Source organism: Cupriavidus sp. 96C5-1, assembly GCF_057798855.1.
Map to the genome: position 1 here is coordinate 170,851 of NZ_JBYOJU010000002.1, position 55,068 is coordinate 225,918.

The 55,068-nt window shown below is 64.8% G+C and carries 55 protein-coding genes (2 of these 55 cut by a window edge); 30 read left to right on the plus strand and 25 right to left on the minus strand.

Annotation, left to right across the window (positions count from 1 at the left end; genetic code table 11):
* The 3 genes in view from AC3FOF_RS03315 to AC3FOF_RS03325 are tightly spaced (at most 36 nt apart) and all read left to right on the plus strand, a layout consistent with a single transcriptional unit that may run on beyond the window.
* Positions 1-286: the end of an acyl-CoA dehydrogenase family protein gene (locus tag AC3FOF_RS03315; protein WP_488725759.1), read on the plus strand. Its footprint begins 899 nt before the window's first position; the window shows 286 of its 1,185 coding nt (coding positions 900-1,185); its start codon lies beyond the left edge, outside the window; the stop codon is at positions 284-286.
* A gap of 4 nt (positions 287-290) precedes the next feature.
* Positions 291-1,421, plus strand: a complete 1,131-nt coding sequence (locus AC3FOF_RS03320) for a sigma-54 interaction domain-containing protein (RefSeq protein WP_488725760.1) — start codon at positions 291-293, stop codon at positions 1,419-1,421.
* Positions 1,422-1,457: 36 nt separating this feature from the next.
* On the plus strand, positions 1,458-2,666 hold the full coding sequence (locus AC3FOF_RS03325) for an acyl-CoA dehydrogenase family protein (protein WP_488725761.1): 1,209 nt from the start codon (positions 1,458-1,460) through the stop codon (positions 2,664-2,666).
* A gap of 449 nt (positions 2,667-3,115) precedes the next feature.
* Here the strand turns inward: AC3FOF_RS03325 and AC3FOF_RS03330 are convergent, their stop codons facing one another.
* The 10 genes from AC3FOF_RS03330 to AC3FOF_RS03375 form a co-directional block, all read right to left on the minus strand.
* Positions 3,116-3,769 (minus strand): methionine ABC transporter permease, encoded by a 654-nt coding sequence (locus tag AC3FOF_RS03330; RefSeq protein WP_488725762.1) that lies wholly within the window; start codon positions 3,767-3,769, stop codon positions 3,116-3,118.
* Entirely contained in the window at positions 3,750-4,913 is a 1,164-nt protein-coding gene (locus tag AC3FOF_RS03335; RefSeq protein ID WP_276266033.1) for a methionine ABC transporter ATP-binding protein, read from the minus strand. The genes AC3FOF_RS03330 and AC3FOF_RS03335 overlap by 20 nt, the downstream gene beginning before the upstream one ends.
* A gap of 4 nt (positions 4,914-4,917) precedes the next feature.
* Positions 4,918-5,727, minus strand: a complete 810-nt coding sequence (locus AC3FOF_RS03340; RefSeq protein ID WP_488725763.1) for a MetQ/NlpA family ABC transporter substrate-binding protein — start codon at positions 5,725-5,727, stop codon at positions 4,918-4,920.
* Between the two features lie 69 nt (positions 5,728-5,796).
* The gene (locus tag AC3FOF_RS03345) at positions 5,797-7,158 is read right to left on the minus strand and encodes an LLM class flavin-dependent oxidoreductase (RefSeq protein ID WP_017230309.1); all 1,362 of its coding nucleotides are present in this window, start codon (positions 7,156-7,158) and stop codon (positions 5,797-5,799) included.
* Entirely contained in the window at positions 7,158-8,408 is a 1,251-nt protein-coding gene (locus AC3FOF_RS03350; protein WP_488725764.1) for an SfnB family sulfur acquisition oxidoreductase, read from the minus strand. Before AC3FOF_RS03350 ends, AC3FOF_RS03345 begins: the two co-directional genes overlap by 1 nt.
* 1 nt (position 8,409) lies before the next feature.
* On the minus strand, positions 8,410-9,672 hold the full coding sequence (locus AC3FOF_RS03355) for an SfnB family sulfur acquisition oxidoreductase (protein ID WP_488725765.1): 1,263 nt from the start codon (positions 9,670-9,672) through the stop codon (positions 8,410-8,412).
* Positions 9,673-10,174: 502 nt separating this feature from the next.
* The gene (locus AC3FOF_RS03360; RefSeq protein ID WP_276264071.1) at positions 10,175-11,572 is read right to left on the minus strand and encodes an MFS transporter; all 1,398 of its coding nucleotides are present in this window, start codon (positions 11,570-11,572) and stop codon (positions 10,175-10,177) included.
* Between the two features lie 285 nt (positions 11,573-11,857).
* Positions 11,858-13,429, minus strand: coding sequence for a benzoate-CoA ligase family protein (locus AC3FOF_RS03365; protein WP_488725766.1), 1,572 nt, complete (start codon positions 13,427-13,429; stop codon positions 11,858-11,860).
* Positions 13,430-13,513: 84 nt separating this feature from the next.
* A complete protein-coding gene (locus AC3FOF_RS03370) occupies positions 13,514-15,064 on the minus strand; it encodes a 3,4-dehydroadipyl-CoA semialdehyde dehydrogenase (RefSeq protein WP_488725767.1) in 1,551 nt (516 codons plus the stop codon).
* A 10-nt stretch (positions 15,065-15,074) separates the two neighbouring features.
* A complete protein-coding gene (locus AC3FOF_RS03375; protein WP_276264068.1) occupies positions 15,075-15,539 on the minus strand; it encodes a DUF4863 family protein in 465 nt (154 codons plus the stop codon).
* An 89-nt stretch (positions 15,540-15,628) separates the two neighbouring features.
* Between AC3FOF_RS03375 and AC3FOF_RS03380 the strand changes: the two genes are divergently transcribed.
* The 4 genes from AC3FOF_RS03380 to boxA all read left to right on the plus strand — a co-directional run bounded on the left by AC3FOF_RS03380 (position 15,629) and on the right by boxA (position 21,370).
* The gene (locus AC3FOF_RS03380) at positions 15,629-16,603 is read left to right on the plus strand and encodes a helix-turn-helix transcriptional regulator (protein ID WP_488725768.1); all 975 of its coding nucleotides are present in this window, start codon (positions 15,629-15,631) and stop codon (positions 16,601-16,603) included.
* A 152-nt stretch (positions 16,604-16,755) separates the two neighbouring features.
* Entirely contained in the window at positions 16,756-18,414 is a 1,659-nt protein-coding gene (gene boxC / locus AC3FOF_RS03385) for a 2,3-epoxybenzoyl-CoA dihydrolase (protein ID WP_488725769.1), read from the plus strand.
* A gap of 130 nt (positions 18,415-18,544) precedes the next feature.
* Positions 18,545-19,972 carry a benzoyl-CoA 2,3-epoxidase subunit BoxB gene (gene boxB / locus AC3FOF_RS03390; protein WP_276264072.1) on the plus strand — a complete coding sequence of 476 codons (1,428 nt, stop codon included), beginning with the start codon at positions 18,545-18,547 and terminating at the stop codon, positions 19,970-19,972.
* A 120-nt stretch (positions 19,973-20,092) separates the two neighbouring features.
* Positions 20,093-21,370: a benzoyl-CoA 2,3-epoxidase subunit BoxA gene (boxA, locus tag AC3FOF_RS03395; RefSeq protein ID WP_488725770.1), complete on the plus strand. Its 1,278-nt coding sequence runs from the start codon at positions 20,093-20,095 to the stop codon at positions 21,368-21,370.
* Between the two features lie 236 nt (positions 21,371-21,606).
* On the opposite strand, the gene AC3FOF_RS03400 is transcribed toward boxA, so the two are convergent.
* Entirely contained in the window at positions 21,607-21,810 is a 204-nt protein-coding gene (locus AC3FOF_RS03400) for a hypothetical protein (RefSeq protein ID WP_488725771.1), read from the minus strand.
* Between the two features lie 854 nt (positions 21,811-22,664).
* Here AC3FOF_RS03400 and AC3FOF_RS03405 point away from each other — a divergent pair.
* Positions 22,665-23,558, plus strand: coding sequence for an alpha/beta hydrolase (locus AC3FOF_RS03405; protein WP_017227228.1), 894 nt, complete (start codon positions 22,665-22,667; stop codon positions 23,556-23,558).
* Between the two features lie 14 nt (positions 23,559-23,572).
* Here AC3FOF_RS03405 and AC3FOF_RS03410 read toward each other — a convergent pair whose 3' ends face one another.
* The gene (locus tag AC3FOF_RS03410) at positions 23,573-24,208 is read right to left on the minus strand and encodes a 3-oxoacid CoA-transferase subunit B (protein WP_488725772.1); all 636 of its coding nucleotides are present in this window, start codon (positions 24,206-24,208) and stop codon (positions 23,573-23,575) included.
* Positions 24,205-24,894, minus strand: coding sequence for a CoA transferase subunit A (locus AC3FOF_RS03415; protein ID WP_488725911.1), 690 nt, complete (start codon positions 24,892-24,894; stop codon positions 24,205-24,207). The genes AC3FOF_RS03410 and AC3FOF_RS03415 overlap by 4 nt, the downstream gene beginning before the upstream one ends.
* 149 nt (positions 24,895-25,043) lie before the next feature.
* Here AC3FOF_RS03415 and AC3FOF_RS03420 point away from each other — a divergent pair, with 149 nt between their 5' ends.
* Positions 25,044-25,946 carry a LysR family transcriptional regulator gene (locus tag AC3FOF_RS03420; RefSeq protein WP_488725773.1) on the plus strand — a complete coding sequence of 301 codons (903 nt, stop codon included), beginning with the start codon at positions 25,044-25,046 and terminating at the stop codon, positions 25,944-25,946.
* Between the two features lie 32 nt (positions 25,947-25,978).
* Here AC3FOF_RS03420 and dmeF read toward each other — a convergent pair whose 3' ends face one another.
* Both dmeF and AC3FOF_RS03430 read right to left on the minus strand, forming a co-directional pair.
* Positions 25,979-27,256 carry a CDF family Co(II)/Ni(II) efflux transporter DmeF gene (dmeF, locus tag AC3FOF_RS03425; RefSeq protein WP_488725912.1) on the minus strand — a complete coding sequence of 426 codons (1,278 nt, stop codon included), beginning with the start codon at positions 27,254-27,256 and terminating at the stop codon, positions 25,979-25,981.
* 7 nt (positions 27,257-27,263) lie between these two features.
* Positions 27,264-27,542, minus strand: coding sequence for a metal/formaldehyde-sensitive transcriptional repressor (locus tag AC3FOF_RS03430; protein WP_017227233.1), 279 nt, complete (start codon positions 27,540-27,542; stop codon positions 27,264-27,266).
* A gap of 235 nt (positions 27,543-27,777) precedes the next feature.
* On the opposite strand from AC3FOF_RS03430, the gene AC3FOF_RS03435 reads away from it, so the two are divergent.
* Complete coding sequence (locus tag AC3FOF_RS03435) at positions 27,778-28,836, plus strand: DMT family transporter (RefSeq protein WP_017227234.1); 1,059 nt, start codon at positions 27,778-27,780, stop codon at positions 28,834-28,836.
* Positions 28,826-29,083 carry a hypothetical protein gene (locus AC3FOF_RS03440; protein WP_488725774.1) on the plus strand — a complete coding sequence of 86 codons (258 nt, stop codon included), beginning with the start codon at positions 28,826-28,828 and terminating at the stop codon, positions 29,081-29,083. Before AC3FOF_RS03435 ends, AC3FOF_RS03440 begins: the two co-directional genes overlap by 11 nt.
* A gap of 25 nt (positions 29,084-29,108) precedes the next feature.
* Here AC3FOF_RS03440 and AC3FOF_RS03445 read toward each other — a convergent pair whose 3' ends face one another.
* The 3 genes from AC3FOF_RS03445 to AC3FOF_RS03455 form a co-directional block, all read right to left on the minus strand.
* Complete coding sequence (locus tag AC3FOF_RS03445; protein WP_276264137.1) at positions 29,109-29,930, minus strand: ABC transporter permease; 822 nt, start codon at positions 29,928-29,930, stop codon at positions 29,109-29,111.
* A gap of 1 nt (position 29,931) precedes the next feature.
* Complete coding sequence (locus tag AC3FOF_RS03450) at positions 29,932-30,780, minus strand: ABC transporter permease (protein ID WP_276264136.1); 849 nt, start codon at positions 30,778-30,780, stop codon at positions 29,932-29,934.
* A gap of 93 nt (positions 30,781-30,873) precedes the next feature.
* On the minus strand, positions 30,874-31,899 hold the full coding sequence (locus AC3FOF_RS03455; RefSeq protein WP_488725775.1) for an ABC transporter substrate-binding protein: 1,026 nt from the start codon (positions 31,897-31,899) through the stop codon (positions 30,874-30,876).
* A 626-nt stretch (positions 31,900-32,525) separates the two neighbouring features.
* On the opposite strand from AC3FOF_RS03455, the gene AC3FOF_RS03460 reads away from it, so the two are divergent.
* The 4 genes from AC3FOF_RS03460 (at position 32,526) to argE (ending at position 35,934) form a co-directional block, all read left to right on the plus strand.
* Entirely contained in the window at positions 32,526-32,939 is a 414-nt protein-coding gene (locus tag AC3FOF_RS03460) for a RidA family protein (protein ID WP_017227239.1), read from the plus strand.
* A 6-nt stretch (positions 32,940-32,945) separates the two neighbouring features.
* Complete coding sequence (locus tag AC3FOF_RS03465; RefSeq protein ID WP_488725776.1) at positions 32,946-33,617, plus strand: DUF1028 domain-containing protein; 672 nt, start codon at positions 32,946-32,948, stop codon at positions 33,615-33,617.
* A 110-nt stretch (positions 33,618-33,727) separates the two neighbouring features.
* Positions 33,728-34,687: a LysR family transcriptional regulator gene (locus tag AC3FOF_RS03470; RefSeq protein ID WP_017227241.1), complete on the plus strand. Its 960-nt coding sequence runs from the start codon at positions 33,728-33,730 to the stop codon at positions 34,685-34,687.
* Between the two features lie 71 nt (positions 34,688-34,758).
* Positions 34,759-35,934, plus strand: coding sequence for an acetylornithine deacetylase (argE, locus tag AC3FOF_RS03475; RefSeq protein WP_488725777.1), 1,176 nt, complete (start codon positions 34,759-34,761; stop codon positions 35,932-35,934).
* Positions 35,935-36,006: 72 nt separating this feature from the next.
* On the opposite strand, the gene AC3FOF_RS03480 is transcribed toward argE, so the two are convergent.
* A complete protein-coding gene (locus tag AC3FOF_RS03480; protein WP_488725778.1) occupies positions 36,007-36,222 on the minus strand; it encodes a hypothetical protein in 216 nt (71 codons plus the stop codon).
* Positions 36,219-37,472, minus strand: coding sequence for a flavin-containing monooxygenase (locus AC3FOF_RS03485; RefSeq protein ID WP_488725779.1), 1,254 nt, complete (start codon positions 37,470-37,472; stop codon positions 36,219-36,221). The genes AC3FOF_RS03480 and AC3FOF_RS03485 overlap by 4 nt, the downstream gene beginning before the upstream one ends.
* Positions 37,473-37,883: 411 nt before the next feature.
* On the opposite strand from AC3FOF_RS03485, the gene AC3FOF_RS03490 reads away from it, so the two are divergent.
* From AC3FOF_RS03490 to AC3FOF_RS03510, 5 genes are all read left to right on the plus strand, one after another.
* A complete protein-coding gene (locus AC3FOF_RS03490; RefSeq protein WP_488725780.1) occupies positions 37,884-39,032 on the plus strand; it encodes an ABC transporter ATP-binding protein in 1,149 nt (382 codons plus the stop codon).
* A 72-nt stretch (positions 39,033-39,104) separates the two neighbouring features.
* Positions 39,105-40,103, plus strand: coding sequence for an NAD(P)H-quinone oxidoreductase (locus AC3FOF_RS03495; RefSeq protein ID WP_035812127.1), 999 nt, complete (start codon positions 39,105-39,107; stop codon positions 40,101-40,103).
* Between the two features lie 20 nt (positions 40,104-40,123).
* Complete coding sequence (locus AC3FOF_RS03500) at positions 40,124-40,744, plus strand: glutathione S-transferase (RefSeq protein ID WP_488725781.1); 621 nt, start codon at positions 40,124-40,126, stop codon at positions 40,742-40,744.
* Between the two features lie 17 nt (positions 40,745-40,761).
* Complete coding sequence (locus tag AC3FOF_RS03505) at positions 40,762-41,223, plus strand: type II 3-dehydroquinate dehydratase (RefSeq protein WP_488725782.1); 462 nt, start codon at positions 40,762-40,764, stop codon at positions 41,221-41,223.
* 79 nt (positions 41,224-41,302) lie between these two features.
* Entirely contained in the window at positions 41,303-42,259 is a 957-nt protein-coding gene (locus AC3FOF_RS03510) for a 2-hydroxyacid dehydrogenase (protein ID WP_488725783.1), read from the plus strand.
* A 326-nt stretch (positions 42,260-42,585) separates the two neighbouring features.
* Here AC3FOF_RS03510 and AC3FOF_RS03515 read toward each other — a convergent pair whose 3' ends face one another.
* From AC3FOF_RS03515 to AC3FOF_RS03525, 3 genes are all read right to left on the minus strand, one after another.
* Entirely contained in the window at positions 42,586-44,904 is a 2,319-nt protein-coding gene (locus AC3FOF_RS03515) for a xanthine dehydrogenase family protein molybdopterin-binding subunit (RefSeq protein ID WP_488725784.1), read from the minus strand.
* Positions 44,901-45,404 carry a (2Fe-2S)-binding protein gene (locus AC3FOF_RS03520; protein ID WP_488725785.1) on the minus strand — a complete coding sequence of 168 codons (504 nt, stop codon included), beginning with the start codon at positions 45,402-45,404 and terminating at the stop codon, positions 44,901-44,903. The genes AC3FOF_RS03515 and AC3FOF_RS03520 overlap by 4 nt, the downstream gene beginning before the upstream one ends.
* 289 nt (positions 45,405-45,693) lie before the next feature.
* Positions 45,694-46,608, minus strand: coding sequence for a LysR family transcriptional regulator (locus AC3FOF_RS03525; protein ID WP_017227250.1), 915 nt, complete (start codon positions 46,606-46,608; stop codon positions 45,694-45,696).
* A gap of 90 nt (positions 46,609-46,698) precedes the next feature.
* On the opposite strand from AC3FOF_RS03525, the gene AC3FOF_RS03530 reads away from it, so the two are divergent.
* From AC3FOF_RS03530 to AC3FOF_RS03540, 3 genes are all read left to right on the plus strand, one after another.
* Positions 46,699-47,001 carry an SDR family NAD(P)-dependent oxidoreductase gene (locus AC3FOF_RS03530; protein ID WP_488725786.1) on the plus strand — a complete coding sequence of 101 codons (303 nt, stop codon included), beginning with the start codon at positions 46,699-46,701 and terminating at the stop codon, positions 46,999-47,001.
* A gap of 22 nt (positions 47,002-47,023) precedes the next feature.
* Complete coding sequence (locus AC3FOF_RS03535) at positions 47,024-47,653, plus strand: glutathione S-transferase family protein (protein ID WP_488725787.1); 630 nt, start codon at positions 47,024-47,026, stop codon at positions 47,651-47,653.
* 86 nt (positions 47,654-47,739) lie between these two features.
* Complete coding sequence (locus tag AC3FOF_RS03540) at positions 47,740-48,108, plus strand: nuclear transport factor 2 family protein (protein ID WP_276267735.1); 369 nt, start codon at positions 47,740-47,742, stop codon at positions 48,106-48,108.
* 356 nt (positions 48,109-48,464) lie between these two features.
* Here the strand turns inward: AC3FOF_RS03540 and AC3FOF_RS03545 are convergent, their stop codons facing one another.
* A complete protein-coding gene (locus tag AC3FOF_RS03545; protein ID WP_488725788.1) occupies positions 48,465-49,358 on the minus strand; it encodes a LysR family transcriptional regulator in 894 nt (297 codons plus the stop codon).
* 100 nt (positions 49,359-49,458) lie between these two features.
* On the opposite strand from AC3FOF_RS03545, the gene AC3FOF_RS03550 reads away from it, so the two are divergent.
* From AC3FOF_RS03550 to AC3FOF_RS03575, 6 genes are read left to right on the plus strand one after another with little or no spacing between them, the layout of a single operon-like run.
* Positions 49,459-49,872, plus strand: a complete 414-nt coding sequence (locus AC3FOF_RS03550) for a (R)-mandelonitrile lyase (protein WP_488725789.1) — start codon at positions 49,459-49,461, stop codon at positions 49,870-49,872.
* An 11-nt stretch (positions 49,873-49,883) separates the two neighbouring features.
* On the plus strand, positions 49,884-50,876 hold the full coding sequence (locus AC3FOF_RS03555) for an aldo/keto reductase (RefSeq protein ID WP_488725790.1): 993 nt from the start codon (positions 49,884-49,886) through the stop codon (positions 50,874-50,876).
* A gap of 19 nt (positions 50,877-50,895) precedes the next feature.
* The gene (locus tag AC3FOF_RS03560; RefSeq protein WP_488725791.1) at positions 50,896-51,879 is read left to right on the plus strand and encodes an aldo/keto reductase; all 984 of its coding nucleotides are present in this window, start codon (positions 50,896-50,898) and stop codon (positions 51,877-51,879) included.
* A 44-nt stretch (positions 51,880-51,923) separates the two neighbouring features.
* Positions 51,924-52,664 (plus strand): SDR family oxidoreductase, encoded by a 741-nt coding sequence (locus AC3FOF_RS03565; protein ID WP_488725792.1) that lies wholly within the window; start codon positions 51,924-51,926, stop codon positions 52,662-52,664.
* A 22-nt stretch (positions 52,665-52,686) separates the two neighbouring features.
* Positions 52,687-53,271 carry an NAD(P)H-binding protein gene (locus AC3FOF_RS03570; RefSeq protein WP_488725793.1) on the plus strand — a complete coding sequence of 195 codons (585 nt, stop codon included), beginning with the start codon at positions 52,687-52,689 and terminating at the stop codon, positions 53,269-53,271.
* A gap of 23 nt (positions 53,272-53,294) precedes the next feature.
* Positions 53,295-54,122 carry an SDR family oxidoreductase gene (locus tag AC3FOF_RS03575; RefSeq protein WP_488725794.1) on the plus strand — a complete coding sequence of 276 codons (828 nt, stop codon included), beginning with the start codon at positions 53,295-53,297 and terminating at the stop codon, positions 54,120-54,122.
* A gap of 217 nt (positions 54,123-54,339) precedes the next feature.
* Here AC3FOF_RS03575 and AC3FOF_RS03580 read toward each other — a convergent pair whose 3' ends face one another.
* Positions 54,340-54,777 (minus strand): Rrf2 family transcriptional regulator, encoded by a 438-nt coding sequence (locus tag AC3FOF_RS03580; RefSeq protein WP_488725795.1) that lies wholly within the window; start codon positions 54,775-54,777, stop codon positions 54,340-54,342.
* A gap of 82 nt (positions 54,778-54,859) precedes the next feature.
* Here AC3FOF_RS03580 and AC3FOF_RS03585 point away from each other — a divergent pair, with 82 nt between their 5' ends.
* A protein-coding gene (locus AC3FOF_RS03585; RefSeq protein WP_488725796.1) for an alpha/beta fold hydrolase crosses the window boundary here: on the plus strand, positions 54,860-55,068 show its beginning. It continues 766 nt past the right edge of the window; only the first 209 of its 975 coding nucleotides appear in the window; it begins with the start codon at positions 54,860-54,862; the stop codon falls past the right edge of the window.

A 55,068-nucleotide genomic window follows, 5' to 3' on the forward strand; every position in this document is an offset into this window, starting at 1 on the left:
CGACGCCGCGTGGCGCACCGGCGCAGACCTCACTGCCGAAGACCGCGGCGAAGTGGCCGTGGACATTGCCACGGCCAAGGTCGCGGCCACGCGTGCAGGGCTGGACCTGAGCAGCCGGATCTTCGAGGTGACCGGCGCGCGCGCCACGCACGGGGCGCTGCGGCTGGACCGCCACTGGCGCAACCTGCGCACGCAGTCGCTGCACGATCCGCTCGACTACAAGCTTCACGAACTCGGGGACTGGGCGCTCAACGGCGCCTTGCCGGGCCCGACCTTCTACTCGTAATCCCATGCAGCTACTGTCCTGGCCCTTGCCTGCGCCGCGCCCGCTGCCGCACGTCTTCGCGGATCCCAAATCGCTCGCCCTGCTGAGCCACGTGGAAAAGGTGGCGCCGAGCGAGGCCGGCATCCTGATCGTGGGCGAGACCGGCACCGGCAAGGAGATGGTGGCGCGCCATGTCCACAATCTCAGCGCGCGCCGCAACCGGCGCTTCGTCGCCGTCAATTGCGGCGCGTTCTCCGAGTCGCTGGTCGATGCCGAACTGTTCGGCCACGAGAAGGGCGCCTTCACCGGCGCGCTCGGCGCCAAGGCAGGATGGTTCGAGGAAGCCGACGGCGGCACACTGTTCCTCGACGAGATCGGCGACCTGCCGATGTCGCTGCAGGTCAAGCTCTTGCGCGTGCTGCAGGAGCGCGAGGTGGTGCGGCTGGGATCGCGCAAGCCGGTCCCCATCGACGTGCGCGTGCTGGCCGCCACCAATCGGCCGCTGGAAGCCGCGATCAGGGACGGGACCTTCCGCAAGGATCTCTTCTATCGCCTGAATGTGGTCGCGCTGGAGATCCGGCCGCTGCATGAGCGCCCCGGCGACATCCTGCCGCTGGCGCAGCATTTCCTGTGCAAGTACGGCGAGCGGCTGGGCTATGGCGAGGTGGGCATGACCGGCGACGCGGAACGCAAGCTGGTCTCCTACCCATGGCCGGGCAATATCCGCGAACTGGAGAACGTGCTGCATCACGCGTTGCTGACTTGCCAGGACAGCCTGATCGGGGCGGACGACCTGCACGTATCCGCGCCGCCGGACCGGGCGGCGCCGGAGCCGGCGCTACCCCCGAAGCTGGCCGCCGCGCAGGTCGACGACGAGCCCGCGCAAGCGCTGCTGGAGCGTGCCGTGCTCCGGCTCTTCGAGCAGGAGCACGAAGGCGTGCACGAGATAGTGGAGAACGCCCTGCTGCGCGCGGCCTACCGCCATTGCCGCTACAACCAGGTGCACACCGCCAGCCTGCTGGGCCTGAGCCGTAACATCACGCGCGCGCGCCTGATCCAGATCGGCGAACTGCGGGTGAACCGGCGCAAGGCCGGCGAGCCGGACGAAGCCGATACGGCCACGGGCGAGCCGCGCATGTTTGCTATCGCAATTTGAACCCGACAACCCCGGGCGACCCGGACAGACCATCCCATGCCAGAACGCAACCCTAGCTATCCCGAACTAGCCACCCGCTTCCGCCCCATCTTTGCCGAGATCGCCGTGCGCGCGGCCGAACGCGAGCACAAGCGCGAGCTTGCCTTCGATGCCGTGGCCTTGCTGCGCGATGCCGGATTCGGCGCCTTGCGCGTGCCCGTGGCGCTGGGGGGGCTTGGTGCCTCGGTCGAGCAATTGTTCGAACTGCTGACCGAGCTGGGCGCAGCGGATTCCAACCTGCCGCAGATCCTGCGCGCGCATTTTGGTTTTGTGGAACGGCTCTACGCGGAGGTGGAGCCGGCGTTGCGCGAACGCTGGCTGCGCCTGGTGGCGCAGGGCGCGATCTTCGGCAATGCCACCACGGAGCTGGGCGACGGCGCGCTGGGCAAGCACCGGACCGCCTTGTCACGCGACGGCGAAGGCTGGCGGCTCGATGGGGAGAAGTTCTACAGCACCGGCGCCCTGTACGCGGACTGGATCGCCGTCAGCGCCAGCCGGGAGGGCGACGCGTTTCCCGTCCACGTACTGGTGCCGGCCAATGCGCCGGGCATCGAACGCATCGACGACTGGCGCGGCTTTGGCCAGCGCCTGACGGGCTCCGGTACAACGCGGTTTCGTCAGGTGGCGGTGTCGGGTGAACAGGTGCTGAGCTTCCCGCGCAACGTGCCGACGACCATGACCGCCTGTTTCCAGCTGGTGCACCTGGCGACGCTGGCCGGCATCGCACGGGCCATCGAACGCGACGCCGCGGCCTTTGTGCGCGCGCGCAAGCGCGTGTACAGCCATGGCAGCGGACGCACGCCAGCCGAGGATCCGCTGGTGCAGCAGGTGGTGGGTCAACTGGCCGGGACGGCGTTTGTTGCAGCCTCGGCAGTGGCCGCGGTCGCACAAGGGCTGGGCGAGATCGATCGCCTTCGGCAGCGGGGCGAAGCCGTGCCGGTCGGCTTGCTGGACGATGTGGAACTGCGCGCCGCGAAGGCGCAGGTCGGCATTGCGGACCAGGTGCTGGCGGCAGCCACGCGGCTGTTCGACATCGGGGGTGCTTCCGCGCTGGCAGAAGACCGCCGGCTGGACCGCCACTGGCGCAATGCGCGGACGCTGGCTTCGCATAATCCGACGATCTACAAGGGCAGGGCGGTCGGCGATCACATCATCAACGGCACGGCGCCGACCTACTACTGGTCGGTAGGGGCGAAGGCGGCGTGATTGGCGATCGTGTCCGGCAAGGCCGCCGCTTTTGGGGAGGGGCTGCGAACCGCCCCGGCTTGAGGCTGAGCGCCCCAAATCTGGGGCCACCGCGCCCACGACGAAACCAGTAAAGATCGGGAGGCAGTGGCCATTCGCGCCGGTAACGGCAGATGCGTGAGCGACCACGGGCCATTGCCATCAGGGGCGCTATACGGAAACCAGTGCCATTCGCATTGGCAATGCCGTTCGCGCCGGTAGCGCCAGCAGTCAGGCAGGACTGACGCGCCCACCACGAATCCGCAAAGCAACCAAGCCCGACAAGCCAGCCTCCTGCAAGGATCGCTTTCTTTTGGTTACTTTTCTTTACGAGTAAAGAAAAGTGACACCTCCATGTGCCCAAGAGCCCGACACCACACCGCCTTTAGGCCCTGCAACCCTAAATCAAATCTATAAAAAAACCGGAACCCTCACCTCCCCCCAAGCCCGCTGACAACCCAATCCCCCACCCACTGAATCAAACTAACCAACCCAATCAACAACACAATCACCACCACCATCACCGTAGTATCAAACCGCTGATACCCATACCGGATAGCAATATCCCCAAGCCCCCCAGCCCCAACCGCCCCGGCCATCGCCGATGCGCCGATCAGCGAGACCACGGTAATGGTAAAGCCGCCGACAATGCCCGGCAGCGCTTCCGGCAACAGCACATGCCAGACGATGTGCCAGCGCCGGCACCCCATGGCCTGCGCCGCCTCCACCAGGCCCCGATCCACTTCGCGCAGGCTGATCTCGGCAATGCGGGCAAAGAACGGCGTGGCGCTGATCGCGAGCGGCACCACCGCAGCCCACACGCCGATGGTGGCGCCCACCACCAGCCGCGTGAACGGCAGCAGCGCCACCAGCAGCACGATAAATGGCGTGGCGCGAAAGCCATTGACGATGCTGCCCAGCACGCGATGGATGCGCGGCGATGCCAGCACGCCGCCCGGCGCCGACAACACCAGCACCAACGCCAGCGGGATGCCGACCGCCACCGCGATCAGCGCGGACGCTCCCACCATGGTGAGGGTGTCGAACAAGCCTTGCCAGATACGTTCAATCGTGAGCGGGGACATAACCGAGGACCTTGGCGTGTTGGGATAGTCGATGCGAGGCCAGCGTCTCGGCCGACAGGCCGGCGCCGGCAGCGGCCAGCAGCAGGCGGCCCTGCGTGTGGCCCTGGATGCGATCCAGGCCGGCATGCAGCAGCCGCGCCTGGCCGCCGAGCGCCGTGGCGATGCGGGCCAGCTCGGGCGCCGCGTCGCCGCTGCCCGTGTAGTGCAGTTCGATCAGTTGCTCGAACGCGCCATGCGCGGGCGGCGTGGGCTGCAGCAGGCGTGCCAGGTCATCGGGCAAGCCGGCCTGGAGCGGCTGCAGCAGCGCGCGCGTGGCGTCATGGCGGGGATTGCCGAATACCTGCCACACCGGGCCATGCTCGGCCACCCGGCCCCCTTCCAGCACCAGCACGTTGTCGCAGATCTCGCGGATCACCCGCATCTCGTGCGTGATCAGTACGATGGTCAGCCCGAAGCGGTGGTTGATGTCGCGCAGCAGCGCCAGGATGGACTGCGTGGTTTCCGGGTCGAGCGCCGAGGTGGCTTCGTCGCACAGCAGGATCTCCGGCCGGTGCACCAGCGCGCGGGCGATGCCAACGCGCTGCTTCTGGCCGCCGGAGAGCCGGCCGGGATAGGCGCGGTGCTTGGCTTCCAGCCCGACCAGCGCCAGCAGCGCTTCCACCCGTTGGGCGATTTCCGCGCGCGGCACGCCCGCCACCTTCAGCGGCAGGGCCACGTTGTCCCAGACCGTCTTGGCGGACAGCAGGTTGAAATGCTGGAAGATCATGCCGATGCGCCGCCGCAGGCTGACCAGGCCGCGTTCGTCGAGCGCACCGATGTCGTTGCCGTCCACCAGCACGCGGCCGGTGGTGGGCCGCTCCAGCCGGTTGATGGTCCGCAGCAGGCTGGACTTGCCGGCGCCGCTGCGCCCGATGATGCCGAAGATGCGCCCGGCCGGAATCTCCACGCCGATATCCCGCAGCGCATGCACGTCGCCCGCCGGCGAGTGGAAGACCTTGCCCAGGTGCTCGAAGGAAACCGACCCGGCGCCGGACGGACCGGGCCGCTGCGCGGCTTGCGCTACCGCGTGCCCGGTGGCACGGTCGCCGGCGAAAGGCGCCGGCGCGGCGCGCTCGCGCCGATGGAGGGAGCTTGGCGAGTTCATGGTGTCACGGTTTCAGCCACGGCAGGCTGTAGAGTTTGCCGTTGTTGGCGAAGGACTTGCCCAGTTGCTGCCGTACCGCGGGCGACGTCTGGTAGATCCTCACGAAGCGGGCGATGCGCGGGTCGCCGGCGTTGTCCTGCCGGCTGACGAAGCGGATGGCGAAGTAGAGATCGTCCACGCCAGAGTAGAGCAGGCCGGCACCGGCGATCTGCGGTTTGCCGGCATTGACGAAGTGCGCCGGGTAGCCTTGCGCCAGGTCTACGTCGTCAAGCGCGCGCACCAGTTGCGGGCCTTCGATCTCGACGAACCTGAGCTTCTTCGGGTTGGCGACGATATCGTCGAGTCCGCCGCGCGCGCCCACCCCGTCGCGCAGCTTGATCAGTCCGGCCTTCTGCAGCAGCAGCAGGCCACGGCCCTGGTTGACCGGGTCGTTGGCCACGCCGACGCGCGCGCCTTCCTTGAGTTCGTCGAAGCGCTTGATGCGGCTGGAGTACAGGCCGATATTGGGCAGCACGCCGACGGCGACGCTCCTGAACGCATAGCCGCGCTCCCTGACGGCGTTGTCGAGGAAGGCCTGGTGCTGGAAGTAATTGAGGTCGAGATCGCCGGCGGCCAGGGCCACGTTTGGCGTGGTCCAGTCGGTGAGTTCCACCACCTTCACGTCCAGCCCCTCTTTGCGCGCTTCGGCGGCGGCGACTTCGACGGAGTCGGCCAGCGAGCCGGGCGTGACGCCGATCCGCAGCGGCGCCGCATGCGCTGCGGCCGCCATGGCGAAGGTGGCGGCGGCAACAGCGAGTAGTCGTTTCAGTTTCATGATCTTCAATGCCTCTTGTGCTTTCGGTGTCTTCAGTGGTTTCATTGCATTCAGTATGGCGAGCGGCGCTCAGTCCCGGCCACGGCGGAACCCTGCCGCCGCATGCCGCGCCGGCAGGGTGTCGTCCCCGGCAAACAGTTTCCGGCGCAGGCTGCCTTCGGCATAGGCGGTCTTGTACAGGCCGCGGTTCTGCAATTCCGGTACCACCAGGTCCACGAAGTCCTCGTAGCTTTCCGGCACTACGGTGCGGCTGAGGTTGAAGCCGTCGATGCCGGTCTCCTCCACCCACGATTGCAGCTCGTCGGCGACCTGCCGCGCATCGCCCACGATGGCGGGATAGCGGCCGCCGAGCTCGAACAGTTCGAGCAGCTTGCGGCGCGTCCAGCCATGCTGCTGCGCGGTGCGCGTGGCGGACTCGATGGCATTGCCGCCGCCGTAATCCACCGGCGCGTCGAGATCGTATTTGCCGAAATCCACGCCGGTGCTCGCGGCAAAATGCGCAAGGCCGGCTTCGCGGCTCGCGTAGTCCTTGTACTCGGCGTATTTCTGGCGGGCTTCGGCGGCGGTGCGGCCGGGCACCACGGCGGTGCCGGCAAAGATCCTGATGTCGTCCGGGCGGCGCCCGGCCAGCACCAGTTGCTCGCGCAGCGCCTTGACGGTGCTGCGCGCGGCCTCCTTGCTCGGCGGCGAGATGAACACGCACTCGGCATGGCGCGCGGCAAACTGCTGGCCGCGCCCGGAGCTGCCGGCCTGGAACAGCACCGGCGTGCGCTGCGGGGAGGGTTCGGCCAGGTGATAGCCTTCGACGTTGTAGTACTTGCCGGCGTGCCGCACCTTGTGCACCTTGCCGGGGTCGGCGAACACGCGCGCGGCCTTGTCGCGCCGCACCGCGCCGTCTTCCCAGCTGCCTTCCCAGAGCTGGTAGAGGACTTCCAGGTATTCGTCCGCGCGGTCGTAGCGCTCGTCGTGCGCGATCTGCCCGGCGAGGCCCATGGCGCGCGCGGCGCTGTCCAGGTAGCCGGTGACGATATTCCAGCCGACCCGGCCGCGCGTCAGGTGGTCCAGCGTGGAGAAGCGGCGCGCCAGCAGGTAGGGCTGCTCGTAGGTCAGGTTCACGGTGACACCGAAACCGAGGTGCTGCGTGACCGCGGCCATGGCCGGCACCAGCAGCAGCGGATCGTTGACCGGCAGCTGGATCGACTCGCGCAGCGTCGCGTCCACATTGTTCTGGTAGACGTCGTAGACGCCGACGATATCGGCGATAAACAGCCCGTCGAACAGGCCGCGCTCCAGCGTGCGTGCCTGCCCGGTCCAGTATTCCAGCGTGTTGTAGCCGGTCGAGCGGTCGCGCGGGTGCGTCCACAGGCCGTGATTGATATGCCCCACGCAGTTCATGTTGAAGGCGTTGAGCAGAATTTCCTTGCGTGCCATTACAGCGCTCCGTGCCGGCTGGGAAGCCGGTCGTTGAGATAGAAGTTGCCCACGGCGTGATACTTCCAGCGCACCGGGTCGTGCAGGGTGTGGGTGCGCGCATTGCGCCAGAAGCGGTCCAGGCCCAGGTGATCGAGCGTGGCGGCGGTGCCGCCCAGCTCGAACAGCTTGCTGCCCGCCAGCAGCGAGGCGGTGGTGGTCAGCACGCGCGCCTCGGCGACGGCGATGGAGGCCTCGGCCACGCTGCGCTCGGTGGGAGCAAGCTGGGCGGCATCGACGATGCGCCCGGCGCGGCGCACCAGCGCCTCGGCGGCACGCAGGCGTACCGAGACGTCGCCCACCTGGTGAATGGTGAGCGGGTCTTGCGCCGCGCGGTCCACGCCAGCATCCACCCAGGGCCGGGCGCGCTCGCGCACGAAGGGCAGGGTCGCCTCGAATGCCCCGCGCCCGATGCCGAGGTCGATGGCGGCGTGCAGGATCTGCGCGACCGGGCCGATCGTGGTTGGTGTCGCGAAGGAAGCCAGGAAGGGCACCACCCAGTCCGCCTGCACGCGCACGTGATCGAACGAGACCGAGCCGCTGCCGGTGACGCGCTGGCCGAAGCCGTCCCAGTCGTCGACGATGGACACGCCCTGCGCGCGGCGCGGCACGAAGGCAAGGTAGGTGACCTCGCGCCCGTGCTCTTCGGCGACGACCAGCGTCGGGATCCAGTGCGCGTAGAGTGCGCCGGTGCAGTAGAACTTCCTGCCGTCCACGCGCCAGCCGTCGCCGTCGGGCGTGAGGCGGGTGCGGCGCTTGAAGTCCTTGTGGCCGATTTCGGCAAGGGCGTTGCCGAAGCGCTCCCCGGCCAGCGCGCGCTCGTAGAAGAACCGCTTCTGCGCGTCGCTGCCACCCACGCGCAAGACTTCCAGCGCGTAGAAATGGTTCTGCGGGATCTGGCCGAGCGAGCCATCGGCGGCGGCGATGATGGCGATGACCTCGGCCAGCGTCACGTTGGACACGCCGGCGCCGCCGTACTCGCGCGGCACCGTGATGCCCCACAGGCCGCTGGCGCTGAAGGCGTCCAGTTCGGCCCAGGGCAGGTGGCGCTCGCGGTCGCGCAGCGCTGCCCCGGGCGCGAACTGCGCCGCCAGCCGGCGCGCGGCCAGGATGGCATCTGCATCGTCGCGGATCGACTGGGGCGGCTGCGCGGGCGGGGCGGCTGGGGCGGGGCGGCTATCGGTGGGAACCGGGGACAGGAGCACGGACATATCAGTTCCAGGAGTGCCGCGCGGGCAGCACGTGGTTAAGGTGGTAGTTGCCGATCAGGTGCGTTTTCCAGCGCACCGGGTCGTGCAGGGTGTGGGTGCGCGCGTTGCGCCAGTGGCGGTCGAGGTTGTGCTTCGCCCGCGTGGCGGACGAGCCGGCCAGCTCGAACAGCTTCTGGCTGGCTTCCAGCGCGATTTCGGTGGTCAGTACCTTGGCCTCGGCCACGGCCACCGAGGCCCGGGCGCTGGCTTCGGCATCCAGCGGCCGGGCGGCGATGGCATCGAGCGTGCGGCCGGCTTCGAGCAGCACTTCGCGCGCGGCGTGCACGTCGATCTGCAGGCGGCCGACGTCCTGGATGATGTAGGGGTCCTGCGTGGCATGATCGATGCCGGCGTCGATCCAGGGCCGGGCATGCTGGCGCACGAAGGCGATGGCATCGGCCAGCGCGGCTTCGGCGATACCCTGGTCGATGGCGGCCTGGATCAGCTGCGAGGTCGGCCCGTACAGGCCGGGCCGGTCGGCCAGCTGCCAGATCGGCAGCACATCCTCCGGGTTGACCGGCACGTTGTCGAACACCACGCTGCCGCTGGCGGTGGTGCGCTGGCCGAAGGAGGACCAGTCGTCGACGATGCTCAGGCCCCGCACCTCGCGCGGCGTCCACACCTGCACGCTGCGGCCCTGCCCGTCGAGCGCGCGTGCCGGCACGCGGTGCGCGAACAGCGCGCCGGTGGAGTAGAAGCGCTGTCCGCTCAGCCGCAGGCCCTGCGCGGTTTCGGTGAGGCGCGTGGTGCCTTGCAGGATGGTCTGGCTGTTCCCTGAGCGGCGTTCCGGGCCGGCGTTGCCCAGGCGCGCGCCGCTCAGTATCTCGCCATAGAAGCGGCGCTTCTGCGATTCGCTGCCGATCTCGCGCAATACACCCAGCAGGCCGAAATGGTTTTGCGGAATCTGGCCGAGCGCGGGGTCGGCGGCGCACAGGATGGCGAAGACTTCGGCCAGCGTGGCGTAGGACACCCCGGCGCCGCCGTATTCGCGCGGCACGGTGATGCCGCCCAGGCCGCTCTCGGACCAGCGGTCCAGTTCCTCCCACGGCAGGCGGCGTTCGCGGTCCCGTTCGGATGCGCCGTAGGCGAACACGGCCGCGAGCGCGTGCGCTGCCCGCAGCGCTTCGTCATCGCCGGCGATGCGGTGCACGCGCGCGGGGTCCGGCAGGCGCGCCGGCGGGGCGGGGATGGGGGGTGCCGGAAGGTCGGATAGTCTGGTGGTCATGGCAGTCGTGTATGAAGTCAGGGCTGGCCCGGCGCCCGCGGGGGCCGGCAATCGGCTGCGTGGGACGAGTGGGAGCGCAAGGAGGCCGCGGAGGTCGAGCAGGGGCGATAGCGCTTCCGCTTCCGCGAGAGATTGCCGGCGTGCCTGGCTGCGGGGGGCGATGGGACAGCATGGCTGCCCTGCCGGGTGGGCGGATGCGCTAAGTCAATCATTCACGCATTGCAGCATGGAGCCCTGCTGCCTTCCCACGAATTTTTGCGTAGATGCTTACTCGGTTCCGCGCTTGCGTTCGCCGGAAGAGTGCGCTAGCGGGCCCGCGCCGAGGCGGCGGGGCCGATCAACGAAGGCCTGGCGGGGAATGCGGGAGAGCGGCCCGGGGATGGCGCGCGAAGGACCGCTGTTGCCTGGCGTGCAATGTGTGCCGGCCCTGTGCGCGGACGGACAGGGCCGGGTTTCCTTCATTGCCGGAGCCGATCCGGCCGCAATGGCGGCGCCTTGGAACTCAGGCGGAGCGCCGTGCTTCGCTTGCCCCATGCGGCGCGGCGGACAGGGCAGCGGGGCCATGATGCCGGGTCTTGCCGGCCGGATGCTGCGCCGATGCCGAGCGGCCGTGATCGATCAGCAGCACCGCCACCATGGCGATCACCGCCGGCACGGCGATGGCGATGAAGTTCTGCTGCAGCGGCAGCGCCATGCCCACCAGCGCACCGATCACGATCGGCGCCAGGATGGCCCCGCTGCGACCGACGCCTGACGCCCAGCCGATCCCGGTGCCGCGCACGGCCATCGGGTAGAACTGGCCAGCATAGGCGTAGGTGACGATCTGCGTACCGATGGTCGAGGCGCCGGCCAGCGCCACCAGCACGAAGAGTACCCCGGTCGGCACCTGGTAGCCCAGCAGCGTGATCGATACCGCTGCCAGCCCGTACATCCCCACCAGCACATGTTTGATATTGAAGCGGTCGGCCAGCCACCCGCCGCCGATGGCGCCGATCATGGCGCCGAAATTCAGCACCAGCACGAAGGTCAGCGCCGAGCCCAGGCTGTAGCCGGCGCCGGCCATCATCTTGGCCAGCCAGGAACTGAGCGCGTAGACCATGAACAGGCACATGAAGAACGCAACCCAGAACATCACGGTGCTGAAGCCGCGGCCGTCCTGGAACAGTTTGCCGATGGGCGCATCGGCGGCCTTGTCTTCGGCCGGCAGGGCGAAGCTGTCGCCCGGTTGCGGCCGGTAGCCCGGCTCCATCCTGGAGACAACGCCCTTCAGCGTATCGATGCGGCCCGACTTGATCAGGAACGGCATCGATTCCGGCAGCCATTTCAGCACGGCGGGGATCAGCAGCGCCGGCAGGCCCGCGGCGATAAACACCGACTGCCAGCCGTAGCTCTCGATCAGGCCCTTGCCGAGCAGGGCGGCCAGCATGCCGCCCACGGAGTAGCCGCTGAACATCAGCGTGACCATGGTGCCGCGGATCCTGCGCGGCGAGTATTCGGTCATCTGCGCCACCACATTGGGCATGACCCCGCCGATGCCCAGGCCGGCCAGGAAGCGGGTGACGCTGAACGCGATGGGGTCGCTGGTGAATCCGGCGGCGGCGGTGAAGGCACTGAACAGCAGGATACAGATGGCGATGGCCCGGCGCCGGCCGATGCGGTCGGCCACGGTGCCCATGAAGATGGCGCCAAACATCATGCCAAACAGCGCGGAGCTGACCATGAAGCCGGCGCTGGTGGCGTCCACCCCCATGCTCTTCATGATGGAGGGCAGCGCGATGCCGACCACGGCGAGATCGTAGCCGTCGAAGATGATGATCAGCGCGCACCAGAACAGCACCAGCCCGTGGAAGCGGTTGAAGCGGGCCTCGTCGGCCAGCTTGTGGACATCGATTTGACGCATGGGTTGTCTCCTTTTCTTGGCTCTTTGGATTTTCTTGAGGGGCTTCTGCGAGGGGGCATTGCAAGCAATCCCTCTCCCACTTGTGGGAGAGGGGCCCGGGAGAAGGCGGGCGCTTCAAGCGGTGCGGCACGCTGGATAAAACCATTGGCTTCGCTTCCAGTGGCTCCGGTCAAGCCACCCTTCTCCTCGCCCCCCCTGATGGGAGAGGGCGTAATCGCCGTCGTCATTCCAGACGGCGCTGGCGCATCCTGTCAGTTTCGCCCGGCGCCTCGGGGATCGGCGAGCTCAGGCCGGCGCGCCCTCCAGCTCGCGCAGCCTGAAGCGCTGGATCTTGCCGCTCGCCGTCTTCGGCAGCGCGTCCACGAACTCGATCGCACGCGGATACTTGTAGGGCGCCAGGCGTTCCTTGACGAAGGCCTTCAGGTCCGCGTCGCTGACCTGCGCGCCGGGTTTGCGCACCACGAATGCCTTGGTCTTGATGAGGCCTTCCCGATCGGGCACGCCGATGACGGCGGCTTCCAGCACCGATGGATGCTCCATCAGCGTGGCTTCCACCTCGAACGGTGAGACGTAGATGCCGCTGACCTTGAGCATGTCGTCGCTGCGCCCGGCGTAGCAGTAGCTGCCATCGGTATTGCGCACATACTTGTCGCCGCTCTTGGTCCACCCGCCGCGAAAGGTTTCGCGCGATTTCTCGCGGTCGCCCCAGTACATCAGCGCCGCGCTCGGGCCCTGGATAAAGAGGTCGCCCACCTCGCCGTCGGGTACCGGGCGGCCGTCCTCGTCGCGCAACTCGACCGCGTAGCCCGGCACCGGCCAGCCCGTGGTGCCGTAGCGCACTTGCCCAGGGCGGTTGGACAGGAAAATATGCAGCATCTCGGTGGAGCCGATGCCGTCGATGATCTCGCAGCCGAAGTGGGCGGTGAACCGTTCGCCCAGGTCCGCCGGCAAGGCTTCGCCAGCGGAGGAGCACAAGCGCAGCGCGACCTGCGCGCGCGCAGGCAGTCCGGGGGCGGCGAGCATGCCGGCGTAGCCGGTCGGCGCGCCGAAGAACACCGTGGGCCGGTTTGCCAGCCAGCGCCTGAACGTGGCCTCCGGCGTCGGCCGCTCGGCCATCAGCACCACGGTGGCGCCGACGCTGAGCGGGAAGCTCAGCGCGTTGCCCAGGCCATAGGCGAAGTACAGCTTGGCCGCCGAGAAGCAGATGTCCTGTTCGCCCAGGCCGAGGATGGGCCGGGCGTAGAGCTCGGCGGTCCAGTAGGGATTGGCCTGGCTGTGCAGCACGCCCTTGGGGCGGCCGGTGGAGCCCGACGAATATAGCCAGAAGCCCGGGTCGTCCGGGCCGGTGCCGGCGGGCGCGGCCAGCGGCGCGTGGCGTTCGACCAGCGCGTCGAGCGCGGTCATCCCCTGGTCCAGCGGCCCGGCGGGATGCGAGACGATCACCGTCTTCACTTCATGATCGCCCTGGGCGAAGGCTTGCCGCAGCACCGGCAGCAGCGCGCCCGATACCAGCACGGCCTGCGCGCGGCTGTGCTGCAGCATATAGGCATAGTCGTCGGCCGTGAGCAGGGTATTGACCGCCACCGGCACGATGCCGGCGTAGATGGCGCCGAGAAAGGATACCGGCCAGTCGTTGCAGTCGTGCATCAGCAGCAGCACGCGCTCTTCGCGGTGAATGCCGCTGGCCTGCAGCGCGGCGGCCATGCGGCGGATGCGCTCGGCCAGCTCGCCGTAGCTCAGGCTGCCGTGGTCGTCGATATAGGCGGTCTTGGCCGGCCTGCCGACATTGCGCGCAATGAGGTGCTGGGCGAAATTGAATGGTGTCCCCGGCGGCTGGACCTGTGGTTCGGCTGTCATGCTTGTCTCCCCGTATCGATGGATCGATGTCTCGGTGGGTTTGCGGCCGCGCGCCGATCTGGCGGCATGGATCGGCGGCGAGGCTTATCGGTATAGATGCGCCAGCACATCGGTGCTGGCTTGCACGGCGCTGCGCCGGTGGTAGAAGGTCAGCGCCCGCAAGCCCCCCAGTTCCTCGCCGCCGCCAGCGCGGCCGGGGCCGCCGTGCAGCGACTGCGGCATGACGTTGCCGTGGCCGGTGTGCAAGGCGCCCACGTCGGGGGAAACCACATGCACGCGCCCGTGGCTGTCTGCCAGCTCGATGGCGGTGGCGGCAAGCGCGGCGGCATCGCTGCCGTACAGGGACGCCACCAGCGAGCCCTGCCCGCGCCGCACCAGCGCCAGCGCATGGCCGGCGTCGCGATAGGGCACCAGCGTGGCTACGGGGCCGAAGACCTCGGTGTCGTGGACGCGATCGGCGGCATCCGCGTCGCGCGTGCCCAGCAGCGTGGGACCGGCGCAGCAGGCCACGGCCGCGTCGGCATCGACCAGCGCGTGCGTGGCGCCGTCGTGCAGCACTTCGGTTTGCGCCCGCAGGTGTTGCAGGCCTGCGCGCACGGCCTGCAGCTGCGCGCGGCTGACCAGCGCGCCCATGCGTACCGACTCGTTGCGCGGGTTGCCCACGGTGACCTTGCGCAAACGTGCGGCGATGGCTTCGGCGGCTTCGCCATACTGTGCTTGGGGCACGAAGATGCGGCGGATGGCGGTGCATTTCTGCCCCGACTTGACCGTCATTTCACGCGCGGCTTCCTTCGCCAGCAGGTCGAAGGCCTCGCTGCCGGCCGCTTCACCGGGCAGCAGCAGGGCGGAGTTCACGCTGTCGGCCTCGATATTGACGCGCACCGAGCGCTGCGTCACTGCCGCATGCGAGCGGACCAGCGCGGCGGTCTCGGCCGAGCCGGTGAACGACACCACGTCGAACGGCTGCAACTGGTCGAGCAGCCCGGCCGCGCTGCCGCATACCACCGACAGGCTGCCCGGCGGCAGGATGCCAGCCTCGATCACGTCCCTGGCCATGCGCTGGGCCAGCCAGGCGGTGGCCGTGGCGGGCTTGACGATCACTGGCACGCCGGACAGCAGGGCCGGTGCGGCTTTCTCCCACAAGCCCCAGCCCGGGAAGTTGAAGGCGTTGATCAACAGCGCCACGCCGCGCGTGGGCACCAACACATGCTGCGACTGGAACAGCGGCTCCTTGCCGAGCCGCGCGGCCTCGCCATCCAGCAGGTAGCGCCGCTCGCCCAGCGATTCGCCGAGCTTCGCATACGTGGCGAGCGTGAAGATGCCGCCATCGATGTCGACCGCTGAGTCGTTCTTCACGGTGCCGCTGTTGGCGGTGGCGATGTCGTAATAGGCGTCGCGGTTGGCCTGCAGGACCTTGACGATGGCAGCCAGCATGGCGGCGCGCTCGCGGTAGGTCAGCGCGCGCAAGGCCGCGCCGCCTTGCGCGCGGGCGTAATCGAAGCCCGCCGCAAGGTCTAGCCCGGTGGCATCGACCCGCGCGAGTTCATCGCCAAGTATGGGGTCGAACAGCGCCGCGCCGCTGCGGGTGCCGGCCTGCCAGCGGCCGCCGAAATAGTTGGAAAGCAATGCCGTCATGGCGCCGTCCTCAGCGGGTGAAATCGATGCGCCCTTCGGGCAGCAGGTAAAGGACCAGCGCGCGGCCCTGCGTGACGGTGGGCCGGTGCGCACTGCCCGGCGGGCAGACCAGCCAGCCCGCCGGCCGGCCATCGAACCGCGCCTCGCCCTCGACGGGCATGATCAGGTCGATCTCGCCGTTGGGATGGGTGTGATGCGGTCCGGCGATGTCCTGCATGTCGACCACGTCGACCGAGAAGCCGTGCAGATCGGCGGCCGGCTTGAAGATGCGGCCATAGCGGATGCCGCCGCCTTCGCGGTCGCACAGCCAGCCCTCGGCAACGCCTGCCTCGCAGGCGGCCTTCAATTCGCGATACGTGGCGCTGCCGGCGCCGTGCTCGGCGTTCAGCCAGGCATCGAGGGCGGCATCCAGCGGCCGGCCGGCAATATGCGCCGTGAGCCGCGCGATCTGCCCGCGGAATTCGGTAGGGGACATCTGGGGGACTCCATTAGACTTGGGTGGGTTGCATACCCGCGTTTCATGCATTATTGTGCATGAGTGAAACATAGAGCCGTCATCAAATCATGTCAAGCACTATATTGCATGTTCCCGGGTTAACGCGGGCCTCCCCGGATGAGCGCGATGCGGACGCCATGCGGCGCGACGGCACCGGCGCAGCGGCCGGTCACGGGGAGAAAAATGCCTTCCTGGTCTCGCTGGGCGAGCGCGTACGCGAGCTTCGCGCGCGGCGCGGCCTGACCCGCAAGGCCACGGCGCAGGCGGCCGATGTGTCCGAGCGGCATCTCGCGAACCTGGAGTACGGCAGCGGCAACGCGTCCATCCTGGTGCTGCTGCAGATCGCGGCGGCGTTGCATTGCTCGCTGGCCGAGCTGCTGGGCGATGTCTCCACCTCCTCCCCGGAGTGGCTGCTGATCCGGGAACTGCTGGAACACCGCGACGAAGCCACCCTGCGGCGCGTGCGCGTCGCCATCGGCGAGATGCTGGGCACCGGCGGCGGCAACGCCGCGCGCAGCCCGCGCGTGGCGCTGATCGGCCTGCGCGGCGCCGGCAAGTCGACCCTGGGCGCGATGCTGGCCGACGATCTCGGCTTTCCCTTTGTCGAACTCAGCCGCGAGATCGAGCAGTTCGCCGGCTGCAGCATCTCGGAAATCCAGGGGCTGTATGGCATGAACGCCTACCGCCGCTATGAGCGGCGCGCGCTGGAAGAGGCCATCCAGATCTATCCGGAAGCCGTGATCGCCACGCCGGGCGGCCTGGTCTCCGACCCGGCCACCTTCAATCTGCTGCTGGCCCACTGCACTACGGTGTGGCTGCAGGCGGAGCCCGAGGATCATATGAGCCGCGTGCGCGCCCAGGGCGATCTGCGCCCCATGGCCGCCAGCAAGGAGGCGATGGAGGATCTGCGGCATATCCTGGCGGGCCGGGCGGCGTTCTACTCGAAAGCGGAGTTCAGCGTCGATACCAGTGCCGAGCCGCTGGAGCCCACCTTCCAGGCGCTCCGGGATGTGGTGCGCCGCGCCTTGCAGCTGCCGCTTTAGCCACCCGGTCCGGGTGGGCGGATGCTCAGGCGCCACTCAACATGAAAGATGCACAATAATGCTTGACGATGGTTTTGTGAATGCACTATAGTTCTTTCATCAACACCCAAAATCACTGCACTATTGTGCTTCATCGCTGAGGAGACACAGCCATGACTACCGCCCCCCGCGTCGACTACCAGACCGACCCGTCCCAATACAAGCACCTGAAGCTGACGTTCGACGGTCCTGTTGCCACGCTGGCGGTGGACATCGACGAGAACGCCGGCCTGCGTCCCGGCTACAAGCTCAAGCTGAACAGCTATGACCTCGGCGTCGACATCGAGCTGAACGATGCGGTCAACCGCATCCGTTTCGAGCATCCCGAAGTGCGCACCGTGGTGGTCACCAGCGGCAAGGACAAGGTGTTCTGCTCCGGCGCCAACATCTTCATGCTCGGCGTCAGCAGCCATGCCTGGAAGGTCAACTTCTGCAAGTTCACCAACGAGACGCGCAACGGGCTGGAGGATTCGTCGCAGCACAGCGGCCTGAAGTTCCTCGCCGCGGTCAACGGCGCCTGCGCCGGCGGCGGCTACGAGCTGGCCCTGGCCTGCGACGAGATCATCCTGGTCGACGACCGTTCTTCCGCCGTGAGCCTGCCCGAAGTGCCGCTGCTGGGCGTGTTGCCCGGCACGGGCGGGCTGACCCGCGTGACCGACAAGCGCCATGTGCGCCACGACCTCGCCGATATCTTCTGCACCACCACCGAAGGCGTGCGCGGGCAGCGCGCCAAGGACTGGCGCCTGGTGGACGAGATCGCCAAGCCCGCCGTGTTCGCGCAGACGGTCCGGGATCGCGCGCTGGCCCTGGCCGCGCAGAGCGACCGTCCGGCCGACGGCAAGGGGGTGCCGCTGACCCCGCTCGCGCGCACGCTTGAAGCCGATGCCTTGCGCTATGCCCATGTCACCGTCGAGATCGACCGCGCGGGGCGCAAGGCCACTTTCACCGTCAAGGCGCCGTCGGGCCCGCAGCCGCAGAGCCCCGGCGCCATCGCCGAAGCCGGCGCCGCCTGGTATCCGCTGCAACTGGCGCGCGAACTGGAAGACGCCATCCTGTCGATGCGCACCAATGAACTGGACATCGGCACCTGGCTGATCAAGACCGAAGGCGACGCCGCCGGCGTGCTGGCCATGGATGCCACGCTGCTCGCCAACAAGGAGCACTGGCTGGTGCGCGAGACCATCGGCCTGCTGCGCCGCACCTTCTCGCGGCTGGATGTGTCCTCGCGCAGCCTGTTCGCGCTGATCGAGCCGGGCTCCTGCTTTGCCGGCACCTTCCTCGAACTGGCGCTGGCCTGCGATCGCAGCTACCACCTGGCGCTGCCGGACGACGAAGCGCGCGCCCCGAAGATCACGGTCGCCGAGACCAACTTCGGGCTGTACCCGATGGTGACCGGACAAAGCCGCCTGGGCCGCCGCTTCTACGACGAGCAAGCGGCGCTGGACGCGGTGCGCGCCAGGGCCGGCCAGCCGCTCGACGCCGATGCGGCCTTCGCCGTGGGCCTGGTCACCGCCAACCCGGACGACATCGACTGGACCGACGAGGTGCGCATTGCCCTCGAAGAGCGCGCGGCCATGTCGCCGGACGCCCTGACCGGCATGGAGGCCAACCTGCGCTTCAACGGGCCGGAGAACATGTTCACCCGCATCTTCGGGCGCCTCACCGCCTGGCAGAACTGGATCTTCCAGCGCCCCAACGCGGTGGGCGAGAAGGGTGCGCTCAAGGTCTATGGCAAAGGCGACAAGGCCGCGTTCGACTGGAACCGGGTCTGATCCGGCGTCCCGCTTCATCGCCATCGAGCAGCTCGAGCATCGTTGTGCGGCGCCTGTCCAGGTGGAGCGCCGCAACCGAAACCGCACTCTCTCCACCAATGCCAATGCATAGCCAGATACGGAGACCATGATGTCCGGCATCAACTACAGCGACAAGATCCCCAACAACGTCAACCTCAGCGAAGACCGCACCCTGCAGCGCGCGCTCGAGCAATGGCAGCCCAACTACCTGAGCTGGTGGAACGACATGGGCCCGGACGGCTCGCAGAATTTCGACATCTATCTGCGCACCGCCATCAGCGTCGACCCGCAGGGCTGGGCGCACTTCGGCCATGTGAAGATGCCGGACTACCGCTGGGGCATTTTCCTGAACCCCGCGGAAGCCAACCGCAAGATCCATTTCGGCGACCACAAGGGCGAGGATGCCTGGCAGGATATCCCTGGTGAATACCGCGCCAACCTGCGCCGCATCATCGTGACCCAGGGCGATACCGAGCCGGCCTCGGTGGAGCAGCAGCGCCACCTCGGCCTGACCGCGCCGAGCATGTACGACCTGCGCAACCTGTTCCAGGTCAACGTGGAAGAAGGGCGCCATCTGTGGGCCATGGTCTACCTGCTGCACAAGTATTTCGGCCGCGACGGCCGCGAGGAAGGCGAAGCGCTGCTGGAGCGCCGCAGCGGGCAGCAGGACAACCCGCGCATCCTGCAGGCGTTCAACGAAGAGACCCCGGACTGGCTGTCGTTCTTCATGTTCACCTACTTCACCGACCGCGACGGAAAGTTCCAGCTATGCGCGCTGGCGGAAAGCTCGTTCGATCCGCTGGCCCGCACCACCAAGTTCATGCTGACCGAGGAAGCGCACCACATGTTCGTCGGCGAGAGCGGCGTGTCGCGCGTGATCCAGCGCACCTGCCAGGTCATGAACGAACTGAAGACCGACGATCCCGCCAGGCTGCGCGCTGCCGGCGTGATCGACCTGCCGACCATCCAGCGTTACCTGAACTTCCACTACAGCGTCACCATCGACCTGTTCGGCGCGGACGAGTCGAGCAATGCGGCCACCTTCTACAGCACCGGCCTCAAGGGCCGCTACGAGGAGGGCAAGCGCACCGACGACCACGTGCTCAAGGGCCAGACGTACAAGGTCCTGCAGGCGTCCGGCGGGCATCTCACCGAGAAGGAAGTGCCCATGCTCAACGCGCTCAACGAAGTATTGCGCGACGACTACATCAAGGATAGCGTTTCCGGCGTGGAGCGCTGGAACAAGGTCATCGAGAAGGCCGGCATTCCGGTTCGCCTGAAGGTGCCGCACAAGGCATTCCACCGCAATATCGGCGCACTGTCGGGGGTGAAGGTTTCCCCGGACGGCCGCGTGGTTTCCGAGGCGGAATGGAAGGCGAACGTGGACCAGTGGCTGCCGAGCGAAAGCGACCGCGCCTTTGTGGCCAGCCTGATGGGCCGCGTGGTCGAGCCCGGCAAGTTCGCCAACTGGATCGCGCCGCCGGTGATGGGCATCAACCGCCAGCCGGTGGATTTCGAATACGTGCGCTTCAACTGAGCGGCATGCGAAAGCACGCGGAAGACACACGCAAGAGATAGACAGAGACAGGCGCGGGGCCCGCAGGCCCCGCGCCCGAAGGCCCCGGTCACAGGGGTCGCTTCACCCCCGGAGATCGCCATGGACTTGTCCGACATCCAGGTCATCAGGCAGCACCTGATCGACCCCGAGATCTGCATCCGCTGCAATACCTGCGAGGCAACCTGCCCGGTCGCAGCCATCACCCACGATTCGCGCAACTACGTGGTCGATGCGGACAAGTGCAATGCCTGCATGGCCTGCATCTCGCCTTGCCCGACCGGATCGATCGACAACTGGCGCACCGTGCCACGCCCCAAGGCCTACAGCACCGCCGAGCAACTCGGCTGGGACGAACTGCCGGCCGAGCTGTCGCCGGAGCAGCTTGCGGAGCAAGGCGTGGCGGTGGGCGCCGAGCCCATGCCCGAAGCCGTGGTTTCCCTGCCCGGCGCCGTCAGCGGCGAAGCGGCATTCAACAGCGCGCAGTATGGCGCCACCGTGCCGCCGTGGTCCGCAGCGCATGCCTATACCAACCTGTATGGTGCCAAGGGCGCCGGCAAGACGATCACCGCCACGGTGACCGGCAATGTGCGCGTTACCGAGGTTGGCCGCGACTACGATACCCACCACATCGTGCTGGACTTCGGCGCGTCGCCCTTCCCGGTGCTGGAGGGCCAGTCCATCGGCATCGTGCCGCCCGGGGTGGATGCCGCCGGCCGCCCGCACCACGCGCGCCAGTATTCGCTGGCCAGCGCGCGTAACGGCGAACGCCCCGGCTACAACAATATCTCGCTCACCATCAAGCGCGTGCTGGAAGACCATCAGGGCAATCCGGTGCGCGGTGTGGCGTCGAACTATATGTGCGACCTGCAGGTGGGGGACAAGGTAGAAGTGATCGGGCCCTTCGGCGCGAGCTTCCTGATGCCCAACCATCCGCGCTCCAACATCGTCATGATCTGCACCGGCACGGGCAGCGCGCCGATGCGTGCCATGACCGAGTGGCGCCGCCGGCAGCGCAAGTCCGGCAAGTTCGAAGGCGGCAAGCTGATACTCTTCTTCGGCGCGCGCACCAAGGAGGAACTGCCCTACTTTGGGCCGCTGCAAAACCTGCCCAAGGATTTCATCGACATCCACTTTGCTTTCTCGCGTACGCCCGGCCAGCCCAAGCGCTACGTGCAGGACGTGATGCGCGATCGCGCCGCTGACCTGGCGCCCTTGCTTGCCGACCCGAGCACCTACTTCTATGTCTGCGGGCTGAAAAGCATGGAAGAGGGCGTGGTGCTGGCCTTGCGCGACGTGGCGCAACAGGCTGGCTTGTCCTGGGAGACGCTGGGGGCAGCGCTCAAGAAGGATGGGCGGTTGCATTTGGAGACTTACTGACTGCCCGGAAGAGTAGAGGCATGGGGCTGGGGCTGGGGTGACGGGATGCGCCAAAGCCATCGGCAATGATAACGGCTGTCACTTCATTCAAGCGTTCGGGTTTAATGGTTTTTTTATAATGAAGCGATGTGGTTGCTTTTGTTATTTCGAGATTTTGTAGGGACCTGATGATGGTCTGCAGGGCCTAAAGGCGGAGTGGTGTCAGGCTCTTGGGCACATGGAGGTGTCACTTTTCTTTACTCGTAAAGAAAAGTAACCAAAAGAAAGCGATCCTTGCAGGAGGCTGGCGTGTCGGGCTTGGTGGGTTTGCGGATTCGTGGTGGGCGCGGCGGTTCTAATAAACTGCTGGCGCTACCGGCGCGAACGGCATTGTCATTGCGAATGACGGTGTTTTCATTGTATGACCCCTGAATGACGATCTCGCTTGCCCATTCAGGCATCTGCCGTTACCAGTTTATATGGCCACTCGAACACGAACGGCACTGGTTTCGTCGTGGGCGCGGTGGCCCCAGATTTTGGGTATTCGCCTCAAGCCGGGGCCACCGCGTCCACGACGAAACCAGCAAGGATCGGGAGGCAGTGGCCATTCGCGCCGGTAACGGCAGATGCGTGAGTCACCACGGGCCAGTGCCATCAGGGGCGCTATACTGAAACCAGTGGCATCCGCATTGGCAATGCCATTCGCGCCGGTAGCGCCAGCAGTCATGCAGGACTGCCGCGCCCACCACGAATCCGCAACGTCACCAATCCCGATAAGCCAGCCCCCCTGCAAGGGGTCGCTTTCTTTTGGTTACTTTTCTTTACGAGTAAAGAAAAGTGACACCTCCATGTGCCCAAGAGCCCGCCGCCACTCCGCCTTTAGGCCCTGCAGACCATCATCAGGTCCTAAAAAAGACAAAATATACTACTGAAAACAAAATACATTAATGCGCCAAAAGAGCCCGTCACTACTCAGATTTTAGGCCATGAAACAATAAATCAATAACAACAAAAAATTAAAAATAATCCGGCGTACAAATGCATGGCGCGCAATCCATGCTTGTGAGAGAAAGCCCATGCCGGCCCACCACGCTGCAGTTCTCCGAGGCAGTGCCAAAGCGGCCCGGATAAGCGTCGATGGACGGTGCGGGACCCCTTTTGCTCCTGAGCAGCCACGCACTCGCAGCAAACGGCGCAGGCACGCTGCGCTGCCGGTGCGGAGCAACCCGGATAGCCGCCGCGCATATTGTTTCGTACCATGGCCAGGCCGGCCAGGTCACTCCCGACCCGTCCGGCTCAAACCAGAGGCCATGGCATGCAAACCAGTCAAACCAGCCAAGCTAAAGAAACGCATTTCCATCTCGACACGCAGGATGGCCACCGGATAGAGGCGCACCGCTGGCAAGGCGGCGCCCCGCCCCGCGCCGTGGTGCAGATCGCCCATGGCATGGGCGAGCACTCGCTACGCTATCGCGCGCTGGCCGAGGTACTGGTTGCCGCCGGCTACGTGGTCTACGCCAACGAGCACCGCGGACACGGCGCGGATGCCGCGGCCAGCGGCACGCTGGGCGATTTCGGGCCGCGCGGCTTTGCCGCGCTGGTGGACGATATGGCCGTGCTGAGCCGGTACGTGCTGGAGCAGCATGACGGCTTGCCGCTGATCCTGTTCGGCCACAGCATGGGATCGTTCGCGGCCCAGTGCTATCTGGTCGAACATAGCGGCTTGCTGGCCGGGGTGTCGCTGTCGGGCACGACGGCGGTGGATTTGCTCGCTGCGGCCGCGCAGGCGGGCTTCAAGCTCGAAGACCTGAACGCGACGCTGCCCGACAGCCGCACGCCATTCGACTGGCTCAGCCGCGACCCGGCGCAGGTCGATGCGTATATCGCCGATCCGCTGTGCGGGTTCACGGTCATGCCGGAGTCGCGCGTCTCGATCTTCACCGAATGCGCGCGGCTGGCCCAGCCGGAGACGCTCACGCGCATCCGCCCGGCGCTGCCCATCTACCTGTTCACCGGCGACCACGATCCGGTCAACAATCGGCTGGCCTGGTTCGAGCCGCTGTGCGCGCGCTACCGCGCGGCGGGCCAGACGGACGTCACGTCCCACGTGTTCGGCGGGGCACGCCACGAAACGCTGAACGAAACCAATCGCGCGGAGGTGATGGCCGTCCTGTGCGCGTGGATCGAGCGGGTGGTGTCCAGCCGCTGACACCCACGGGCGCCTCAGCTCACCAGGCGCGCCCCGGTCAGGGCCTGCAAGCCGGCCAGCGTCAGGCCCTCGGCCATGGCCTCCACCCGCAAGCCGTCCGGCGTCACGCTCATCACCGCCAGGTCGGTATAGATGCGGCGGACCACGCCGCGCGCGGTCAGCGGCAGGCAGCAGCGGTGCAGCAGGCGCGGGCGGCCGTCGCGCGTGGTGTGCTCCATCAGCACCCACACCTCGCGGGCGCCGAAAGCGAGTTCCATGGCGCCGCCCACCGCGGGCGGCGTAGCCGGGTCGCCCCGGCTCCAGTTGGCGAGGTCGCCGTTCTCCGCCACTTCGTAGGCGCCCAGGATGGCCAGGTCCAGATGGCCGCCGCGCATCATCGCGAAGCTCAGCGCGGAATCGAAGATCGCCGCGCCGGGGCGCAGCGTCACCGGCTGCTTGCTGGCATTGATCAGTTCGGGATTCTCCTGCCCGGCCGGCGGACGCGGTCCGAGATGGAGGATGCCGTTCTCGCTGTGCAGGAAGACCTCGCGCTCGGGCGGGATCATGTCGCCCACCTGGGTCGGCAGGCCGATGCCGAGATTGACGTAAGCGCCTGGCCGGATGTCCTGCGCCGCGCGCCGGGCGATCTGTTCCCGGTTCCATCGTTTCATTTGGCGCTCCCCGCCCGGTCGGCTGCAACCGCGCGGACGACCCGGTGGACAAAGATGCCGGGCGTCACGATATGCTCGGGGTGCATGGCCCCGGCCTCGACCATGGCATCGACCTCCGCTACCACCATGCGCGCCGCCGTGGCCATGACCGGATTGAAGTTGCGTCCGGCCAGGTGATAGTCGAGATTGCCAAGGCGGTCGGCATGCCTGCCGCGGATCAGCGCGAAATCCGCGTGCAGTGGCAATTCCAGCACGTGCTGCACGCCATTGATCTCCCGCGTGTCCTTGCCCTCGGCGAGGACCGTGCCGGCAGTGATGGGGCAATAGAAACCGCCCAGCCCCGCGCCGGCGCAGCGGATGCGCTCCACCAGGGTGCCCTGCGCCACCAGCTCCAGCTCGACTTCGCCGCGCCGGTAGGCATCGCGGAAGGCCGTGGCGCCGGCTGTCAGCGGATACGAGCAGACCAGCTTGCGCACGCGCCCGGCTTCGATCAGGCTGGCCACGCCTTCGCCGTCATAGCCGGCGTTGTTGGAGATCACCGTGAGATCGCGCGCGCCATGCGCCAGCACCGCGCCGATCAAGCCGCGCGGCAGCCCCGCGCTGCCGAAGCCGCCCACCATCAGGATCGCCCCGTCATGCAGGCCGGCAATCGCCTCGCTGCAACCGGCTACTTCTTTGTTTGTCAATGCCATGCCCGACTTGCTCCCGATCCGTGCTGCGGCGTTGCCGCCGCCAAGCCACGCATCATGCATCGGCCAGGTCGATAGGTTCAAGTATCCAGGGATTAATTGTTGATAAGCTACGCTTATTTATCAAGGATCCGACAGGCCATCCGATGAACCTGGAACTCCGGCATTACCGATATTTCATGGCGCTGGCCGAGGAACTGCACTTTGGGCGCGCAGCGGAACGCCTTGGCATCTCGCAGCCCGCGCTCAGCCAGCAGTTCCGGTGGATAGAGCAGGAGGCGGGTGCGCCCTTGCTCTCGCGCAGCAAACGCCGTCTGGCACTGACCGAGGTGGGCACCGTTCTATATGACGAGGCGGCGGGGATCCTGCGGCAGGTGCAGCACGCCGAACTGGCGACCGCCAGCGCGAGCCGGGGCGATGCCGGCAGCGTCTCCATCGGATATGTCGCGTCCGCGGCGCTCTCGGGTTTGCTGCCGGGTCTGATCTATCGCTTTCGCCAGGCATACCCGGCGGTCCGGCTCGCTGTCCGGGAGTCCGATATGCCGCTGCAACTCGATGCCGTGGCGTGCGGGGAACTGGATATCGGCTTTATCCGGCCGCCGCTGCGGTCCTTGCCGGAAGGGTTGGCTCTATTCGATATCGCCATCGAACCGGTCGTGATCGCAATGCACGCCACGCACGCGCTGGCGCATCGCACGCGTATCGACGTGGCCCTGCTGCGCGACGAAACCTTTATCTGCACGCATACCGAACACGGCACCGGTTTCTATGCCATCACGCTCGCCATCTGCGGCAATGCCGGCTTCCAGCCGCGCGTGGAGGCCTTGTCGCGGCAGATGTCCACCATCATCGGCATGGTGGCGGCGGGCTTCGGCGTGGCGTTGATCCCGGCCTCGATGCGCGCGTTCGCGCCGCCCGATGTGGTATTCAAGCCGCTCGCGCGCAACGATGTGGTTTCGCACCTTGCCGTGATCCATCGGAAGAACGAGCGGTCGCCTTCGGTGTTGCGGATGGTGGAACGGTGCCGGGCCGCTCGGGATCATGCTTAGCCTGGGCGCATCGGCCGGCGGGATTGGTCGAATCACGCAGCCCGTGAAGTGTGGACCTCCACGGTGATATGCGACAGGCTGTCGAACTTCCGCAACTGCGAATGGTAGAACTGCGGTCCACGTAGCGGCTTGTCCGTGGCTACCGACACCACGGCGCTCAGGTGGCCTGGACCGATGCGCCAGACGTGCAGGTCGACCAGCTTGTCGCCATCGGCTTCGAGCAACGCCTTCATCCGGCTTGCCATGCGCCGGTCCGGGTTGATATCGACCAGGATGCCGCCCGTGTCGCGGATGAGGCCATACGACCAGTTGGCAATCACCAGCGCGCCCACGACACCGGCCAACGGGTCCATCCAGAGCCAGCCGAACGTCTTGGCCAGCAGCAGGCCGACGATGGCCAGGACGGAGACGGCGGCATCGGCGACGACATGGATGTAGGCGGCCCGCATATTGTGGTCGCGGTGATGTGCGCCGTGTCCTTCCTGGTGACCATGCTCGTGCTCTTTGAATTCCACGACATGCTCGCCACCGGCAAGGCCGACCACCGCGGTAAATGCATGCGGCTCGGGAATCTCGGTGGTGGACTCCAGGAAATCTGCGTTGCGAAGCAGCGCAAATTCCTGGCGGCTACCGTCCGGCCGGATCGTGGTCACGGTCACCGCGTTGACCGGCAGGGCCAGGTTCTCCGTCTCTGCCGTGAGGCGAAACACCGGCGGCACGCCATCTTCGAAGATGGATAGGGCGAAGACACCCTCCGGCGTGGAAATACGCAGTACTTCCTCATCGTGGTCGTGCCCGGCACCGTGCGCGTGTCCATGGCCGTGGCCGTGGCTGTGTCCGTGATGGTCCCCGCCGCTCAACAGCCAGGCACTCGCGATATTCACCAGCAGGCCGACGACGGCGATGGGAATGGCTTCGTTGAAATGAATCGGCACGGGAGAGAAGAAGCGGACCACAGCCTCATAGGCGATCAGCAAGGCAATCATGGCCAGGACGATGGCGCTGGTGAACCCGGCGAGGTCGCCCAGCTTGCCTGTGCCAAAGACGAAGCGCGGGTCTTTGGCGTGGCGGCGCGCATAGGTGTAGGCGAGCGCAGCAATCAGCATGGCGCCGGCATGCGTCGACATATGCAGCCCATCCGCAACCAGGGCCAGTGAACCGAAGAGGCTGCCACCGACGATTTCGGCAACCATCATGAGGCTGCAGAGGACAATCACGGCCCAGGTCTTGCGTTCGTTTTTCTCGTGCCCCGCGCCCAGGAACACATGGTCATGACCCGCCTCGAACGGGGCGTCGTAGAAATTGCTCATTGCTGGCTCACTTAAAGTAGCTGTGCACGACCTCGATGAGTTGCTCCCTGGCGTCGCCGTCAGGCTCGCCATGAGCAGGCCCGGCCTCGACAAGGTGCGTGCGGATGTGGTCTTCCAGTACCACCGCCAACAGACCGTTCATGGCCCCGCGGCAGCTCGTAATCTGCTGCAGCACATCTGCGCAGCCTTGCTCTTCCTCGAGCGCGCGTTCGATGGCATCGATCTGGCCCCGTATGCGACGCACCCGGTTCAGCAGCTTCTGTTTCTCGCGGATCGTGTGACTCACGGTACCACCTCGAATATAGTGAGGGGGAGTATAGTTTATTTGCGATACGAGTTACTATGACCTTGCCTGCCACCGGGTCTTGTTTTCCTGGAAAGTGGAAAGGCAAGACAAGCGGCGCTTTCTTATGAGGCGCTTCAAAAGGCGCTTTTTGAAGCGCGACGAGGCCGCCGGTTGCCCGTTGCGCGACAGTTGCCCCGATCATTCAGTAGCCGTTGACCTCACCCGTCCTTCAAACATGTCTGTCCGCACCGCTGCCCCGGCACTCGCCGCCGCGATACTCTTTGGCGCCAGCACGCCGCTAGCCAAGTTCCTCACCGGATCCGTGCCGCCGTTGCTGCTTGCAGGCCTGCTCTACCTTGGCAGCGGGCTTGGCCTGGGCGCGCTGCTATTGCTGCGGCGTCTGGCCTGGCCGCGACGCGACCACGCGGCCGGGGGCCCCGCCATCCCTCGCGCCGAAATCCCGTGGCTATTGGGCGCCATCCTGGCGGGGGGCGTGGCGGGACCAGCGCTCCTGATGGCCGGCCTTACCACCACCGGTGCGGCGTCGGCATCATTGCTGTTGAATGTGGAGGGGGTTTTCACGGCACTGATCGCCTGGATTGTGTTCCGGGAGAATGCGGACCGGCAGATTGTGCTGGGGATGTTCGCCATCGTCGCCGGCGGCGTTCTGCTTTCATGGCAAGCCGAGGGCGCGACGTTATCTCCGGGCGCACTCCTGGTTGTTGCTGCCTGCGCCTGCTGGGCCATCGACAACAACCTGACGCGGAAGGTCTCTTCCAACGACGCGGTCTTGATTGCCTGCATAAAGGGCTTGTTCGCCGGCGCCTGCAACACGGCGGTTGCGCTGGCGGCAGGTGCCAGGCTGCCCGAGGCCCTGCCCCTGGCCTCTGCCATGGTGGTTGGTTTTGCGGGCTATGGTGTGAGTCTGGCGCTCTTTGTCGTAGCGCTGCGCCACCTCGGCACGGCGAGAACCGGGGCATATTTTTCGGTCGCACCGCTTTTTGGCGTCATCCTTTCCTTCGCGCTCTGGCCCCAGGTGCCCGATCTTCTGTTCTGGCTCGCCGGCGGCTTGATGGCGATTGGCGTGTGGTTGCACCTTCGCGAGCGGCACGAGCACGAGCACACCCATGAGCCGATGATGCATACGCACGCCCATCGGCATGACGAACATCACCAGCATGCGCATGCATTCGCCTGGGATGGGAAGGAGCCGCATGTACATCCTCACGTTCATGCGGCGATGAAGCACAGGCACCCGCATTATCCGGACATTCACCATCGGCATGGCCACTAGCGGCAGCCTGTTTGTCCGGGCATTGCTTGCCGGCTACCTCTCCGGCAGCGATGCCTCGGGCGCCTCGCCCTATGCCTTCAACTGTTCCCTGATGGGCAACGCACGAATCCGCTTCTTCAGGCCGGTGATGGATGACGGCAAATGGCAGGACGCCGCCAAGATGCAGCGGGCAGAGGCGCAGGGGAATCCCGGCTCATCTCGCTGCGCATGGGATGGCATCTGCCGTGCTAGCGGTCCATACCGCTAGCACGGCTTTCGGCAACGCACGCCGGTCAATGCCCTTCCTCGATATTGAGGATTTTCCCCAAGCCCAGAAAATAGTTCGCAAAGGCAAGCACGCTAGCCGTCACGGCAATATAGACGACTGACAGTGCGGCCAGCGTCGGATCGGCAAACTCCCGGACATAGTTGTACATGGAAACGGGCAGTGTCTGCGTGTCTTGCGTTGTGACGAAAAGCGATGCGGTGAATTCACTGAACGACATGATCGCCGCAAACAACCAGCCGCCAAACAGCCCCGGCGCGAGCAGCGGAATCGTAATCGTGAAAAGCACCTTCAGCGGCGACGCACCGAGGCTTGCTGCCGCCTGTTCCAGCCTTGCGTCCAGGTTTTCCATGGAAACATAGACGCTCTTCAGCACGAACGGCAGCACCAGCATCACATGACACAGGATGACGACGCCATATGAGCGGTCTATGGAGGCCTGTGACACCAGGATGAGCAGGCCCAGCCCCAGCGTGAAGTGCGGCACCACGAGCGGAGAATGCACGATGGCCAGCAGCGTCTGCTTGCCGGGGAATTCCAGCCGTTTGACGGCAATCGACAGGCAGGTCCCGATCACCAGCGCAATGAACGAGGACCATCCGGTGATGACGAGGCTGGCGCGGAATCCATCCCGAAAATCCGGATAACTGAAGACGCGTGCAAACCATGTCAGCGAATAGGATTCAGGCGGGAACGTGATGATCGCCTTTTCGTTGAAGGCGGCGATCGTCACCACCACGACCGGCAGCAGCACGAATGCAAGCAGGATGGCGACGAGCAGGGGGCCCGCGACACGCAGCGGCAAAGGCAAAGCGCTTTTGATTCTCATTTCAGTGCCCTCCAATGGCTTTCAGTCGCTTGGTGAACAGCCCCAGGGAAAAGAGCGCTGCGGCCGTCAGCAGCAAGCCCATGACACTCAGGCTGGCCGCCAGCGGGAAGTTCATGGAAGCGAAGCCAAGCTGGTACACCAGCGTCGAAACCGTCGGCACGCGGCCTCCGCCAATCATCTGAGGCGTCGCAAAGGCGCTGAAGGTCCAGGCGAACGCCGTTGTGATGCCAGCCAGAATGCCTGGCATCGAAAGCGGAAGCGTGACCGTGAGGAAGGTCCTGACCGGGCCGGCACCTAGGCTCTGGGCGGCTTTTTCGTAGTCCCGGTCGATATGCGAAATTGCCGTGGCAAGCATCAGGACCACGACGGGAATCGTCACGTGCACCAGCGCGACCAGCACGCCCAGGTGCGTGAACATGAGTTCCAGTGGCCAGTCGATCAGGCCGAGCTTTCGCAGCGTGCCATTGATGAAGCCATTGCTGCCCAGGACGGCGATCCAGGAGTAGGTCCGGACGATTTCCCCCAGAAACAGGGGCGTGATGGACACCACGAGGATGAAGGACTTGAGCGCCCGGCTCCTGACGCGCACCAGGGCATAGGCCAGCGGGTACGCAACAAGCAGCGAAAACACGGTCGTCTCCACGCTCAGCCACAAGGTGTTGGAGAACGCGTCGAGATAGATCGACTTGGTCAAGCCGCTGAAGTTGGCGAACGTGAATCCGCCGACATCCAGGGAGCCGGGCACATACGCCCGGAAGCTGAACTGCAGGACCGCAATCAACGATACTGCGATGCACAGCGCGACAAGTACTGCTGGGGAGACCAGCCAGGCTCGTGGATCGGGGCGCATTCTTAAGCCTTATTCCAGATGCTCAATCGGCGAGGGAGGATCGGCGCGGTGCATGGCCGCGGCGACCCTCCTTCCATACCCTTGCTATCGGGTTCAGTTCATGACGTTTTCAGTGAACCACTTCCGCCATTCCGCAGTCTTCTCGGCGCGCAGCTTGTGGTCCACGAGGATGGCCTTTTCCCACTGCTCCTTCGTCGTGAACACGCCGGGCAGCTTGGCGTCTTCAGGCGAAACCCTGGCGTCGTCGATGACGGGGCTCGCCTTCTTCAAGGCCACGATCTTCGACTGGACGTCCGGGGACAAGGCGATGTTCATGAACTTGTAAGCCAGATCGGCCTTGGTGGAGCCCTTCGTGATGGCCATGGTGTCGATGCCGAGCACTGCGCCTTCCTTCGGCGTGACCAACTGGATGGGCACACCCTGGCTGATCATGTGATAGGCGTTGATCGACAGGATGACCTGCACGGGCGTTTCGCCGGTGGCGATCAACTGCTGCGCATTGGCGTCATTGGTATAGAACGCCTTGAGGTTGGGCTTGAGCGCCTTGAGCTTGTCCTGGCCTTTTTCCCAGCTTTTCGCATCGCCGCCCGACAGCATGGCCGAAACCGCGACCACATGGCTCGGATCGAAGTCAGGCACGCCAATCTTGCCTTTCAGGGCCGGGCTCCACAGGTCGTTCCAGCTCTCGAACTTGATGCCGGGCGGCACCATGTCGGCGCGATAACCGATGGTATAGACATAGGCCCAGCTGCCGATGTGATACGGGCTGATCCTGGCGCGATCGACAAGATGCCTGTAATTCGGAATCTTGCTCGTATCCAGCTTTTCAAAGAGATTGCCGTTGACGTAGAGCCAGCCAACGTGGGAAGTCGTGAAGGTAACGTCGCTCTCGGGCTTGGAGGCAAGCTTCGCCTTGTTCAGGCGGTCGATGGTGCCGCCGGTGATGTACTTGACCGGCACGCCGGTTTGCCGCGTGAATTCCTTGCCGATGCTTTCATCGATGAGGTCGCGGAAACTGCCGCCCCAGGTGCTCACCACCAAGGCTTCCTGGGCCCATGCCGCCGTACTGCCAAGCGCGGCGGAGAGCGCGCAAAGTGTCAAAAGCTTGCGAATCGTCATTTACTACCCCCAATCGAAAAGATAGACATCTCGAAAAGATAAACATCTGATAGAACTGGAAATACGCTGGAACGTGCCACTGAGAAACGCAATCACAATGCAGAAGCGTTGCTGGCCAGGGCAGAGCGAGGCATGCGTGATCAGCGCAGGCGCACGCGTGGCCGCCGACAGTACACGTAGTACGGCAAGGCCATGCAACGACACATGAATCATGTTGATAGCGCCTTTTCATGCGCCACGTTGGTGCGACGCTTGTGCGACGCAAAAATAACGCCACCGCCGCAACAATTCAACGCCGTCATTCGATGCAACGACGCCGACGCCATTGCTCTGACGCAACGACTTTGACGCAATGACTTCGAATTACGGAGCCTATGATGTGAAAGTCGTACCATGCGGCCAAGTCGGCTTTTTCGTAGGGGTGCCTCACATTTCCCGATGGGGTTGTGGATTGTTCCGCCGTCTGGGACAGGTTAGCGGCCGTCTGAGGTTCGGTGGTATTCGGAAATTCCTAAACGGCCAGCCGGAAAATACAAATGGCGCCGCCAGCCGCTGCGCATGACCATGCACTCGGGGTGCATCGCCCCCAAGCCTCCCGCCACCTGCTGAATCGACCTGAATCGACCATGAAGCATACCCGCATCCGCACCTTCAACACGAAGGTTACCTACCCTGAACAGAATCTGGACAACGACCTTTGCCAAGCCGTTGTCGCGCGAGGCAGTACCGTTTTTCTGCGAGGACAGATCGGCCAGAACCTCGACACCTCGGAGAGCGTGTGCATCGGGGACGTCGCCGGACAGGCGGAGCAGGCCATGGCCAACATCGCGATGCTGCTCAAGGAAGCCGGCGGCGAGCTCGAGGACATCTGCAAGATCACGATCTACATCATCGACCCGCGCTACCGCGAGGCGGTCTATCGCGTCGTGGGCCGCTGGCTGAAGGGTGTCTTCCCGGTTTCGACCGGCATCGTCGTATCCGCTCTGGCCCGCCCCGAGTGGCTGGTCGAGATCGACGCCACCGCTGTCATCCCCGACTGAGCTGCCATGACCTTTTCCATCATCGCGCGGTGCCCCGCCACCGGCCAGTTCGGCGCCGCCGTGGCGTCCTCGTCACCGGCGGTTGCCTCGCGCTGCATCCGCGGCCGCAAAGGGGTCGGCGCAGCCGCGAGCCAGAATATTACCGACCCGGATCTGGGTCCCCTCGCCCTGGACCTGATGGCCAGCGGCCTGACGCCGGAACGCGCCCTCGCCGAGCTGCGGAAGCGCCCCCATATCGAGTATCGCCAGCTCATGGCCATCGACGCGCACAACCCGCCGGTGGTTTTCACGGGTGCCAAGGCGCTGGGCACCCTGGCAAGCGTGGTCGGCACCCATGCCGCATGCGCGGGCAACATGCTGGCGACGCGTGACGTGCCCCAGGCCATGCTGTCGGCCTTCGAGCGGACCGAAGGCGCGCTGGCGGAACGGCTGATGCAGGCCATGCTCGCCGGCCAATCCGCCGGCGGCGAGGAAGGTCCGGTGCACTCGGCAGGCCTGTTGGTTTACGATGCGCAGAACTGGCCTGTCGTGGATCTGCGCCTGGACTGGGTGGAAAACGATCCGGTCGAGACCCTCTATGCCGCCTGGCAGGTTTACGCGCCGCAGCTGAAGGACTATGTCAAGCGGGCGCTCGATCCCCGTGCGGCGCCCAGCTTCGGCGTTCCGGGAAACCTGTGATCTGGCCGACGCATCGAATGACAGCGTGACCGCGCCGGTCAGGCGGCCGGCGCTCGAAAGGGCAAACCTTCTCCAGTACACTGGACCGTTCACCTTTCCTTGATCTCGACATGCTCAATCGCATTTCCCTGCGCCAGATGGAGTATTTCGTCGCGACGGCGAAGCATGGCAGCATCGCCGCTGCGTCGACGCAAATCCATATCTCCTCTCCCTCGATCTCCGCAGCCATCGCCCATATCGAGGCCGAACTGGGCGTGCAGCTGTTCGTGCGCCATCCTTCCAAGGGCATTGGCCTGACCACCATCGGCAGGCTGGTCCTGCGTCACTGCGAAGATATGCTCGGACGGTCGTCCCGACTCTATGAAATCGCCTCCGATTCGAGCGACGTCATCCAGGGCACCTTGCGGGTTGGAAGCTTCCAATCGCTCACGGCCATGATTGCGCCCGAGGTCATCTTCGGCTTTTCGCGCGCCTTCAGCAAAATCGAGCTGCAGATGGTCGAAGGCGATCAGGAGGTCTTGATGAACAAGCTCCATGGGCTCGAGATCGACTTGGCGATCACCTACGACCTGAACCTTGGCGATGACATCCAGTTCGAGAGCCTGGCGACGATGCCGCCCTATGTCCTGGTGAGCGAGGTCCATCCGCTGGCGCAGCAGAGAGTCGTCTCCTTCGAAGAGCTGGCGCCCGAACCCTACGTCCTGCTCGATATGCCGATGAGCCGGGACTATTTCGCCTCCCTGTTTGAAAAGGCCGGCGTGACGCCGAACATCGCGGCGCGTTCGCAGTCCACGGAAGTAGTCCGGTCCATGGTCGCCAACGGAATTGGCTACGCGCTCTTCAATGTGCGCCCCAAATCCAATCAGTCGCTCGATGGAAAACGCATGGTGCGGGTCCGCCTTGCCGGTACCCATCGGCCCATGCTGCTCGGCCTGGCGACTTACAAGCCGATGAAACAGTCAAGATTGACGAGAGTCTTCATGGAACGCTGCCGCGCTTATATCTCCGACCAATACATCCCGGGAATGAGCGCTCCAAGCTACTTCGATCCCCATATAGCAGCGCCCTGAAACCGGCGTCCTGAAGCGCCAACTTCACCGGTCATGCCGTATCCGGCAACGCCCCAACAAAATGGCCAGAGATGGAAAATCAAACCTCCTCCGCAAGCGTCCCGCTCCTGGAGACGCTCATTTCTTTCGCATCGGTTTCCCTGACGCCAAACATCGCGCTCATCCACAAGGTCCAGGACATCCTGGCGCAAGCCGGCATCGAATCGATGCTCGCGCCCGACCCGCAAGACCCCAGCCGATCCAATCTGTTTGCAACGGTCGGTCCGGTGGGCGTTCCGGGCGTCCTGCTCTCCGGCCATACCGATGTGGTGCCGGTGGAAGGCCAGCCCTGGACTTCGCCCCCTTTTGAGGCAACGCACCGGGATGGCCGCATCTACGGACGCGGCACAGCCGACATGAAAGGCTTCGTGGCCTGCGCCGTCACCGCCATGGTGGCAGCCGCTCGGCGGCCGCTCCAGCGCCCCTTGCAGCTAGCGCTGTCCTTCGATGAGGAAATCGGCTGCGTTGGCGTGCGCCACCTGCTGCGCCGCCTGGAGAACAGCCTCCCCGCACCCTACCTGTGCATTGTCGGCGAGCCGACCCTGATGCGGATCGGCACCGGTCACAAGGGCAAGGCTGCCTACCGGGCCGTCTGCTGCGGCCAGGCCGGCCACTCAGGCCTGGCGCCCAGGTTCTTCAACGCCATCCACATGGCCAGCGACCTCGTCGCATCCCTGCGGGACGTGCAGCGTGAACTGGCGGAAAGCGGCCCGCGCGACGAGGGCTACGGCGTGCCCTACAGCACGGTCCACGCCGGCCTCATCCAAGGCGGCCGCGCCTTGAACATCGTGCCCAGCGAATGCGAAGTCGGCTTCGAGATTCGCAACGTCTCGGAAGATAAACCCGAGGAGATCCTGAAGCGCGTCCTGGAACGCCTGGCCGAGCGCGTCAAGAATGAGGCGCTGGATCCTGCGGCGCCCTTGCCAGACATCCAGATGACGAACAGCTATCCCAGCCTGAACACCCGCGAGGATTCGCCCGCTGTCGGCCTGCTCGCCTCGCTGCTCCCCCCGGGCACCCCATGCACCAAGGTGGACTATGGCAGCGAGGGTGGATTGTTCCAGCAGAGCTGGAGCGAAACGCCAGTGCTGATCTGCGGGCCTGGGAGCATTGAAGTCGCACACAAGGCCGACGAGTATGTGGAGCTGGCGCAGATCGAAGCCTGCGACCGCATGCTGGCCGGCCTCGTGGAGTTTCTCTGTCAATGAATCCTGGCGTCCAGGCCAGCTTCGGCCCGGACGCCTCAGAGACGCCATCAAATTGAAGCGAAGCGGTTCTGGCTAGGCACGCGGCCGCAGACACTCATGGAACATGCGCGGCACGCGCTTTCTCGCCAGGCTGCGCAGGTCTTCAATGCACGTCATCGCGGCCGTGGGAACTCCCTTGAAAAAACAAAAAGCTGCCGGATCACCCGATCCGGCAGCTCGTCCGTGCAACCTCGTTACCAATGGCAGGTCACCGTGCAGCCTCAAGAACAGCTTGAAGAACAGGCTCAAGACCGCTCATACGTCATATAGCCATTCTGGAGGACGATATGGTCAGCGATGTATTTCGCATCGTGCCAGACGCCATAGATGAAGGACGACGCCCGGTTGACCAGATTCGGCAGGCCCAGGAAATAGATGCCGCCTTCTGCGGAGATGCCGCGCTTGTGGAACGGATCGCCTTTCTCGTCGAAGGCATTCTTCACGTTCAGCCAGTTGAAATCAAACTTGAAACCGGTCGCCCAGAGAATCGTGGTGATGCCGGCTTCGGCCAGGTCGAGGCTGAGGATCGGGTTCTTCAGGCACTCCGGGTCCGGCAGCAGCTCCCAGGCGTCAGGTTCCGGCGGAAACGGCAGGCCGTTCTCTTCGATATAGGCATCCGCTTCGCGCAGCACGTCGAAGTAGGCGCGGTCGCCTTCGGCGACGTTCTCGGGCAGGCCTGGCTCGAACGTCATGACGCCATCCTTGTAGGATTGGGTCAGGCCGACCAGGTTGATGCCCGCGTGCGCCAGGCGCCGGAAATCGACGGTCTTGCCGCCTTCATAGCCGCTCACGGCGAAAGCGACGTGCGCCTTCTTGGGCCGGATCCTCACTTCATCCCACAGGCCGAGCGCGCCCAGCCACCAGCAGTAGTCACGGCCACGGTACGCGCGCGGCGGGCGGTAATGCTCGCCGACCGAGAGATAAACCGTCTTGCCGGCCTGGCGCAGCTCTTCGGCGATCTGCGAGCCGGAAGCGCCCGCGCCCACCACGAGCACCGCGCCTTCCGCCAATTGGCCCGGATTCTTGTAGGAGGAGGAATGCAGCTGCTGGATTTTTTCGCTCTCAGGCACGATCTTCGGATAGGCCGGCGTCTGGAACGGACCGGTTGCGGCAACGACGTTGTCTGCCTCGATGATACCGTCGGAAGTCGTTACCCTGAAGCCGGGACGCCCTTGATGCCGTTCCACCTGCTTGACTTCCACGCCGGTACGGACAGGCGCCTTCAGCATGGCGGCGTAGCCCTCGAAATACTGGGCCATGCGCTCTTTCGGCGGAAAGGCCTCCGGCGAAATGCCCTCGAATTTCATCCCGGGAAAACGGTCATGCCAGGCCGGTCCATTCGCGACCAGAGAATCCCAACGTTCCGAGCGCCAGCGCTCTGCGATTCGGCTGCGTTCCAGCACGACATGCTGCACACCCATGTGCGCGAGATGCTCACTCATCGCGATGCCCGCCTGGCCACCACCGACCACCACGGTGTTGATTTTTTCCACTGACATTTGAATTTCCTAAAAATAATCGCCCCGGTCGGTCGCCCCGGAACGGAAGCATCGACAGCAAGGCGTACTGGCGCCCAGGAGACATCGCTCATCGACGGTGGCCAGTTTGATGAAGCCCACATCGTTTGAAAATCACGTTTTTCAAACTCAGGACTTAGGAAAAAGCAAAGCGCCGGACGAAGGGTGCAGCACCGCCCCCCGCACGCGCGCACCACAAGGCGTTCCGGGCCGTCTCATCCGTGCCGCCTGCGCCTGAAAACGGGCATTTCGTTTTTTCCGAGGGGCCGCATCAGTTTCGGCAAAGTCCCGATTCCGGCTGTTTGCCTTATCCTGCTTGCCAGTACCAGCTCGGCCTCGATGTCATTGGGCCCAAGCCTGGAGCACGGCATACTCCTCAATCCCCGTACAACTATGAACGTAGCCAACGCCGAGCCTGCCGCACAGCAACACCACGCACAGCCCGATACCGCCGTCAGCCTTGAACGGGTGGTCAAGAAGTATCACGACCACACCGTGCTGCACGAGCTCTCGCTGAAGATACGGCGCGGGGAATTCCTCACCCTGCTGGGCCCGTCCGGCTGCGGCAAGACGACGCTCCTCAACCTCATCGCCGGCTTTGCGGAAGCCGACACCGGCGAGATTTTCATCGATGGCCAGCCGGTGACGTGCGAGCCGGCGCACAAGCGGCAGATCGGCATCGTCTTCCAGAACTACGCGCTCTTTCCCCACATGACCGTCGAGCGCAATATCGGCTATGGCCTGCGCATGCGGGGCGTGGGCAAGGACGAAATCGCACAGCGCGTGAAGCAGGTGACGGACCTGGTAAAGCTCGACGGCCTCGGGCACCGCAAGCCCCGCGAACTCTCGGGCGGCCAGCAGCAGCGCGTGGCGCTGGCGCGGGCGCTGGTGATCCAGCCCAAGGTACTGCTGCTGGACGAGCCCTTCTCGGCACTGGACAAGAACCTGCGCGGCGCCATGCAGGTCGAGATCCGGGAAATCCAGCGCCGCTTGGGCCTGACCACGGTATTCGTCACCCACGACCAGGGCGAGGCGCTGGCCATGTCCGACCGGATCGCGGTGATGTCGAACGGCATCATTCGGCAGATCGCGTCGCCGGCCGATCTGTATCAGAACCCGCAAGACCCGTTCGTGGCGTCCTTCCTGGGCGACGTGAACATCCTGCCGGCGCATTATCACGGCCAGACGGCAACGGACGTGCAACTGCGCCTGGGCTCGGGCCTCATCAGCGTCCCGCATGCCCGCCTGGCCGACGCATCGCACGACGGGGAAAGGCTGGACGTGTACGTGCGCCCGGAGCACATCAAGCTTGAGCATCTGCATGCCGAATCGGTGTTGAGCGGCACGGTGATCAATCACGTCTACCAGGGCGATCACATCAATACGTTCATCGACGTGGACATTCCGATGACGGCCCGTCAGGTCGTCACGGTGCGCAGTGCGGGCCTGAGCGCCATGCAGCAATGGCCCATCGGCTCGGTCGCGGGACTTGCGCTGCCCGATGAGGGTGTCAGCATTTTCAGTCCGCGGAAGCGGACGTAAGAACAGATGCAAGATCGCAACGCGAAGGCACAGCACAACGCGTCAGACAACGCAGCCTGAGAGAACACACCCATGACCAGTCTCCCCCTCTCCATGCAAGCCATCATCGCCCGTGAACCCGGCGACGCCAGTGTGTTAACGCTGGCCGAGCGCCCCATGCCCGAGCCCGGTGCTGGCGAAGTCCTGCTGCGCGTGCTCGCCGCCGGCGTCAACCGGCCCGACATCATGCAGCGTCAAGGTATCGCGAAGCCCGCGCCCGGCATCACCGACGTGCTCGGCCTGGAAGTCTGCGGCGAAGTGGTCGCCTGCGGTCCCGGGGTGGACAGCCGGTTGATGGGTCAGCAGCTGATGAGCCTGGTGCCCGGCGGCGGCTATGCGCCGTGGTGTACGGCGCCGGTCGATCAGTCCTTCATCGTGCCCGGCACGCTTTCCGATGTCGAGGCAGCCGCCTTGCCCGAGGGGCTGTTCACCGTGTGGCACAACCTGTTCGAGCTGGGCCGCCTGGCCATGGGCGAAACCGTCCTGATCCACGGTGCAGCCGGCGGCATCGGCACGCTCGCGATCCGCATGGCGCATGCCGCCGGCGCAACCGTCATCGTCACGGACAACGACGAAAGCCGTTTTCCGGAACTGCGCGCCATGGGCGCCGATGCGACGATCTGCTGGCCCACCACCGATTTCACCGAGGCCTGCCTGGAGTACACCGATGGGCGCGGGGTCGACGTGGTAATCGACATCGTCGGCGGCGACTATGTCCGCCGCAATCTTGCCGCCATGGCCTTCGGCGGCCGCCATGTCAGCCTGTCCTTCATGCAGGGTTCGGCGGTCAATGTCGAACTGCTGACGCTGATGCAGCGCCAGGTGAGCCTGCACTCGTCCACCATGCGCCCCCAGAGCCATGTAGAAAAGACCCGGATGGCCCAGAGCATTGCCCGCCATGTCATCCCGCTGCTGAAAAACGGACGGGTCAAGCCGCGCATCCACGCCACCTTCCCGCTCGCGGAGGCGGTCGCTTCCCACCAGATGCTGGAAAGCGGCAAGGTCTTCGGCAAACTGGTCCTGATCCCCTAGAGCCTGTCATCCAACAAAGCATGCTGAAACTTCTTTTCGCTCCGACCTCGCCATTCGTGCGCAAGGTCATGGTCTGCGCACACCTGACGGGGCAGGCCGGATACATTGAGCTGCTGGACAGCGCCGCCCATCCGGTGCGGCGCGACCCGCGCATCGCGGCCCACAACCCGCTCGCCAAGGTCCCGACGCTGATCCTGGAAGATGGCCAGGCCATCTATGACAGCCGGGTGATTTGCGAGTACCTGGCCAGCCGGGCAGACGCCGCGGACATCTTTCCCGCCTCCGGCCTCGCGCGGTGGACGGCCCTGACCCGCCAGGCGCTCGGCGATGGCCTGCTCGACGCCGCGCTGCTCGCGCGCTACGAACGGACGGCGCGCCCCGAAGAAGTCCAGTGGCCCACGTGGCGCGAAGCGCTGCTGACAAAGGTCAGCGCCTGCCTCGAGTCAATCGACGCCATCGCACCGGACCTGGTGGAAGTACAGCCCACCATCGGTGAAATCACCATCGGCTGCGCGCTGGGGTATCTGGACTTCCGGTTTCCCGAATTCGATTGGCGCGCCCAATACGGCAACGCGGCACGCTGGAATGAGGCTTTCCAAAGCCTGCCCGCCATGCAGGCCACGCGCCCCCGCGAAGGTTGAGATACAGAGGTTGGAACATGAGCGAAAAGATCACCATCTGGTTCCTGAACGGCCCCAACGCCAATCTTTATGGCCTGGACGCCAACAAGACGTACGGCAGCGACAGCTTTCCGGTGCTGCAGTCACGATGCGAGCAAAAGGCCGCGTCCCTGAATGCCGACCTGCGCTTTCTGCAGTCGAACTACGAGGGACAGCTGGTCGACTGGATCCAGGAAGCGCGTGGGGTGGCGGACGGCATCATCGTCAATGCGGCCGGCCTGACCTACTCGTCGATTCCGATCCTCGATGCCTTGCTGTCTTTCCCCGGCAAGATCGTCGAAACCCATATGAGCAACATCTGGAAGCGCGAGCCGTTCCGCCACCACTCCTACATCTCCAAGGTGGCGGATGGCGTGATCGCCGGGCTGGGCGGCGACGGCTACGAATTTGCCATCGAGGCCGTCACGCGGCTGGTGCAGAAGGGCAGGGCAGCGGTCTGATTTCCCATGCGCACGCGGAACGGCAGCAAGATGTACTCTCGCTGCCGTCCTCGCCATTTTTCTCAATGCGGTTGCCAAGATGCCAATTTCTGAAGACACCCCCTCGGGCGCGCTGGCCTTCTACAGCGCATTCGACGATTTCGACACGTGGAAGCGTGCGCTCCAGGCCCAGCTCCCGAATCTGAAGGTCATTCACTCCAGCGAAATTACCCGGCCGGCCGATATTCACTACGCGCTCGCCTGGAAACCGCCGGAGAATTTTTTTACCGGGATGACGAACCTGCGCCTGATCGTCAACCTGGGGGCGGGGGTTGATTCACTGGTTCAGCGGCAGGATCTTCCCCAAGGCATTCCGATCACACGGCTCACGGACCCGCAGATGGCGCGCATGATGGCGGGGTACGTGCTGTTCTCTGTGCTGCGGCACGCCCGGGACATCCCGTACTTCGAGCAGGCGCAGCGGCGGGGCGAGTGGGCCTACCGTCATCCCCGTTCTCCGGAAGACACCCGCGTGGCGGTTCTGGGGCTCGGTCAGCTGGGCGCGAAAGCGGCCCACGAACTGCAGCGCCAGGGGCTCAAGGTGATCGGCTGGTCGCGCAGCCCGGCGCAGATCGAAGGCGTGGAGTGCTTTGCCGGACTGGAAACGCTCGACACCGTGCTCGGACAGGCGGACATTGTCGTCGTGATGCTGCCGCTCACGCCGCAGACGGCTGGCATCCTGGATCGGGCGCGACTCGAGCGGCTGCCGCGAGGCGCGGCTTTCATCAACGTTGCGCGGGGCGCACTGGTCGATCAGGCGGCGCTGACGGACCTGCTCCAAAGCGGCCACATCGGCGGGGCAACCCTGGACGTTTTCGAGCGCGAACCTTTGCCTGCCGGGGATCCGCTGTGGAGCATGCCCAATGTGCTGATCACACCCCACCTGGCTTCGGTGGCGATTCCGTCATCGGCGGCAAGACAGATTGCGGAAAATATTATGCGCGTTTCCGCCGACGAATCGCCGGACAACATCATCGATCCAGCACGCGGATATTGAGGTATGGACTACGTCCGGCGCAGGGTGTCATCGCGACAGTCAAGCTCCTTTCGCTGAACGCCAGCGAAAGGAACAAGTTCCGGCTTTACGCTATTCCATTGTCGTGCTCTCCGGGCAGTGGCGCATCGAAGCAGGAGCATATCAAGTGGCGCAGGCGCGTTCTGCCACTGATGTTGCGCTTTGTGCTTTGGCTGACCTCAGGGAGCGGGAGCTCGGCTGATGAGAGCATCGGGAGCGGAAGGCAAATGGAATCTCGACCGCAATGTGTGGGTTCCGGCCTTCCGCTGGTCATGGATGGGCTTTCTGCGATGCGTTGCCGCTCAGCCTCAAGCCTTCAACTGCTCCCTGATGGGCAACGCACGAATCCGCTTGCCGGTAGCCGCGAAGATCGCGTTGCACAGCGCCGGCGCGATGGTCGGCACGGCCGGCTCGCCGACGCCGCCTAGCGGCGCATCGAACTTGCCCGGCACCAGGTGCACATGGATCTGGCGCGGCGCCGACGATGCGCGCATCACCTCGTACTGGTGGAAGTTGTCCTGCTGGACACGCCCGTCCTTGAAGGTGATCTCACCCGTGGTGGCGAGGCTGATGCCCATGATGCAGGCGCCTTCCACCTGGGAGCGGATGCGGTCCGGATTGATCTGCGCCCCGCAGTCCACCGCCACGTCGATGCGAGGGACGCTGATGCCACCGTCCTTGTCGACCGCCACCTCGATCACCGCAGCCACATAGGTCACGAAGCTGTAGCAGACCGCCAGCCCCAGGCCGCGGCCCTTCGGCAGCGTCTTGCCCCAGCCGGCCTCGCGCGTGGCCAATTCGATCACCCTGCGCAGGCGGCCGGTATCGAGCGGATACTGCTGCGGCGATTCGCCGTAGTTCCAGGCGTCGGAGAGTTGCGCGGGGTCGATGCGGCGGTCCGGTCCCAGCAAGGCCAGCAGGTAGTCGCGATGATCGCGCCCGGCAGCCGTGGCCAGTTCGGCCGCGAAGGATTGCACGGCGAAGGCGTGGGGGATATTGGAAACCGAACGGAACCAGCCGATGCGCGTATGTGCTTCGACCTCGGGGTTTTCCACGCGCACGTTGGGAATATCGAAGGGCATGTTCACCGCGGACATGCCCAGCTCGAACGGTGCCTCGTTCCTGGCGCCGGCGGCGAAGATCGAGCCGATGGTGGAAGCTGCCGTGCGGTGCAGCCACGCTTGCGCGCGGCCGTCGGCGGACAAGATGGCTTCCATATGCTCGACGGAGACGGTGTGGAAGTAATCGTGATGCAGGTCGTCGTCGCGCGTCCAGGTCACCTTGACCGGCTTGCCGCCCATGGCCCGGGAGAGCAGCGCGGCTTCGGCGGCGAAGTCCGGCTTGGACTTGCGGCCGAAGCCGCCGCCCAGCAGCGTCACGTTCACCGTGACGTCTTCGGGCTTCAGGCCGAGATGGCCGGCCACCGTTTCACGCGTGGCCTGCGGCGCCTGCACCGATGCCCATACCTCGCACCTGCCGCCGGCGATGCGTGCGGTGGCCACCGGCGGTTCCATGGTGGCGTGCGCGATATGCGGCAGGTAGTACTGCGCCGTGACCCGCTTGCCCGGGCCGGCCAGCGCGGTCATGGTGTCGCCCTGGTTGCGCACCACCTTGCCGGGCTGGCTTGCCGCCTTCTCCATGGTGGCGCGGAACGCGCCGGACTCGTAGCCCGCGTTGGGGCCATCGTTCCAGCGGATCTTCAGCGCCTCGCGGCCCTTGATGGCCGACCAGGTATTGGTGGCGATCACCGCCACGCCGCCGAGCGGGTGGAACATCGCGGGCGCGGGGCTGCCGGCGATTTCGACCACCTTGACCACGCCAGGCACCTTCATGGCCTGCGCGGCGTCGAAGCTGGCGAGCTTGCCGCCAAACACGGGCGGGCGCGCGACCACGGCGTACAGCATGCCGTCCAGCCGCACGTCGATGCCGTATTGCGCGCGGCCGGTGGCGATGTTGCGGCCATCGATATTGCGTGTGTTGTCGCGGCCGATATAGCGGAACTGTGCCGGGTCCTTCAGCTTGAGGCTGGCGGGTGCCGGCACCGGCAGGCGGGCAGCATCCTTCGCCAGGGCACCGTAGCCAAGGCTCTTGCCGCTCGGTACGTGCACCACCGCATGGTTGCGGGCCTGTACTTCGCTCGCCGGCACGCCCCAGCGCGCCGCGGCGGCGGATTCCAGCATCATCCGCGCGCTGGCGCCGACACGCCGCATCGGGTCGAAGAAATGCCGGACGCTGCGCGAGCCATCGGTATTCTGGTTGCCATAGCGGACCTCGTCGCCGGGGGCCTGCACCACCAGCACCTGGGCCCAGTCGGCTTCGAGTTCGTCGGCCACCACCATCGGCAGGCTGGTGCGCACGCCCTGGCCCATTTCGGAGCGATGGCAGACGATCGACACCTTGCCGTCCTCGCCGATGCCAAGGAAGACCAGCGGGCTGTCCACGGCGCCGCCGGGCATGCCGTCGCGGCCGTATTTCTTGGGTTCTTCCGCGGCCAGCACGATGCCGTCCACGCCCACCGCCAATGTCAGGCCGGCAAAGGCGCCCATGCCCTTGAGCCAGCGGCGTCGGCCGGCGGATGCCAGGGCGCCGGCGTTGTCCGGCGCTGCAAGCGAGTCTTGTCCGCTCATTTGGCGCTCCTCCTGGTGGCGGGCTGGCTGGCCGGCTTGGCGGCCACGTTCGATTTCGCCACGTGCTGGATGGCGGCGCGGATGCGCGTATAGGTGCCGCAGCGGCAGATATTCCCGCTCATGGCGCTGTCGATGTCTTCCTCGCTCGGATGCGGGTTTGCGTGCAGCAGCGCCGAAGCGGACATCAACTGGCCCGCCTGGCAGTAGCCGCACTGGGGTACGCCGAATTCCTCCCAGGCCGCCTGCAAGGCCTGCCCGATCTTGTCGGCCGACAAGCCTTCGATGGTGGTGATCTTCTTGCCGACGGCCGCCGACACCGGCGTGACGCAGGAGCGGATGGGTTGCCCGTCCATATGCATGGTGCAGGCGCCGCACAGCGCCATGCCGCAGCCGAACTTGGTGCCGGTCAGGCCCAGGTGGTCGCGCACGGCCCACAGCAGCGGGGCGTCGTCGGGCAGATCGATCTTTTGCGGTTTGCCGTTGATCGTGATGGTTGTCATGGTTTTGTGGGGTGGTCCAACGGGAAAGAGGGGGCTGGCGCGCAGGACGGGCGCTCGCGCGTGGCGGGGGCGTGGGCTGCGGGTCTGGCGAGCGCTGTCGCTGCAGCGTTGCGCATCGCGCATTGTGTTCCCGGCCGCTGCGGCGCGGGAATGACGGTTTCGGGATTTCTCAATTCCAGAAATTGGAATGATGGTGGCGTGGCCGCTGGCGGAGAAATGCGCTTCGCCGGATTGCGGGATGGGAGGATCGAAGCCACCAGGGTGGCGATCGGCTGGACGGCGGCGCCCATCACTTTGCGCTCCATTCTGCCGTGGTCAACCTGGCGATGAAGAAGTCGGCCAGCGCGCTCACCTTTGCGGGTCTTGCCCGGGCGGAGGGGGTGACGAAATACAGGCCGCCTTCGGGCAAACGCCAGTCGGTCAGGATCGGTTCAAGCTGCTTGCCCGGGAAGTACTGCGTGGCTACGAATTCAGGAAGCTCGGTGATCGCAAGCCCCGCAAGAACCGTGGGCAGCAACGCTTCCACGCTCGTTCCCCGTAACGCCCCGGCTGGGGTGACCGCGCATTGTTCGCCGTGCTGGTGAGTAAAGCGCCAGACGTCACGCTGGCTTCTGTTGGCGTAGGTCAGGCACTGGTGGGCGCCGAGCTCTTGCGGGTGCTGCGGACGGCCATGGCGGGACAGATAGGCGGGCGATGCCACGACAAACCGGCGCACGGGCGCAATGAGACGTGCGACGAGCGACGAGTCCTCCAGGATGGCGATGCGCAGCGCGGCGTCGAAGCCGCCGCCAATCAGATCGGCCTGGGCATCGGTGAGATGCAGATCGACGGAGATCTCCGGATAGGTCTGGAAGAACTCGGGCAGCAGCGGTGCAACCCAGCGAGCGCCGAATGAGAACGGCGCGGCAAGCTTGACGAGACCGCGCGGCCGGCTTGAAGTCTCGCGCGCGAAATCCTCGGCTTCTTCAGCATCGGCGTAGAGCTTCGCCGCGCGCTCGGCGAGCGTATGGCCGTAATCCGTGAGCGCAAGCCGTCGGGAGGTGCGGTTGAACAGACGCCCCCCGAGCCGCTCTTCAAGGCGGGTAACCGCCCGCGAAACCGTGGCGACCGAAACGCCCATCGCCGTCGCCGCGGCAGCGAATGAACCCTCCTCGGCGACCTTCGCGAACATCGCGAGCCCTTCAAAATCCGGTAGCTTCGACATCGACAATCCTGCAATGATTGTTTGCATTCATTTCTATTTCGAAAAATAGCACGGCGTCATAGATTTGTCTCACCGCACAGGAGATCCATCATGGAACGCAGACTCGAAGGAAAGATTGCCATCGTCACCGGCGGTACAACCGGCATCGGCCTCGCCACCGCCAAGCGCTTTGCAGCCGCGGGCGCGCGGGTCTTTGTGACCGGCCGCCGCCAGGCTGAACTCGACGCCGCCATTGCGGCGATCGGCGCCAAGGCGACGGGTATCCAGGCGGATTCAGCCAACCTCGGCGATCTCAAGCGCCTCTACGCGCACGTGAAGACGGAGGCGGGCGGCTCGCTGCATGTGATCGCGTTCGGTGGTGGCCCCATCAGCTTTGACGGCCGCCGCGCCTGACTCCGGAAAAAAGGACACGACCATGCTTGAAGTTTTCGCATTCGCCACGCCCAACAGCCTCAAGGTCACCATCGCGCTGGAAGAGACCGGTCTCGACTATCGGCTCGTTCCCGTCAACTTGCGCCAGGGCGCGCAGAAGACCGACACCTTCAAGGCGATGAATCCCAACGCGAAAGTCCCGGTTCTCGTCGACCGTTCCGCTCCCGGGGACGGCGAGCTGATACTGAGCGAGTCCGCCGCGATCCTGGTCCACCTTGCAGAGAAGACCGGACAACTTCTGCCGAAGGATGGCCCCCAGCGCGGCAAAGTCTTCGAGCAGCTCTTCTTCCACGCCTCTGGCCTCGGCCCGGCGTTCCTGCAGGCTTTCCTGGTCGCGATGCAGCCGTCGCCACAGCCCGAGGCAAAAGCGCGCGCGCTGTCGGAGGTGGATCGGACGCTGGGTGTGCTCAATCACAGCCTTGAGCGTCATCCGTACGTTGCGGGCGACGCGTACAGCATCGCGGACATCGCTCACTTCGGGTGGGTGTGGCGCCATCAGGCAATCGGTGCGGCCCTCGATAGGTCTCCGTTCGTTGCGCGTTGGTATGACGAAATCTCGGCGCGCCCCGCTGTCGTCACGGCCATCGCAAAGACCTTGGCTCTTGCCCAGTAGCACGACGCCCGCTTGATAGATATCTGCACAAGGTGACTTGGCTCAATCCTCAGTCCGCAGTCCTCAGTCCATCACCCAGGAGAAAGATGATGAATGACCGTATCCATGAACTGCTCGATCGCAACCTTCAGGAGGTCTTCGGCGAAAGCGACGCAATGCGCCGTCGCGCAGCCATCGAAGCGCTCTATACCGAAGACTGCGTACTCTATGTGCCGCCGGGCACCTTCGTCGGGCACGACGCGCTCGACAAGTTCGCCGGAGATCTTCGCGCAACGCACCCGCATTTCGCCTATACCCCACACGGCGAACCTCAGGCGCTTCACAATGCCGGCCGCCTTGCCTGGGGTTCCGGCCCGCGGGGCGAGGCACCCGACTATACGGGCTTGGATGTGATCATCGTCCGCGATGGGAAGATTGCTGCGCTTTACGTGTTCCTCGACTCCATGCCCGCATAGCCGCAGGGCAGGATGGTGGTCTGATGCACAACAGTTCCGTTCGCTGAACGCTCACTTCGTTCCGTAACACAACACTCAAAGGTTGGCGAACTACTGGCGAGTGCCCTTGAGCAGGTGGTCAGCGAGCGGCGGTAAGGGGTCGGTAAGGGGCAGCCGACTGCGACAGATGGGCGTCGCAAGTCGGCCAGGAAGAGTCGCCCGAGGTGCCCACGGTCGAGGTCCGTTCCCGGCTATGAGCCGTCATTGGCTCATATCATCTATTCGACATCCGGGAGGCAGCTCGACTCCCGAAAGCGGTCGCCCGAGGGCGAACCGTGCCAAACGCGTCATTCTCTTACTTGATGATGCTGGGAAGCCTACGTCCCTTGACGCAGTGCATTGGCAACGACGACGAACGCAGGAGTCGGCTGGCGGCGACTGGGGTAGTACAGATGAAAACCAGAAAACGACGGGCACCAGTCGGATAGCACCCGCAATAGCTCCCCGCTTGCGAGCTGCGATACGACCCGTTGTTCGGGAACGAAGGCGAGACCGACGCCAGCAAGCGCGGCCTTCACTGCCATCGTCGCGGTGTTGAAGACAAGTTGTCCTTCGACGCGCACGTTCAACTCGCGTCCTCCTTTCTTGAACTCCCACGCGTAAATGCCACCGGCGGTTGGCAGCCGGATGTTGATGCAGTTATGCGCCGTCAAGTCTTGCGGCGTCTTCGGCTTTGAGTGCCTGGCGAAATAGCCGGGAGTGCCGACAACGGCCATGCGCACGTCGGGGCCGATGCGAACGGCGACCATGTCCTTTGCAACTTGCTCTCCGAGCCGCACGCCTGCATCGAGCCGTTGTTCGACGATGTCCGTGAGTCCGTTGTCAATGACGATTTCGATCGTTATGTCCGGATAGTCAGGCAGAAGCCGTTCGATCACCGGCCAGAGCAGCAGTTCTGCCGCATGCTCGCCAGCGGCAATGCGCACGGTGCCCGCCGGCGTATCGCGCAAAGCGGTGAGCGCACTCAGCTCGACCTCAATCTCATCGAGCCGAGGGCCGACCGACTGAATCAGCCGTTCGCCGGCTTCCGTCGGCGAGATATTGCGTGTTGTCCTCGTCAAAAGCCGGAGTCCGAGCCGCGCTTCGAGATTACGCACCGTCTGACTCAGCGCAGACTGGGAAACGCCGAGCTTGGCGGCCGCCTTGGTGAAGCTGCCCTCGCGTGCGACGCAGAGAAATGCTGTGATATCGGATAGATTGGAACGCGCCATTTATAAGCCCACCTTCTAACTTCATGCGGATTTTAGCTCTTTATCGGAGGAAGATGCGTTGCTACATTGAAAGTCAAGGCAACTACCGCAAGGAACACCCATGCAGATCACCAGATGCGGCTCGCAGCCATCCGCGACGGGGCCGGCTGACTACTTCACCGGGACGGTGAGGATCGACGCGCCATTCGCTGGCGAGGCGCCCGCCCGGATTGGGGGCGCGACCGTCACATTTGAGCCAGGCGCACGGACTGCATGGCATACGCACCCGCTCGGTCAGACGTTTATCGTGACCGCAGGCCACGGCTGGGTCCAGCGCGATGGCGGACCGGTCGAGGAAATCAGATCGGGTGACATCGTCTGGATCGCACCCGGAGAGAAGCACTGGCACGGTGCGACCGCCACCACGGCGATGACGCATATCGCCATTGCTGAAAAGCTGGACGGCAGTCCGGTCGACTGGATGGAAAAGGTCACGGACGAGCAATACCAGGGCGGCGTGACCGTAAGCGGTTAAGGAGTTGGATGATGGAAAAACGTATTCTTGGAAAGGGCGGACTGGAAGTCTCCGCTATCGGCCTCGGCTGCATGGGCCTGAGCTTTGGGCTTGGACCGGCAACTGAGCGCAACGAAGCCCTGCAGGTTATCCGGTCAGCCGTCGAACGCGGTGTCACGCTGTTCGACACGGCCGAGGGCTATGGCCCATTCATCAACGAAGACCTCGTCGGAGAGGCGTTGCAGCCGGTCCGGGACCAGGTGCGGGTGTGCACGAAGTTCGGCTTCGCGATCAACGAAAAGGGTGACTTGACAGGACTCGACAGCCGACCCTCGCGCATTCGCGGGATGGTCGACGCGTCCCTGAAGCGCCTGCGCACTGATCATATCGACCTCCTTTACCAGCACCGCGTCGACCCGAATGTGCCGATGGAGGATGTCGCCGGCGCGGTCAAAGACCTGATCGCTGAAGGCAAGGTTCTGCATTTCGGCCTGTCCGAGGCTAGCGCGGAAAATATTCGCAAGGCGCACGCAGTGCAGCCGGTGACGGCGATCCAGGACCATTACTCCCTCTGGATGCGCGAGCCTGAACAGACGAAGTTTGCGGTCTGCGAGGAGTTGGGCATCGGCCTGGTTGCCTGGGGCCCGCTTGGTCAGGGGTTCCTGACCGGCAAGATTACGCGCGGTATGAAGTTCGACGATGCAAACGACCTGCGCAAGGATTTCCCGCGCTTCACGCCCGAAGCGATGGAAGCGAACTTCAAGGTCGTCGATTTCCTGAAGGACCTGGCTGCTCGTAAAGCTAGCACCCCGGCCCAGATTGCGCTTGCCTGGCTGCTCGCGCAGAAGCCCTGGATTGTGCCTATCCCCGGCGGCACGAAGATCGAGCATCTTGACGACAACCTGCCGGCAGCCGACCTCCTCCTGACGCCAGGCGATCTGCGCGAGATCGACAACGCCTTTGCCACCATCGACATCAAGGGCGCGCCGCTCTCAGCCACGTTGAACGCGGCAATCGACCGCTAAACCGGAAAGGGACGAAACGATGCAGAAACGTATTCTTGGAAAGAACGGACCGGAAGTTTCCGCGCTTGGCCTCGGCTGCATGGGGCTGAGCTATGCCTATGGGCCCGCACCGGAGAAAGCCGACGCGATCAAACTCATCCGGTCCGCCTTCGAGCAAGGCGTGACCTTCTTCGATACCGCCGAAGCGTACGCGCAGGGCGCGAATGAGGAACTGCTGGGCGAGGCTCTCGAGCCGTTCCGCGATCAGGTTGTGATCGCGACCAAGTTCGGTTTCGAAGGCGGCGACGTTCAGAAGGGCGTCAATAGCAAGCCGGACAACATTCGCGCGGTGACGGAGGCCGCACTCAAGCGACTGCGCACGGATCGCATCGACCTGCTCTATCAGCATCGGGTCGATCCTGACGTGCCGATGGAAGATGTCGCCGGCGCGGTCAAAGACCTGATTCAACAGGGCAAGGTCAAGCATTTCGGCATGTCGGAAGCGGGCGTTCAGTCGATCCGCCGTGCGCATGCCGTGCAACCGGTCGCCGCGCTGCAAAGCGAATATTCATTGTGGTGGCGCGAACCGGAGAAAGAGATCCTGCCGCTGCTTGAAGAGCTCGGCATCGGCTTCGTGCCGTTCAGCCCGCTCGGCAAGGGCTTTCTAACTGGCGCGATTGACGCAAGCACCGGCTTCGACAAATCCGACTTCCGCAATGTCGTGCCGCGCTTCTCTGAAGAGAACCGCAAGGCCAACCAGGCGCTGGTCGACGTGCTCAAGCAGATTGCCACGAGTCTGAGCGCGACGCCGGCGCAAGTCGCGCTCGCGTGGCTACGTGCGCAAAGGCCGTGGATCGCGCCGATTCCCGGCACGACGAAGCTGCATCGACTAAAAGAAAACGTCGGCGGAGCTGCGATCGAACTGACGGCCGGCAACCTCAGCGACATCGACGCCCAGCTCGCAAACATCCCCGTGCAAGGCGACCGCTACCCCGCTCATCTGCAGGCGCGCGTCGGTAAATAACTCCCATCTACGCAACGCGCTGGTTGGCGCAGGGAAGGACCATCATGTCAGAAAACATCGCAGGCAAGGTTATCGTCATCACAGGCGCTAGCAGCGGGCTCGGTGAGGCCGCTGTTCGTCGCCTGGCTGCAGACGGCGCGAAGCTGATCCTCGGCGCTCGCCGTGTCGATCGCCTCAAGGCTCTCGCCGCCGAGCTCAATCTTCCCGCCGACGCGGCAGTCGAGACGGACGTCACCGATGCCCAACAGGTCAAGGCGCTAGTCGATGGCGCCGTTGCGAAGCACGGCCGCATCGACGTGCTCGTCAACAACGCAGGCCTGATGCCGCACTCGCCTCTGGAGCGCGGAAAGATCGATGATTGGGACCGGATGATCGACGTCAACATCAAGGGCGTCCTGTACGGCATCGCCGCCGCGCTTCCCCATATGACGCGTCAAAGGAGCGGCCACATCATTAACGTGTCGTCGGTCGCGGGCCATAAGGTCGGCAAGAACAACGCGGTGTATTGCGCCACGAAGACTGCCGTGCGCGTGCTCTCCGAGGGGCTGCGTCAGGAGGTGAAGCCCTATAACATCCGCACGACGATCATTTCACCGGGCGCGGTGCAGTCCGAACTGCCGCAGAGCGTCACCGAAGCGGACGTAGCCGCAGGCATCGCCGACTTTTACGAGAAATTCGCGATCCCCGCCGACAGCTTCGCCCGCATGGTGGCCTTCGCGATCCAGCAACCCGAGGACGTGGATGTGAACGAAATCCTGTTCCGGCCAACGGCCCAAGAACTGTAAAGCGGATGAGGGACGACCTCGAATGACAAGAATCCTGATCCTCGGCGCCAACGGCCAGTTGGCGCGCAATACGACAAGGGTGCTGCTCGAGACGACTGACGCCACGTTGACGCTGTTTCTGCGTCGGGCGAGCAGGCTTGCGAATCCCGATACGGGAAGGTGCAGAATCGTCGAAGGAGATGTGCTCGATCAGGCGGCGCTGCGAGGGGCGATGCAAGGGCCGGATGTCGTCTATGCAAACCTGGCCGGCGACCTGGCCCGCCAAGCGCGGACCATCATCGACGCGATGTATGAAACCGGCCTTCGTCGGCTGATCTTCATTAGCTCGATGGGTATCCATCGCGAAGTGCCAGGCGAGAAATACCGGAGCATTCTCGATCCGTATCGCGACTCCGCAGCGGCAATCGAGGCGTCCGATCTCGACTATACGATCCTGCGACCTGGCTGGTTCACACACGACCCCGCAGGGCCCTACAGCATTACGCGCAAGAGCGAACCGTTTCAGGGTCACGACATATCGCTCGACAGCCTTGCGGGGCTGATCGCGCAGATTGCGACCACGCCTGATCTCTATGTTCGCGAGAGCATTGGCGTCAGCGATCGGTGAATCGGAAAACATGGAAGGAAATCATGCAAGAAGTTATCGTTGTTATCGGCCCGGGATCAATCGGGCAGGCCATAGCGCGTCGGGTGGGCGCTGGAAGGCATCTGCTGCTTGCGGATCTGCGTCAGGAGAATGCCGATGCAGCCGCCAGTACGCTCAGCGAAGCGGGTTTCGATGTCACGACGGCAGTCGTTGACGTTTCGTCGCGCGCGTCGGTCGAAGCGCTCGCTGCGAAAGCGACGTCGCTGGGAACAGTCCACGGCCTCATCCACGCGGCCGGCGTCTCGCCGTCACAGGCTTCGCCGGAGATGATCCTGAAAGTCGATCTATACGGCACGGCGCTGGTCCTCAAGGAATTCGGCGAAGTGATTGCCGAAGGTGGCTCGGCAGTTGTCATTGCGTCGCAGTCAGGCCATCGTCTGCCGCCACTCACGTCGGACCAGAGCAAAGCGCTCGCGACGACGCCCGTCGAAGATCTGCTAAAGCTGCCGATGCTTCAACTGGATCAAGTGAAAGATGCGCTACACGCCTATCAGTTGTCCAAGCGGGGAAACTCCCTACGCGTCATGTATGAAGCTATCCGTTGGGGTGAGCGCGGCGCACGCGTCAATACCATTAGTCCGGGCATCATCATCACACCGCTGGCGAAGGACGAACTGTCGGGGCCGCGCGGCGCCGGCTATCGACGGATGATCGACGGCTGCCCGGCGAAGCGGGCCGGCACGGCGGACGAAGTTGCGAACGTGGCGGCGCTGCTGATGGGACCTGATGGTTCCTTCATTACTGGCAGTGACTTTCTGATGGATGGGGGCGTTACCGCTTCCTACTGGTTTGGATCGCTTGCGCCGCAGTAGCGAGTCGGGGGGCGGTTCCTACGTCGAAAGCGGCCATTGCAGCCTCGCAGCCCCGACGGCCGAGTTGGTACCGGCCTCTCGACGCGGGAAAGGTCACCTGTTCGATAATCGACCGGTTGAATCCTCAGGCTGGAAGCTGACACCCGTTCATCCGAAAAGTCGTTGTCAAGCAAGCCCGCGCGACTTGCACATTAATACCCATTCCATGGTCCCCGAACTAGGTCGTCATCTTGCCCGACTTTGACGCGGTTGCGTCGTGCGCGATCTGTGAGAGTCGCTTTTCGCCAAACAGTTGAAGCAACGTATTTTCTGCTGAACACAAGGCCTCATTGATGAGCCGATTTACCGCCGCCTCTACCGGACAATTGCGATTGTCGTCAGCCGGGCCGACCGCGAACAATGCGGTGTGCGCGATGGCCACGTAAACGTCTCGCACCGTAAGAGCATTGAGGTCGCATGCGAGTGCCCAACCTCCGCCTGGACCGCCTGTAGACCTTGCATATCCAGCTTCGCGTAGCGCAGCCATTGTGCGGCGAACGACGACGGGGTTCGTATGCAGCATCTGCGCGATCGTCTCCGAAGTGGTCGCGCCGCCGCGAAGATGCATGTGGATGAGTACGTGCAGAAGTCGAGCCAGCCGGGTATCACGTTGCATAACTTTGAAAATGTGGAAATGAGTAACTTTAGATGTTACGATATGTAGAGATTCTTGTGTACAACTGTCTCTTCGAGCAAGCATGAGTGCATACCGTCAAACCTATATTGAAACCAACGGCATCCGCCTGCACGTCGCAGAACAGGGCGATGGTCCATTAGTGTTGCTTTGTCACGGCTTTCCCGAGACCTCGCATGCCTGGCGGCACCAACTGGGGGCACTTGCGCGCGCCGGCTTCCGCGCAGTTGCCCCAGATTTGCGTGGCTACGGATCAAGCGAATGTCCAGCGGC

Coding starts and splice junctions, on each gene's coding strand:
- AC3FOF_RS03445 (WP_276264137.1), bottom strand. CDS start 29,930: ATGAGAATCAAAAGCGCTTTGCCTTTGCCGCTGCGTGTCGCGGGCCCC.
- AC3FOF_RS03345 (WP_017230309.1), bottom strand. CDS start 7,158: ATGGCACGCAAGGAAATTCTGCTCAACGCCTTCAACATGAACTGCGTG.
- AC3FOF_RS03490 (WP_488725780.1), top strand. CDS start 37,884: ATGAACGTAGCCAACGCCGAGCCTGCCGCACAGCAACACCACGCACAG.
- AC3FOF_RS03360 (WP_276264071.1), bottom strand. CDS start 11,572: ATGCGTCAAATCGATGTCCACAAGCTGGCCGACGAGGCCCGCTTCAAC.
- AC3FOF_RS03485 (WP_488725779.1), bottom strand. CDS start 37,472: ATGTCAGTGGAAAAAATCAACACCGTGGTGGTCGGTGGTGGCCAGGCG.
- AC3FOF_RS03410 (WP_488725772.1), bottom strand. CDS start 24,208: ATGAAACGATGGAACCGGGAACAGATCGCCCGGCGCGCGGCGCAGGAC.
- boxC (WP_488725769.1), top strand. CDS start 16,756: ATGACTACCGCCCCCCGCGTCGACTACCAGACCGACCCGTCCCAATAC.
- AC3FOF_RS03550 (WP_488725789.1), top strand. CDS start 49,459: ATGCAGATCACCAGATGCGGCTCGCAGCCATCCGCGACGGGGCCGGCT.
- AC3FOF_RS03515 (WP_488725784.1), bottom strand. CDS start 44,904: ATGAGCGGACAAGACTCGCTTGCAGCGCCGGACAACGCCGGCGCCCTG.
- AC3FOF_RS03405 (WP_017227228.1), top strand. CDS start 22,665: ATGCAAACCAGTCAAACCAGCCAAGCTAAAGAAACGCATTTCCATCTC.
- boxB (WP_276264072.1), top strand. CDS start 18,545: ATGTCCGGCATCAACTACAGCGACAAGATCCCCAACAACGTCAACCTC.
- AC3FOF_RS03350 (WP_488725764.1), bottom strand. CDS start 8,408: ATGTCCGTGCTCCTGTCCCCGGTTCCCACCGATAGCCGCCCCGCCCCA.
- AC3FOF_RS03565 (WP_488725792.1), top strand. CDS start 51,924: ATGTCAGAAAACATCGCAGGCAAGGTTATCGTCATCACAGGCGCTAGC.
- AC3FOF_RS03420 (WP_488725773.1), top strand. CDS start 25,044: ATGAACCTGGAACTCCGGCATTACCGATATTTCATGGCGCTGGCCGAG.
- AC3FOF_RS03560 (WP_488725791.1), top strand. CDS start 50,896: ATGCAGAAACGTATTCTTGGAAAGAACGGACCGGAAGTTTCCGCGCTT.
- AC3FOF_RS03325 (WP_488725761.1), top strand. CDS start 1,458: ATGCCAGAACGCAACCCTAGCTATCCCGAACTAGCCACCCGCTTCCGC.
- AC3FOF_RS03355 (WP_488725765.1), bottom strand. CDS start 9,672: ATGACCACCAGACTATCCGACCTTCCGGCACCCCCCATCCCCGCCCCG.
- AC3FOF_RS03510 (WP_488725783.1), top strand. CDS start 41,303: ATGCCAATTTCTGAAGACACCCCCTCGGGCGCGCTGGCCTTCTACAGC.
- AC3FOF_RS03570 (WP_488725793.1), top strand. CDS start 52,687: ATGACAAGAATCCTGATCCTCGGCGCCAACGGCCAGTTGGCGCGCAAT.
- AC3FOF_RS03525 (WP_017227250.1), bottom strand. CDS start 46,608: ATGTCGAAGCTACCGGATTTTGAAGGGCTCGCGATGTTCGCGAAGGTC.
- AC3FOF_RS03450 (WP_276264136.1), bottom strand. CDS start 30,780: ATGCGCCCCGATCCACGAGCCTGGCTGGTCTCCCCAGCAGTACTTGTC.
- boxA (WP_488725770.1), top strand. CDS start 20,093: ATGGACTTGTCCGACATCCAGGTCATCAGGCAGCACCTGATCGACCCC.
- AC3FOF_RS03340 (WP_488725763.1), bottom strand. CDS start 5,727: ATGAAACTGAAACGACTACTCGCTGTTGCCGCCGCCACCTTCGCCATG.
- AC3FOF_RS03370 (WP_488725767.1), bottom strand. CDS start 15,064: ATGACGGCATTGCTTTCCAACTATTTCGGCGGCCGCTGGCAGGCCGGC.
- AC3FOF_RS03455 (WP_488725775.1), bottom strand. CDS start 31,899: ATGACGATTCGCAAGCTTTTGACACTTTGCGCGCTCTCCGCCGCGCTT.
- AC3FOF_RS03465 (WP_488725776.1), top strand. CDS start 32,946: ATGACCTTTTCCATCATCGCGCGGTGCCCCGCCACCGGCCAGTTCGGC.
- AC3FOF_RS03330 (WP_488725762.1), bottom strand. CDS start 3,769: ATGTCCCCGCTCACGATTGAACGTATCTGGCAAGGCTTGTTCGACACC.
- dmeF (WP_488725912.1), bottom strand. CDS start 27,256: ATGAGCAATTTCTACGACGCCCCGTTCGAGGCGGGTCATGACCATGTG.
- AC3FOF_RS03440 (WP_488725774.1), top strand. CDS start 28,826: ATGGCCACTAGCGGCAGCCTGTTTGTCCGGGCATTGCTTGCCGGCTAC.
- AC3FOF_RS03545 (WP_488725788.1), bottom strand. CDS start 49,358: ATGGCGCGTTCCAATCTATCCGATATCACAGCATTTCTCTGCGTCGCA.
- AC3FOF_RS03400 (WP_488725771.1), bottom strand. CDS start 21,810: ATGCCTGAATGGGCAAGCGAGATCGTCATTCAGGGGTCATACAATGAA.
- AC3FOF_RS03495 (WP_035812127.1), top strand. CDS start 39,105: ATGACCAGTCTCCCCCTCTCCATGCAAGCCATCATCGCCCGTGAACCC.
- AC3FOF_RS03365 (WP_488725766.1), bottom strand. CDS start 13,429: ATGACAGCCGAACCACAGGTCCAGCCGCCGGGGACACCATTCAATTTC.
- AC3FOF_RS03535 (WP_488725787.1), top strand. CDS start 47,024: ATGCTTGAAGTTTTCGCATTCGCCACGCCCAACAGCCTCAAGGTCACC.
- AC3FOF_RS03320 (WP_488725760.1), top strand. CDS start 291: ATGCAGCTACTGTCCTGGCCCTTGCCTGCGCCGCGCCCGCTGCCGCAC.
- AC3FOF_RS03540 (WP_276267735.1), top strand. CDS start 47,740: ATGATGAATGACCGTATCCATGAACTGCTCGATCGCAACCTTCAGGAG.
- AC3FOF_RS03580 (WP_488725795.1), bottom strand. CDS start 54,777: ATGCAACGTGATACCCGGCTGGCTCGACTTCTGCACGTACTCATCCAC.
- AC3FOF_RS03380 (WP_488725768.1), top strand. CDS start 15,629: ATGTCAAGCACTATATTGCATGTTCCCGGGTTAACGCGGGCCTCCCCG.
- AC3FOF_RS03335 (WP_276266033.1), bottom strand. CDS start 4,913: ATGAACTCGCCAAGCTCCCTCCATCGGCGCGAGCGCGCCGCGCCGGCG.
- AC3FOF_RS03435 (WP_017227234.1), top strand. CDS start 27,778: ATGTCTGTCCGCACCGCTGCCCCGGCACTCGCCGCCGCGATACTCTTT.
- argE (WP_488725777.1), top strand. CDS start 34,759: ATGGAAAATCAAACCTCCTCCGCAAGCGTCCCGCTCCTGGAGACGCTC.
- AC3FOF_RS03575 (WP_488725794.1), top strand. CDS start 53,295: ATGCAAGAAGTTATCGTTGTTATCGGCCCGGGATCAATCGGGCAGGCC.
- AC3FOF_RS03500 (WP_488725781.1), top strand. CDS start 40,124: ATGCTGAAACTTCTTTTCGCTCCGACCTCGCCATTCGTGCGCAAGGTC.
- AC3FOF_RS03505 (WP_488725782.1), top strand. CDS start 40,762: ATGAGCGAAAAGATCACCATCTGGTTCCTGAACGGCCCCAACGCCAAT.
- AC3FOF_RS03555 (WP_488725790.1), top strand. CDS start 49,884: ATGGAAAAACGTATTCTTGGAAAGGGCGGACTGGAAGTCTCCGCTATC.
- AC3FOF_RS03530 (WP_488725786.1), top strand. CDS start 46,699: ATGGAACGCAGACTCGAAGGAAAGATTGCCATCGTCACCGGCGGTACA.
- AC3FOF_RS03470 (WP_017227241.1), top strand. CDS start 33,728: ATGCTCAATCGCATTTCCCTGCGCCAGATGGAGTATTTCGTCGCGACG.
- AC3FOF_RS03520 (WP_488725785.1), bottom strand. CDS start 45,404: ATGACAACCATCACGATCAACGGCAAACCGCAAAAGATCGATCTGCCC.
- AC3FOF_RS03375 (WP_276264068.1), bottom strand. CDS start 15,539: ATGTCCCCTACCGAATTCCGCGGGCAGATCGCGCGGCTCACGGCGCAT.
- AC3FOF_RS03460 (WP_017227239.1), top strand. CDS start 32,526: ATGAAGCATACCCGCATCCGCACCTTCAACACGAAGGTTACCTACCCT.